Origin of the sequence: Kineosporia rhizophila (genome assembly GCF_021277265.1) — a bacterium.
Lineage (GTDB): Bacteria > Actinomycetota > Actinomycetes > Actinomycetales > Kineosporiaceae > Kineosporia > Kineosporia rhizophila.
On the sequence record NZ_JAJSOH010000008.1, the window covers coordinates 113925 to 170794 of the forward strand.

A 56870-nucleotide genomic window follows, 5' to 3' on the forward strand; every position below is an offset into this window, starting at 1 on the left:
CAGCGCGCCGTCGAGAAGGCGATCCGGGGCATGCTGCCGAAGAACTCCCTCGGCCGTCAGGTGCTCAGCAAGCTCAAGGTCTACGCCGGCCCGGAGCACCCGCACGCCGCGCAGCAGCCCGTCCCCTTCGAGATCACCCAGATCGCCCAGTAGTTCGTGCCGGCGCCGCCCGACGGCGCCCGCGGACCTGCGATCCCCGTAGCCAAGCGCACCAAGGAGAAACGTGACCGAGTCCACCACCGACGTGGTCGTCGACGACGCCGCCGAGGAGTTCGAAGAGGACGCTCCCAGCAGCTACACCTCCGCCACGCCGGCGGTCAAGGGTGGCGGCTCCAGCATCACCGCCCCCGGCTCGGCCACCGGCCGTCGCAAGGAGGCTGTCGCCCGGGTCCGCCTGGTGCCCGGCACCGGCCAGTGGACCATCAACGGCCGCACCCTGGAGGACTACTTCCCCAACAAGGTGCACCAGCAGCTGGTCAACGAGCCCTTCCGGGTCACCGAGACCGAGGGCCGCTTCGACGTCATCGCCCTGCTGCACGGTGGTGGCTCCTCCGGCCAGGCCGGCGCCCTGCGACTGGGTGTGGCCCGGTCGCTGAACGAGATCGACGCCGAGGCCAACCGCCCGGCGATGAAGAAGGCCGGCTTCATGACCCGTGACCCGCGGGCCAAGGAGCGGAAGAAGGCCGGTCTCAAGAAGGCGCGTAAGGCTCCTCAGTACAGCAAGCGCTGATCTGCCCTCTCGGCAGTACAGCTGCGCACCGCACGGCCCCGGGGTCATTCGGCTCCGGGGCTGTCGTGCGTTCCAGGGCGTGTTCTCCCGCGCTGTCGGGTGCGCCTGCGGATTCTGCGTACCGGGAATCAGGACCCGGGTGCGCGTAGGGTTGGGACATTCCCGCTAGGAGGAACGCGTTGGCGCGACTATTCGGCACGGACGGCGTCCGAGGGCTGGCCAACCGGGACGTCACCGCTGAACTCGCCCTCGACCTGTCGGTCGCGGCGGCGCACGTGCTCGGTGAGGTCGCGGACTTCAACGGCCGCCGGCCCAGAGCCGTGGTCGGGCGCGACCCCCGCGCCTCGGGCGAGTTTCTGTCCGCCGCGGTGATGGCGGGCCTGGCCAGCGCGGGCGTCGACGTGGAGGACGCGGGTGTGGTTCCCACCCCCGCGGTGGCCTTCCTGGTCGACGACAGCGAGGCCGACCTGGGCGTGGTGCTCTCGGCCTCGCACAACCCGATGCCCGACAACGGCATCAAGTTCTTCGCCGCCGGCGGCTTCAAGCTGCCCGACGAGGTGGAGGACCAGATCGAGCGGCGCATGCAGGAGCCGTGGGCCCGTCCCACCGGCGCCGAGGTCGGCCGCACCCGTCGGCTGGCCAAGGCCGGCGACCGCTACGTCAAGCACCTGGTCGACACCCTGCCGGTCCGGCTCGACGGGCTGAAGGTGGTGCTCGACTGCGCCCACGGCGCGGCCAGCGAGGTCTCTCCGCGGGCGTTCCGTGCGGCCGGGGCCGAGGTCGTGGTGATCGGGGCCGAGCCCGACGGGCTGAACATCAACGACGGCTACGGCTCCACCCACCTGGGCCCGCTGAAAGCCGCGGTGCTGGAGCACGGCGCCGACGTCGGGATCGCGCACGACGGTGACGCCGACCGCTGCCTGGCGGTCGACCACCAGGGCAACGAGATCGACGGCGACCAGATCATGGCGGTGCTGGCGCTGGCCTTCGCCGACCGGGGCGTGCTGGCCCACAAGACGCTGGTCACCACGGTGATGAGCAACCTGGGGCTGCGGCTGGCGATGGAGCGCGAGGGCATCCGCCTGGTCCAGACCGCGGTGGGCGACCGCTACGTGCTGGAGGAGATGCGCTCCGGCGGCTACTCGCTCGGCGGCGAGCAGTCCGGGCACGTGGTCATGCTCGACCACAGCACCACCGGCGACGGGGTGCTCACCGGGCTGCACCTGCTGGCCCGGATGGCCCAGACCGGCAAGACGCTGGCCGAGCTCGCCTCGGTGATGGAGCGGCTGCCGCAGGTCCTGGTCAACGTGAAGGGCGTGGACAAGTCGCGCTGCCACGCCGACGAGGAGCTGCAGGCCGCGGTGGCCGAGGCCGAGGCCCGCCTCGGTGACACTGGCCGGGTGCTGCTGCGCCCCTCCGGCACCGAGGCGCTGGTGCGGGTCATGGTCGAGGCCAAGGAGGCCGGGCAGGCCCGGTCCGAGGCCGAGGGGCTGGCCTCGGTGGTGCGTACCCGGCTCGCTCTGCCGGTGTAGAAGCCTTGCCGGAGGGGCGGTTCCGCGACAGCGGGCCGCCCCTCCGGTCGTCCTCAGGTTGTTCTCTCAGGGACGTACCGAGGTGCCGTCTCCCTCGAAGGTGCCGATCTCCTGCGAGGTCTGGCTGCTCTCGTCCCACGGCTGCGGCGTGATCTCGCCGAGCGTCTTCCCGTTCCCGTCCTTGGCCACCACCGTCAGTTCGCCCCCGGCGTTCCGGAGACTGTCGTCATTCGGCCTGATCAGCGTGACCACGCGTCCGCGGGCGGTGTAGAGGATGACGTCGGAGCCGATCTTGATGCGCTCGGTGTTCTTCGGGAGCACGAGCATCACGTAGACCTTGTCCGTGTTCTCCGGGGTGGCCGACACCCCCATCATCACGGCGTCCTCCGAACTCGCGACCGCCTGCATGCTGCCGTGCCAGGTGGTCTCGTAGTCCTGGTCACGCGACATCCGCAGGGTGAAACCGGCCACGTAGACGTCCCCACCGGTGCGCAGCACGGTCGCCGCCGAATGCCAGTCCGAGTCCTTGCCGTCCGGCCAGCCCCCGGCCAGCACCGGCACGTCGTCGCCACCGGCCCGCTGCTCACCCAGGCTGCCGCTGAGCGACTCCAGATCGGCCGGATCGGTGCCCTCCTCGGCGACCTCGGTGAGGTCGTAGCCCGGAGCCCGGCTCAGGACGGTGCCGCCGGCCCGTTCGCCCTCGGCGGACAGCAGTTCGATCTCGGAGAACCGGTACTCGGCCTCGGTGACCGGCCCGGCCCACACCGAACTGGACCGCGGGTCCTCGGCCCCGATCTGCGGCACCTCGGTGCGGTCCACCGAGGCCTCGAGCGGACCCGTCCGGTCGGTGAACACGCGGTCGGTGGTGACCTGTGCCGAATCGACACCCATGGGTGCGACGACCATCACGACCGCCTCGGCCGGGTCGTCGGTGGGCGACTCGAAGACCGTCAGCGGTTCGTAGGGCACCACGTCCGGAACGTCCGGCGCCCCGGCCGAGCCGGTCATGTCCAGCTCCTCCGCCGACGCCCCGGCCCGGCCCAGCCACAGGTCCCGGCCCCAGTACGTCTCGCCCTTCTTCTGCCAGCTGTAGAGAACGACCGCGAAGCGGGCCCGGTCCTCGATGTCCCCGGCCGCCACCACCCGGACGTCTTCGTCGGCGATCTTGGGGATGTCGGAGAAACGCCAGCTGTCGTCCTCCTGGAGCCGCTGCCGCAGACTCGCCAGCCAGGTCTCGTCCCCGGCCAATGAGCCGATGGTCTGCTCCGGGTAGCCGGCCTCTTCCGGGGTGGACGGCTCGTCCGTCACCTGCACCTCGGGGGCCTGGCTGGAGGTGAACACCGGCGTCGGACCGCTGGGAACCCCTTGCTGGTCGGCCTGATTCGCGCCACCGCCGGCCAGCAGGTCCACGGCCACCACCACCGCGGCCACTGCCCCGGCCAGGGCGACCCCGCCGTAACGGGTGGCGCGCCGGCGACGGATCGCTGCGTCCACCCGGGGGAACGGCCGGCTGCCGACGGTCTCGTGCCCGGCCAGCTGCCGGAACTCCTCGGCCAGGTCTGCCGACAGGCCGTGCTCGTCCTGCTTCATCACCGCGCTCCTTCCGTCGTCGCCAGGGCCACCCGCAGCTTCGCCACCCCGCGGCTGGACGCGCTCTTCACCGTGCCGGTCGAGCAGCCGATCAGCCGCGCGGTCTCGGCCTCGGAACAGTCCTCGAGATAGCGCAGGGCCACCGCCGCGCGCATCAGCGGAGGCAGCGAGCGCAGGGCGGCGATCAGCTGCTCGTTGCGGGTACGCAGCTCGGGCTCGTACCCCAGGGCCGGTGCGGGCGCCGACTCCAGCGGCACCTCGCGGATCCGGCGCTTACGGCGCCACGACAGGGCCGCGTTGACCACGGCCTTGCGCACGTACGGCTCGGGATTCTCGTCCCGGATGTGGTGCCGGCGTTGATGCACCTTGGCCAGAGCCTCCTGCACACAGTCCTCCGCGATGCCGCGGTCGACCGTGATCAGGTAGGCGCTCTGCACCAGGGCGGGCCACCGCGCAGCGACGAACTGCCTGAAGGCTTCGTCGTCCATGTACGCGTCCTTCTCCCATGACCGGAAACGGTTTGCTGGGGAGTCATACGCAGCCGGGGTCGTTCAGGTTGCTCGAGTCACCTTCCCGGTTCCCCGGGAAGGTGACTCGAGTCTTTCAGAAGGTGTCGGCCGGGGTGACCTCGCCGATCACCTTGCCGGCGGCATCGCGGGCCTGGACCTGGGGCACGTCGTCCGGGTCCTTCTTCGCCGGCACCTCGATCACGGCTACCCGGTCGGTCACCTCGGCGCTGAACGATCCGGCCTGGACCGTGACGGCGTTCTCGGGAGCCATCACCACGTACCGGTGCACCTTCTGGTGACGCACCCGCATCGCAGTCATCACCTCGTCGGCGTCCGGGCCCGCCGCGAGCGTGCCGCCGCTGCTCCAGTGGGTGGCCTGGGCGGCGCGACCACGGACGAACTCGGTCAGGGCCCACAGGTAGGCACCGCTGGGTGCGCGCATCAGCCCGACGCCGACCCGGCCGCCGTTGTCCAGCCGCTGGTAGGCCGCATAAAGCGGTTCGTTCGCCACGTCCGGCCCGACCGAGCCTGCCAGGTACTTCCGGAAGGCCTGCTGCAGTCCGGAGAGATCGCGCCAGGTGGTGCCTTCCGGGGCGACCGGAATGAAGTGCGACTCGGCGGCATACTCGTTCGGTGCGCTGCCGTACCCGGCATCGGCCTCGTGATACGGGGTCAACGACGCGCCATCCACCCAGACGTCGCCCACGGCGAACTCGGCGTCGTCGACAGAGGCGGCCCAGACACCGTCGGCCACCGAGGGAAGTTCGCGGAACCGGTCGCTGAACCCGCCGTCCGCCTGAACGTCGCGCCCGGTGACAACGGAGACGGAGTCGGCCTTGACAGCCAGGACGATGACGATCGGGTCCTCCTGCTCGGCCGGGTCGGCGGTCAGGATGTTGGCCCGGTCACCGGCCCGGCTGAATGCAGCGACCGGACCGGTGGGCACCCCGTCGTCCTCTCGGTCCGACGGGCCGTGCGGCTGCATCGCCTCCGGCTCGTCCCCGGGCCGGCCGTACCAGAGTTGGCGCACCCACTGGCCGTCCTGGGTGGGGAAGAGGATCAGGGTGTAGCGGACCTTGCCTTCGATGTCACCGGCGGCCACCACCCGGACGTCCTCGGCCGAAATGCCTTCCCATTCAGCCTGATTGCGTCGCGCAGCCACTGCGCGCAGTTCGTCCACCCAGCCGGTGTCGTCGGCCAGCGAGCCCGACGTCTCTGTCGGGTACCCGGCCTCCTCCGGGGTCTGAGGCTTTTCATTGCTGTTCGACGGGGCAGCGGCGTCCGGGCGGCCCAGCAGGTCGCCCCCCACCACGAACCCCATCGCAATGACCACGGTCATGACGGTGGCGGCGGCGACACCGCCGATGCGGGTGATCCGGTCGCGCCGGATCGCCCGGTCCACTGCCGGGTACGGACGGGTGCCCTGGGTACGTCGGTCGGCCAGCCCATGGAGCCGGGTCGCCAGACCTGTGGGCAGCCCCTGCTCGTGTGCCTGCGGCTCGGTCATCGGGTTCCCTCCACGAACCTGAACATCTGCGACTGCGGTCCCTCCGGGTCGATCAGCTCGGCCCGGGGCGAAGGTGCGGGTGGTCCCGGCTCGCCGAGTGCGGCGCGCAGGCGGGCGATTCCCCGGCTGCTTGCACTCTTGACTGCGCCTACGGAACAGCCCAGCAATTGGGCGGTCTCGCTCTCGGATCGGTCTTCCAGATAACGCAGCACCACGGCGGCGCGCATCTGGGGCGGGAGCGAGCGCAGCGCGGCCACCAGTTGGTCGTCCGCGTCCAGCATCGACAAAGACACCGGATCGTCCGCCCTCGGGGAACCTGCGTGCTCCAGCGGTACCTCGCGCAGACGGCGCTTACGCCGCCACGACAACGCCGCGTTCAGAACGGCCTTACGTACGTAGGCCTCCGGGTTGTCCACCGCAACGCGTCTCCAGCGGCGGTGCACCCTGGTCAGCGCCTCCTGCACGCAGTCCTCGGCGATGCCGCGGTCCAGCGTGACCAGGTAGGCGCTCTGCACCAGGGCCGGCCAGCGGGCGTTGACGAACTGGCGGAAGCCGGTCTCGTCATTCATCAGGTCGGCCGCATCCTTTCCCTTGCCTCACGATCGGTGTTGATTCACACGCCGGGAGGCCGGGGGCAGGTTGCCTGAGGCGGCTACAGCTTGCGCAGCCGGATCCGCCGGGCGGCGTGGTCGGCGCCCTTGGTCAGGATCAGGGTGGCCCGGCCCCGGGTCGGCAGAACGTTCTCGACCAGGTTCTTCTCGTTGATCTCGCGCCAGATCCGCTCGGCCGTGGCCACCGCCTCGGAGTCGGACAGCACGGCGTAGCGGTGGAAGTACGACTCCGGGTGGGTGAACGCGGTCTCGCGCAGACGCAGGAACCGGTTCACGTACCACTTCCGCACCTGGTCGGTGTGGGCGTCCACGTAGATCGAGAAGTCGAAGAAGTCGCTGACCGCCAGGCCCTGCCGGCCGTCGGCGCGCACCCGGGCCGGCTGCAGCACGTTCAGGCCCTCCACGATCAGCACGTCCGGCCGCCGCACCACGACCTGTTCACCGGGCACGATGTCGTAGGTCAGGTGCGAGTACACCGGGGCCTTCACCTCGGGCTTGCCGGACTTCACGTCGGCCACGAAGCGCAGCAGCCGGCGCACGTCGTACGACTCCGGGAAACCCTTGCGGCTCATCAGCCCGAGGCGGTCCAGTTCGGCGTTGGGGTGCAGGAAACCGTCGGTGGTGACCAGCTCCACACTCGGGGTGCCGGGCCAGCGGGTCAGCAGCTCGCGCAGGATGCGGGCGGTGGTGGACTTGCCCACCGCCACCGACCCGGCGATGCCGATCACGAACGGCGTCCGGGCCGGGGCCTCCTGCAGGAAGGTGGAGGTGGCCTGGTGCAGTTGGGCGGTGCCGGCCACGTAGAGGTTCAGCAGCCGGCTCATCGGCAGGTAGATCTCCTCGACCTCACGCAGGTCGAGCAGGTCGCCCAGACCGCGCAGGCGGTCCACGTCGTCCTCGGTGAGGGTGAGCGGGGTGTTCGCCCGCAGCGCCCGCCAGGCCTCCCGGTCCAGCTCCACGTAGGGGGTGCTGTTGGTGGTGACAGCCCGGTCGGATCGGGCGCCGGCGCCTTCGTGGCGTTCCGGTGCACTCAGGGGGTCCAGGCGCCTCTGCACGGCAGACATTGTGCCCCTCGGGGTAACGGCCAGGGTCCGGCCTGGTTACGGCCTATCTCACATTCACCGGCGGTATCAGGCCGGTGACGGAAAGCGGCCGTCGATGGGGGTGATCGGGCTAACCGCCACCGAACGTGCTCTGAGCCCTCGGCGGGCCGACTAGAGTTCGCAACCATGTGCGGAATCGTGGGCTACGTGACGGATCCGGCCTCGGCGAACCCGGGGGCGCTCGACGTCGTCCTGGAAGGCCTGCGGCGCCTGGAGTACCGGGGTTACGACTCCGCCGGGGTCGCCCTGCAGATCGACGGCCAACTGTGGACGGAGAAGCGCTCGGGCAAGCTGGCCCGGCTCGAGGAGGCCCTGCAGGCCGCGCCCCCGGCGGCCGCGACCACCGGCATCGGGCACACCCGGTGGGCCACCCACGGCGGCCCGACCGACGCCAACGCGCACCCGCACCTGGCCGGTGGCGGCCGGGTGGCCGTGATCCACAACGGCATCATCGAGAACTTCGCCGTGCTGAAGGCCGAGCTGGCCGCCGACGGCGTGGAGTTCCTCAGCCAGACCGACACCGAGGTGGCCGCGCACCTGCTGAACGCGGCCTACACCACCAGCGGCGACCTGACCGAGGCGATGCGCCTGGTGGCCAACCGGCTCGAGGGCGCCTTCACGCTGCTGGCCGTGCACGCGGACGTGCCCAGCACGGTGGTCGGCGCGCGCCGCAACTCGCCGCTGGTGGTCGGGGTCGGCGAGAACGCGAACTACTTGGGCTCGGACGTGGCGGCCTTCATCGGCCACACCCGCGAGGCGATCGAGCTCGGCCAGGACCAGATCGTTACGATCACCCCGGCCTCGGTGTCGATCGTCGGCTTCGACGGCGTCCCGGTCGAGGGCAAGGCCTTCCACGTGGACTGGGACGCGGCCGCGGCGGAGAAGGGCGGCCACCCCTCCTTCATGGCGAAAGAGATCATGGACCAGCCCCAGGCGGTGGCCGACACCCTGCTCGGGCGCACCGACGTGGCCGGCAACCTGGTGCTGGACGAGCTGCGGATCGACGAGTCGGTGCTGCGCACGATCGACAAGATCGTGGTGCTGGCCTGCGGCACCTCGGCCTACGCGGGCATGGTGGCGAAGTACGCGATCGAGCACTGGTGCCGGATCCCGACCGAGGTCGAGCTGTCGCACGAGTTCCGCTACCGCGACCCGGTGGTGAACGCTCGCACGCTGGTCGTGGCGATCTCGCAGTCCGGCGAGACGATGGACACGATCATGGCGATCCGGCACGCCCGCGAGCAGGGCGCCAAGGTGGTCGCGATCTGCAACACCCACGGCTCGACCATCCCGCGCGAGTCCGACGCGGTGCTCTACACCCACGCCGGCCCGGAGATCGCGGTCGCCTCGACCAAGGCCTTCCTGGCCCAGATCACCGCCTGCTACCTGCTCGGCCTCTACCTGGCCCGGGTGCGCGGCAACAAGTTCCCCGACGAGCTGCGCGAGATCCTGGCCCAGCTGCAGGCCATGCCGGAGAAGATCCAGAAGGTGCTGGACGGCCTGGAGCAGGTCCGCACCATGGCCCGGTGGATGGCCGACACCCGCTCGGTGCTGTTCCTCGGCCGGCACGTCGGCTTCCCAGTGGCGATGGAGGGTGCGCTCAAGCTCAAGGAGCTGGCCTACATCCACGCCGAGGGCTTCGCCGCGGGTGAGCTCAAGCACGGCCCGATCGCCCTGATCGAGCCCGGCCAGGCGGTCTTCGTGGTCGTGCCCTCGCCCCGTGGGCGGGACTCGCTGCACTCCAAGGTGGTCTCCAACATCCAGGAGATCAACGCCCGGGGTGCGCGCACCATCGTGATCGCCGAAGAGGGCGACACCGACGTGGTGCCGTACGCCAGCGAGGTGATCTACGTCCCGCAGACGCCCACGCTGCTGGCCCCCCTGGTCACTGTCGTCCCGCTGCAGGTGTTCGCCTGCGAGCTGGCCACGGCCAAGGGCCTGGACGTCGACCAGCCCCGCAACCTGGCCAAGTCGGTCACCGTCGAGTAGGTCCGGTCCGGCACCGCTGCATCGCGCGTGTGGGTGACGTGCGTCGCCCGTTCTGCCGGGTCCGAGCCGGGGGAGAGGTGCGCGGCCGCCGTCTGTTGCTTAGATGGGCGGATGAGGAGTGCGAACCCAAAGGCGGGCCGCCACCAGCATGGTCCTGCGGCCTACCCCGTCGAGGACCTGCGTAAGGCCGAGCAGCAGGTGATGGCCACCCTTCCGGAGGGGGCCCTCATGCAGAGGGCCGCCGCCGGGCTGGCCGTGAGCTGCGCCCGAGTGCTCCGGGAACGCACCGGAGGGGTGTCCGGCCGCAGGGCCGTGCTCCTGGTGGGCCCCGGCGACAACGGTGGTGACGCGCTCTACGCCGGCGTCCGGCTGGTCGGCCGGGGCGTGGCCGTCACCGCGCTGCTGACCTCCGAAAAGGTGCACGGCGCAGGCATCCACGCGCTCGCGGCGGCCGGCGGTCGCTGCGTCGAGGTCGGCCCCGAGACGGCGGTCGAGGCCTGGACCCACCTGGAGGCGGCCGACCTGGTGGTCGACGGCCTGCTGGGTCTGGGCGGCCGCCCGGGCCTGCGCGAACCGGCGGCGGGCCTGGTCGACCGGATCCCCGACCACGCCGCAGTGGTGGCCGTGGACCTGCCCAGCGGGGTGGACCCGGACACCGGCGCCACCGGCTCCTCGCACGTCTGGGCCGACCTGACCGTGACCTTCGGCGCCGCCAAGGCCTGCCTGCTCCTGCCCCCGGCCAGTGCTGCCGTGGGTGACCTGGAGATCGTCGACATCGGCCTGACCCCCCACCTGCCGCACGAGCCCCTGGTGCGCCGACTGGCGGCGGCCGACGTGGCCCGGCTCTGGCCGGTGCCACCGCCGAGCGCAGACAAGTACCGGCGTGGGGTGCTCGGCGTAGTGGCCGGTTCCGCCGGCTACCCCGGCGCGGCCGTGCTCGCCGTCGCCGGTGCGCTGCGTACCGGCGTGGGCATGATCCGCTACGTAGGGCCGAAAGACGCCACGGCGGCCGTGCGCTCCGCCTGGCCGGAAGTGGTCGCCGGCCCCGGCCGGGTGCAGGCTTGGCTGCTCGGCTCCGGCGTCGTGCCCGAGGCCAACGACGACCAGCCCGAGGCCATCCACACCGCGCTGGAGTCGGGCCAGCCCTGCCTGCTCGACGCGGGAGCCCTCGGACTCTTCCCCGAGGAGTTGCGCGCCCACACCGACTCCAGCGGCGGCGTCCCCGACCGCTCCGACCGGCTGCTGCTCACCCCGCACGCGGGCGAGCTGGCCCGGCTGCTCACCGAACTGGGCGAGGAGGTGCACCGCGAAGAGGTAGAGGTGCAGCCCTACCGCCACGCCCACGCCGCAGCCCGGCTGACCGGCGCGACGGTGCTGCTGAAGGGCTCGACCACACTGGTGGTCCGGCCCGACGGTCACGCTCGCAGCCAGGCCGAGGCCCCCTCCTGGCTGGCCACCGCCGGGGCCGGCGACGTGCTCGCCGGGATCGCCGGGGCCCTGCTGGCCAGTGGACTGAGCCCGTTCGACGCAGGCAGCGTGGCTGCGTACGTACACGGGAAGGCTGCCGGGCGGGCTTCAGGTGGTGGACCGATCACGAGCATGGACGTGGCGGAGCAGGTTTCGTCGACGGTGGCGGGTCTGCTGCGGCACTGAGGACCCGCAGTGGTCGTCGCCTTCTCCCTGATCGCCGGCGGTGCACACAACCTTGAGCGGCGGACGGCCCTTGAGCGGCGGACGACCCTTGAGCGGCGGACAACCCTTCAGGGGCAGGCGGCCGTGAGGGGCGGACAACCCGTGAGGGGCAGGCGGCGGTGAGGGGCAGGCGGCCGTGAGCGGCAGGCGGCCTCGAGCGCAGACAACCCGAGAACGTTTGGAAAGTCGCGGCCCGATCGGCGCAGCCCAGACCGCCACCGGGTGCTGGTGCCGGTGCTCTGCAGTCGGCGTGCACTTCCAGGTCACGACCACGACCCACGTTCACACCATGCCCGTCCCTCCAGCCGGCGCGAGCACCTCACACCGGCCGCCCACAGACGCACAGACAGAGACCTGGCCGGGGAAGGGGATACGAAGGAAACGATTCCCGGTAAATCAATAAAGCCTAGGGGTCCAAAGTTTACGGATCGTCGCATCCATCCTTAGATCAAACTCCTTGCCCCCCTGCTTCGGCGTTTCGCGCCCCCCGAGGGAGCAGGGCTGAATCCTTGAGCAACCCCGAACGGCACCACGGCGAGCACTCGCCCCGGGCCGGAGGATCTGAGGACCTGGCGACCTGGGGACCTGGCGACCTGGGGACCTGAGGGCTTGGGGGCCTGAGCGGCAAACCCGCACATCGGCTGCGACAATCGGCGGTTATGAGCGTGCCCACGTCGAGCCCCCGCATCGCCTTGCCTCCGGGGCTTCCCTCGGCCGCGGTGGTCGACCTGGACGCCATCGCCGACAACGTCCGGGCGCTGCGCGCGCACGCGCCAACGGCCCAGGTCATGTCCGTGGTCAAGGCCGACGCCTACGGACACGGCCTGGTGCCGAGTGCCCGTGCTGCGCTCGCCGGGGGAGCGGCCTGGCTCGGCACCGCCCAGATCACGGAGGCGCTGCAGCTGAGGGCGGCCGGCGTCACTGCGCCGGTGCTGTCCTGGCTCATCGTCCCGGGCGACAGCTTCGCTGCGGCGGTCGGGCAGGACGTCGACCTCGGGGTCAGTGCGAGCTGGGCGCTGCGGGAGATTGCTGATGCGGCCCGCGAGGTCGGCCGCCCGGCCCGGTTGCACCTCAAGGTCGACACCGGCATGAACCGCAACGGCGTCACCCTGGCGGAGTGGCCCCAGCTGGTCGAGGACGCGCTGAAACTGCAGGCAGAGGGTCTCGTCTCGGTGGTCGGTGCCTTCTCCCACTTCGTCGAGGCGGACAGCCCCGGCTCGGCCGTGAACCAGGAACAGCTGAAGCGTTTCGGCACTGCGATCGACCTGGCCACCGCGGCCGGGGCCCGGTTCGAGGTGCGGCACATGGCCAACTCGCCGGCCTTGCTCAGCGATCCCGACTCACACTTCGACCTGGTCCGGCCGGGTCTGGCGGGCTACGGCGTGAGCTCGTTGCCCGGCCGCCCGCCGCAGGAGTTCGGCCTGCGGCCGGCCATGACGCTGCTGGGCCGGGTGGCCAACGTCAAGCAGGTGGCGGCCGGGCAAGGAGTCTCCTACGGGCACGCCTACACCACCTCGGCCGACACGGAACTGGCCGTCGTGCCGCTCGGCTACGGCGACGGAATCCCGCGGCACGCCAGCAATTCCGGGCCGGTTCAGCTCGCCGGCCAGACCTTCCGGATCGCCGGCCGGGTGTGCATGGACCAGGTGGTGGTGGACCTGGCCCCGAACGGGATCGGCAAGGTTGCAGCCGGGGACGTGGCGGTGCTCTTCGGTGGCGCCCCGGGTGAGCCGACGGTGCAGGACTGGGCCGAGGCGGCTGACACCATCGGCTACGAGATCGTCACCCGGATCGGCAGCCGCGTGCCCCGGCTCTACGTCGGGTCGGCCGGCACCGAACCGGACCAACGCTAGGACGGCACCGGCATGATCCAGAAGAAACCGCAGCAGCCCGCCCCGCAGCCCGTCATCGTCTCGCCCGACCCCACCGCCGTACGCCCGAACTACTGGCGTCCCGAGCGCACTGCCCTGGCCTTCGGGGTGGGGTTGGCCGCCACCGGAGTCGGCGCGGTGCTCGGACTGGCCGCCGAGCGCGCTCAGGTGGCCCGCATGCTGCGCGGAGCCCAGGCCGAGCAGGTCTCCCTGATCGACGAGGAAACTGACGGACGTGGCGGGCCGCCTCTGGGCTCTCTGCGCGGCCAGGCGCGGGTCGTGTTGAGCGGTGAGGTCCCGCTGCACGTCGAGGTGGACGAGGCCGATCCGGACTGGGTGCACGAGCCGGCGGTGAATCGTCACGTGGACGATGCGGAAGGCGAGCCAGGGCCCAGCGAACCGGGCCTGACCGTCGTCCTCTCGCACGGCTATTCGCTCAGCCTGGACGCCTGGCACTACCAGCGCCTGGCCCTGCGCGGCCGGTACCGGCTGGTGCTGTGGGACCAGCGCGGGCACGGCCGCTCCGGCACCGGCGAACCCGGTTCGTCCACGATCGAGCAGATCGGCAAGGACCTCGGGGCCGTCATCGACGAGGTGGCGCCGCACGGCCCACTCGTCCTGCTCGGCCACTCGATGGGTGGCATGACGGTGATGTCCCTGGCCGAGCAGCGCCCCGAGCTCTTCGCCGAGCGGGTGGTCGGCGTCGGCCTGTTCTGCACCAGCGCCGGCGGCCTGGGCGCGCTCGACCTCGGCCTGTCCGGGCTGGGCCGGGCGATGATGACCGTCGCCCCCACCGCGGCCCGGCTGCTGGCCCGGCAGGGGAACCTGGTGGCTCACACCCGCCGGCTCGGCAGCGAGCTGGAAAGCCTTCTGGTGCGCCGCTACTCGTTCGCCTCCCCGGTGCCCGCCGAGCTCGTCCGGTTCTCCGCCGGGCTGATCGCACAGACCCGGATGGAAGTGATCTCCGACTTCCTGCCCACGCTCAGCAGCCACGACAAACGCGTCGCGCTGGCCGTGTTGAACGGCCGCGACCTGCTGGTCATGGCCGGCGAGAAGGACCTGCTGATCCCGCGGGCGCACAGCGACGACATCGTCGCCGAGCTGCCCGACGCCGACTACGTGGTGGTCCGCGACGCCGGGCACCTGCTGCCACTGGAGCACCCCCAGCTGGTCAACACGCACCTGGCCGAACTGCTCGCCGACGTCGCCGAGAAGACATCGGTACAGCCTCCGACTCGTCGGCGGGGCTGGGGACGTCGTACCGTGACCCCCGTACGTGAGCGGCGCCGTTCTCTGCGCGCGCCGTTCAGCACCGGAAACAGCGAACGAGGAGGCGGTCACAGGTGAGTGGGGCGCACCGTGCCGACCCGGCCGGGTCGGTCGACGAGCCGGCCGCGACCGTGACGTCCAGCGTGCCCTCGGCGGCCGCGATGCGCGAACTCGGCGAGCTGATCGCCGGGGTGCTGCGCCCCGGAGACCTACTGGTCCTCACCGGCGACCTGGGCGCGGGCAAGACCACGCTGACCCAGGGCATCGGCGCCGGGCTGCAGGTGCGGGGCGACATCACCAGCCCGACCTTCGTGATCGCCCGCGTGCACCCGGCCCTGACCGGCGGCCCGGCCCTGGTCCACGTCGACGCCTACCGGCTGGAGACGCTGTCCGAGGTGGACGACCTCGACCTGGATGCCGACCTGTCCGAGTCGGTCACCGTGGTCGAGTGGGGCGAGGGCCTGGTCGAGGGTCTGGCCTCGGACCGGCTCGAGGTCCGGCTGGCGCGCCCGCGCGGTGCATCCGGCCCCGACGACCCGGAGACCTCCGGCGACGAACCCCGCACGGTGCGGCTGCGTGGCTTCGGCCCCCGCTGGGCCGGTGTCGACCTGCCCTCGATCTGAGAGACCATCACGATGACCGAAGAGCTCACCCTGGCCCTGGACACCGCGTCGGCCACGGTCTCGGTCGCCCTGCACGACGGCGAACGAGTGCTGGCCGAGCGCGCCGGTGAGCAGGGCGGCAAACACGCTGAGCAGCTCACCCCGCTGATCGAGGCGGTGCTGGCGGAGAGCGGGCGTACCCGGGCGCAGCTCACCGGCGTCGTGGCCGGGGTAGGCCCGGGGCCCTTCACCGGGCTGCGGGTCGGCCTGGTCACCGCGAACGTGCTCGCCTACGCCCTCGAACTGGAGGTGAAGGGCGTCTGCAGTCTCGATGCAGTTGCCCTGGACGCAGTCCGGGCCGGGGCAACCGGCAGCTTCATCGCCGCGATGGACGCCCGCCGCCGCGAGGTCTACTGGGCCCGCTACGACGTCACCGAGATCGACGGGGTAAGCGTGCCCGTGCGTACGCAACTGCCCGAGGTGAGCGCCGCGGCCGACATCGAACTGCAAGGACTACGGGTGGCGGGCCGAGGCGCACTGCTCTACCCCGACGTCCTCAATCAGCCCTTGGAAGGTTCGCTCGACCCGTCCGCCGGAGCCCTGGCTTCCCTTGCGGCACTGGACAAACGCTTCGTGCTCGAGCCCGAGCCGCTGTATCTGAGGCGCCCCGACGCGCAGGCCAACATCAGCCGGAAACGCGTCCTGAAGTGAGACTGCGCCCGATGCGCTGGTGGGACGTCGAGGCCCTGATGCCGCTGGAGCGTGAGCTTTTCGGCGACACCGCGTGGTCGGCCGAGATGTTCTGGTCGGAGCTCTCGCACCCGGAGACCCGCTGGTACGTGGTGGCCGAGAACCCCGAGACAACGGACGTCCTTGGGTACGCAGGTCTGTTGGCGCCGGGTCTGGAGGCGGATGTGCAGACCGTCGCGGTAGCCCCGCACGCCCAGGGCCAGGGGATCGGGCGCGGGCTGCTCGACGCCCTCATCCACCAGGCCCGCGAGCGCGCCGCGACGTCGCTGCTCCTGGAGGTCCGGGCCGACAACGAAGCAGCGATCAAGCTGTACTCCGCCCGCGGTTTCGAGCGCATCGCGATCCGGCGCCGCTACTACCAGCCCGGCGACATCGACGCCTGGGTCATGCGACTACGTCCACTCACCTAGGGTAAGAACCGTGAGAGAAGAACCGCTCGTCCTCGGCCTGGAGACGTCCTGCGACGAGACCGGGGTGGGCATCGTCCGCGGCGGCACGCTGCTGGCCGACGCGGTGGCCTCCTCGGTCGAGGAACACGCCCGCTTCGGCGGGGTGGTTCCCGAGGTCGCCAGCCGCGCCCACCTCGAGGCGATGGTCCCCACCCTGCGCCGCGCCTGCGCCGACGCCGGAGTCACCCTGAACGACCTCGACGCCATCGCCGTCACCTCCGGCCCCGGCCTGTCCGGCGCGCTGATGGTCGGCGTGGCCGCAGCCAAGGCCCTTGCCCTCGCCCTGGGCAAACCCCTGTACGGCGTGAACCACCTGGCCGCCCACGTCGCCGTAGACATCCTCGAACACGGCCCCCTGCCCCAGCCGGCCGTGGCCATGCTGGTCTCCGGCGGCCACTCTTCGCTGCTGATGGTGCCGGACGTGACCTACGACGTGCAGCCCCTGGGCCGCACCATCGACGACGCAGCCGGCGAAGCCTTCGACAAGGTCGCCCGCTTGCTGGGCCTCGGCTTCCCCGGCGGCCCCCTCATCGACAAGGCCGCCCGCGAAGGCGACCCCGCCGCAATCCGCTTTCCCCGAGGCCTGAGCGCCGCCCACGACATGCGCGATCACCGCTTCGACTTCTCCTTCTCCGGCCTGAAAACTGCCGTGGCCCGCTGGGTCGAGCAGCAGGAGGCCGACGGCGTCAGCATCCCGGTCAACGACGTCTCAGCCTCGTTCCAGGAAGCCGTCGTCGACGTGCTCACCCGCAAGGCAGTCCTCGCCTGCCAGGAGAACGGCGTCGAGCACCTGCTGATCGGCGGGGGAGTGGCCGCCAACTCCCGCCTGCGCACGATGGCCCAGGAGCGCTGCGACAAGGCCGGCATCACCCTCCGCGTACCCCGCCCCAAGCTCTGCACCGACAACGGCGCCATGGTGGCTGCTCTCGGCGCCCGCATGGTCCAAACCGGCCGCACCCCCTCCGACCTCACCCTGCCCGCCGACAGTTCAATGCCGGTCACGCTCGTCCAGGCCTGAAAACCCCATTGAGGACGCCGGTGAGAGCCCCGTGGGCCTCTCGCCTGAGCGGCTGGTCCCGTGCTCTCCTTCTATTCTTCGGAATGTCGTCCTAAGGCTCTTCTGCTTCGATGCCGCAGACGTTGACTTACTGACTACCGAAGAGCACATTGAGCGGAAGGTGAATCAGATGGCTCTTGTGGGGGCGGCAACCTGATGAGCCGCTTGGAGGATCTGCTGAACCGCCAGGCTGAATGCCTGAACCTCATTGCGGCGTCACAACAGCTGGGCGGCGAGGCCGTTTCCCTGGCTGCAGAGTTACATGAAGTCTTCCTGGAGTTGGGGGCCCGGGGCTCAGCCGAACGAGCGGAGTCGCTGACCGTTGATCTTCAGGCTCTGGAGTCGGTGCTGGCCGAGGCGTACTCCTCAGCAACCGCAACCATCGGGCGGGTGCAGGCACTTGCTCACGGCGGGTCTTCGAGTGACGTGAGTTCCAGCGGGTTACTGCTGTTACGCGCCGCGTAGTGTGACCCCCTTGGAGAATATTCGAAGCAAGATGCGCCAGAAGATCGGCAAAAGGCAGGCCGATCGATTCGTGGTCAATCTTGACGAGAGCCAGTTCTCGGAAGACCAGCTGCGAGAGTTCTTGGCCCGCAAGGCGCCGAGTGGTCTTCGGGAAGTGCTGGCCGTCAAGAACGGTGCAGTCAGCAGGGTCTGGCCTTAACGGGAAGGGTTTCACCAATGTCTTACGAATTCATGCTGCTGATTCGTACCCCGGCACAGCGTCCTCTCGAAGACTCCTTGGCCCAGGTCGCAGAACTCCTGGGCGGGTCGGTGGAGGTCGGTGAAAACGACATTCCGTCTGTGCACGTGGACAAGCTGCTCGTCAACGCCGTAGAGCCGGATGAAGTGGATCGCGAAACCGCTCTGAACACGTTCGCCCTGGACAGCAATCTGACCCTGATATTCGAGGACCTCAGTCGTTCCGGCGACGAGACGATGATCCGGGTGCACCGCAGCATGATGAAGGCGGTGCTGGGCATGAGCGGCAACACTTCGCAGGGCGTCCTGCTGGAGGAGCACTACGACCTGGACGCGATCGTTCTCGAATTCAGGGATGGGCTGGTGACCCTGAACCAGGACTGGGACGGATGGGAGCAGTGGCCAGAGGTCCTGGAAGTCTTTCCTGAGCCACGGACGTTCGCCAACCTGTCGGCCCAGGGGTGACCGGCGATCGACCACGACCACGAGCGCAACTCGCGGTTCTGAAGCCGGGGACGACTGCGAGCCCGGACTAGAACCGAGCATGCCACGAACGTCCAAAACAAAAACAGACCCGGCCCCCGCCGAAGCGGGAACCGGGCCTGCAACTACCAGTTCAGATCAGTGGCCGTGCCCGTGGCCGTGACCCGCGGCGGCCTCTTCGACCGGCTCGGGCTTGTCCACGACCAGCGTGTCGGTGGTGAGCACCATCGACGCGATGGACGCGGCGTTGCGCAGCGCCGAGCGGGTGACCTTGACCGGGTCGATGATGCCCTTGGCCAGCAGGTCGCCGTACTCCTGGGCGGCGGCGTCGAAGCCGGTGCCCACGCCACCCTCCTGCACCCGGTGGACCACGACGTAGCCCTCGAGGCCGGCGTTCTCGGCGATCCAGCGCAGCGGCTCGGCGGCGGCGCGCTTGACGATCTGCACGCCGGTGGCCTCGTCGCCGGTCAGGCCGAGGTTGTCGTCCAGCACCGCGACGGCGTGGACCAGGGCCGAGCCACCGCCGGAGACGATGCCCTCTTCGATGGCCGCGCGGGTCGCCGAGACGGCGTCCTCGATGCGGTGCTTCTTCTCCTTGAGCTCCACCTCGGTGTGCGCACCCACGCGGATCACGCAGACGCCGCCACCGAGCTTGGCCAGACGCTCCTGGAGCTTCTCGCGGTCCCAGTCGGAGTCGGTGCGCTCGATCTCGGCGCGGATCTGCTGGATCCGGCCCTCGACCTCGGAGCGCTCGCCGGCGCCCTCGATGATCGTGGTGTCGTCCTTGGTGATGACGACGCGACGGGCGCGGCCGAGCTCCTCGAGGCCGATCTGGTCGAGCTTCAGGCCGATCTCGGGGCTGACCACCTGGCCGCCGGTGAGCACGGCGATGTCCTGCAGGGTGGCCTTGCGACGGTCACCGAAGCCGGGGGCCTTGACCGCGGCCGCGTTGAACGTGCCCTTGATCTTGTTGACCACCAGGGTGGACAGCGCCTCGCCGTCCACGTCCTCGGCCAGGATCAGCAGCGGCTTGCCGGCCTGCAGCACCTTCTCCAGCAGCGGCAGCAGCTCGGAGATCGAGGAGATCTTGTTCTGGTGGATCAGGATGTAGGCGTCCTCCAGGACGGCCTCCATCCGCTCCGTGTCGGTCACGAAGTAGGGCGACAGGTAACCCTTGTCGAACTGCATGCCCTCGGTGAAGTCCAGCTCGGTCCCGGCCGAGGAGGACTCCTCGACCGTGATCACGCCGTCCTTGCCGACCTTGTCGAACGCGTCGGCGATCAGGTTGCCGACCACCGAGTCCTGCGCCGAGATGGTGGCGACGTGGGCGATCTCGCCCTTGCCCTCGATCTCGCGGGCGGTGTCGAGCAGCTTGGTGCTGACCGCCTCGACCGCCGCGTCGATGCCGCGCTTCAGGCTGGAGGGGGCGGCGCCGGCGGCCACGTTGCGCAGGCCTTCCTTCACCATCGCCTGGGCCAGCACGGTCGCGGTGGTGGTGCCGTCACCGGCGACGTCGTTGGTCTTGGTGGCGACCTCCTTGGCGAGCTGGGCGCCCAGGTTCTCGTACGGGTCGTCCAGTTCCACCTCCTTGGCGATCGTCACACCGTCGTTGGTGATGGTGGGGGCGCCCCACTTCTTGTCGATCACCACGTTGCGGCCGCGCGGGCCGAGCGTCACCTTCACGGCGTTGGCGAGCGCGTCGACACCGCGCTCCAGCGAACGCCGGGCGTCGTCGTTGAACTCGAGAGTCTTTGCCATGGGTCAAGTCCCTTGGATCGAGGTGTGCTTTTTGGGTTCTAGGCCGTTCGAGGACGGTTCTGGCGGGAGACGCGAACGCCCCGGCCGCCGTGAGGGCGGACCGGGGCGAGGGCGAATCAGATCACTTCTCGATGATCGCGAGCACGTCGCGGGCGGAGAGGATCAGGTACTCCTCGCCGGAGTACTTGACCTCGGTGCCGCCGTACTTGCTGTAGAGGACCGTGTCGCCGACCTTGACGTCGAGCGGAATGCGCTTCTCGCCCTCGTCGTCGAAGCGCCCGGGACCGACCGCCAGGACCTCGCCCTCCTGGGGCTTCTCCTTGGCGGTGTCCGGGATGACGAGACCAGAAGCCGTCGTCTGCTCCGCGTCCAGCGGCTTGACGACAATGCGGTCCTCGAGCGGCTTGATGGAGACCGACACTGGCGGACCTCCCCTTCTCGGAACGTCGATGAAAATACAAGGACTGGGGTCCCAGCGGGACATCGACCGTCGTCGCGGGTGCCGATCGGAGCCCTGCTGAGGGATCTTGCTGCTGGCAATCTCCAGGGGAGAGTGCCAGGTTGAATCTAGAACGCTCGTTAGCACTCGGTCAACCCGAGTGCCAAAGTCCGGCGCGCCGCCGGTGCGATCGGGGGCGTCCGGCGCGTGGGAGAATCCGCCGGTGGATCTGACCGGTATCGCGACGCTGCTGACTTCGGACGGATGGGCTCTGCTGGAGTCGCTGCCGGCCTACGACGAGACCACCTCGATGACCCTGGGCGAGCAGTTGCGGCGCGACGGGCACCCGCCGGAGATGGTCGCGGCCGCCCTCACCCAGTCGCGCCTCAGATCCGCCGCGCGGGCCAAGTTCGGGCCCTTCGCCGACGGCATGCTGTTCACCCCGACGGGTCTGGAGCAGGCCACCCGGCTGCCGGTCGCGGCCCGGCACGCCCAGCGCTTCGCCAACGCCGGGATCCGGCGGGTCGGCGACCTGGGCTGCGGCGTCGGGGCCGACTCGATGGCCCTGGCCACGCTCGACCGGGAGGTCGTGGCGGTGGAGAAGGACGAGGTCACGGCGGCCATCGCCACGGTGAACCTGCGGCACTGGCCGGAGGCCGTGGTGCGGCACGAGGATGCGATGACCACGCGCATCGACGACCTGGACGGTGCCTTCCTCGATCCGGCGCGGCGGGAGGCCTCGGGGCGGCGCCTGCTCGACCCGCGCACCGGGAATCCGCCACTGTCGTTCGTGCGTGAGCTGGCCGGTCGGCTGCCTGCGGTCGGCATGAAGACCGCCCCCGGGGTGCCGCATCACCTGGTTCCGGAAGACACCGAGGCGCAGTGGGTGTCGGTCGACGGTGACGTGGTGGAGTGCGGGCTGTGGTTCGGCAAGGTGCGCCGGGAGGGGGTGCGGCGCAGTGCGCTGGTGCTCGACTCGGCCGGCGGTGGCGCCGAGATCAACGACAGCTCGATGGCCGACACGGTGCCCGCCGAGGTGGGCAAGGTCGGCCAGTTCCTCTACGAGCCCGACGGTGCGGTGATCCGGGCCGGGCTGGTGGCCGCGGTGGCCAACCAGATCGGCGGCCGGCTGATCGACCCGACCATTGCCTACATCACTGCCGACCGCACCGAGTACACGCCTTTGGCCAAGGTCTACGCGGTCGAGGACGTGTTCGGCTTCCAGCTCAAGTCGCTGCGCACCTACCTGCGCGACCGGGGGGTCGGCCGGCTCACGATCAAGAAGCGGGGCACCGCGGTGGAACCCGAGCAGCTGCGCAAGCAGTTGCGGCTGGCCGGGCCGAACGAGGCGACGATCGTGCTCACCCGGGTGGCCGGGCGTCAGTCGGTCATCGTGGCCCGCCCGCACAAGGCGAACTGAGGACGGGTGGCGCGCCTGGACCGGTCGGCTCACCGGGGACGCGTCCCCGGCTCGGGAACCGGGCAAGCCGCTATGTACAAGGACTAACTGGCTGCGGTCTGCGGCTGCGCCAGTGGGCTGTCGCTCGCGTAGAAGTTCTCCCGCTCGTCCTCGGTGAGCCCGCCCCACACGCCGTACGGCTCACGCACCTGCAGCGCGTGCGAGCGGCAGTGCTCCAGCACCGGGCACCGCGCGCAGACCGACTTGGCCGCCACGTCGCGCTGCCTGCGGGCCGGGCCACGCTCGCCCTCGGGGTGGAAGAAGACCCGGGGATCCGCGGTCCGGCAGGCCCCTTCGAGCTGCCATTCCCACAGGTCGGCAACGGGCCCGGGAAGACGCGAGATCTCAGCCATCATGGACACACCATTCCGATCGAAGGACCTCATCCGGCCGTCCGGCCGGATGCTGAACTGTTGAGGTGCCGGTCCGGCACTTCGCCGAAACCACGAAGGGCCTGGCAGTAGATGCATCGGCCGTCTCAGTGCGCGCTTGAAGGGCGAGTGAACTACCTTTGAATCGGTAATCGAGCCCGAGGTACCGCTTCAAGAGTTGTTCAAGGGTCATCGCTTCATCACTTGTTCGACTCAGGCGGCGCCGGGAGGCGATGTGAGTTAGTGTCTGTTTCTCTAGTGCCAGGGGGCGGGTGAAGTGTCAGAAACGTCTCGGCAGGCCGGGACCGGAGCTGAAGAGCCCGTCGAAGGTCCGATCGACGTGACGGAGGCGAGTTCGACGCCCCCCTCGCCGACTCTTACGGTTGCTGCTGTTGCCCGACGCCTGGGCGTCGCGCCTCCCACGCTGCGCACCTGGGACCGCCGTTACGGCCTCGGTCCCTCCGCCCACACGGCGGGCGCGCACCGCCGCTACTCACCGGCCGACGTGGCCCGGTTGATGGTCATGCGCCGGCTCACTCTGGAGGGCGTCGCCCCCAGTGACGCAGCCAAGATCGCGCTGGCCACCGCCCTCAGCCCCGAGGGCCGCCCGATCCAGCCGGAAGACGACCACACCCCGGTCGAGGGGTACGACGCCTCTGCGCTGGGGGCGTTCGACCAGTCGCGCCCGGTCGCCCCGAACCGGCCGGCCCCGGTGGTCGACCCGGACGAGGAGCGTTACCCGCCCGGCTCCTTCATGGACGAGGTGGATCTCGACCACGAGGTGAAGAGCCGCGGTCTGGGCCTGCCCGACGAGACCGGCCTGGACGACGTGGAGCTGGCCGGGGGTTACGGCCGCGACGAGCGGGTCGGGTCCGAGGAGGAGCCCACCGCCTGGTCGGCCCGGGGTCAGGCCTGGCGCGGGCCCCGTGAGGTCGAGCCGGACGAGCTGGATCTCGAGCCGTTCGAGCCCCAGCCGCAGGCTGAGGAAGACTGGCCGGGCACGCTGCGCTCGGTCGAGACCACGCGGGGCGGTCTGTCCGGCGGCGGCCGGATCGTGGCCCTGCCCGACGGCACGCCGCAGAGCCGGGGTCTGGCCCGGGCCGCGATGGCGCTCGACTCGTTCGAGACGCACCGCATCCTGCGCGAGAGCATCCGACGCCAGGGCGTGGTGCCGACCTGGAACTCGATGATCATGCCGGTGCTGCGCGCGCTGGGTGAGCGGGTGCGGGTCTCCGGCGAGGGCATCGACGTGGAGCACGCTTTTTCCGAGGCGATCCTCGGGGTGTTCCGCAACGCGGCGGTGAATGTCCGGATCACCCGCAACTCCCCGATGGTCCTGCTGGCCTGCGCCGACTCGGACTACCACTCGCTTCCGCTGCACGCCCTGGCCGCGGCCCTGGCCGAGCACGAGGTGCCCACCCGGATGCTGGGTTCCGGGCTGCCTCCGCACGCCCTGGCCTCGTCGGTGCGGCGCACCGGGCCGTCGGTGATCGTGCTGTTCGCCCGGATGCCGGGGGCCGACGCAGGCGACGCGCAGATGCTGCGTCGGCAGCGGCCCGCGCCCACGGTGATCCTGGCCGGGCCGGGCTGGCGGCCCGACACCATCCCGGCCAGCGCCCGTACGGCCGGTTCGCTGATCGAGGCGATCGACGAGGTCCTGCGCGGTCTGCACAACTGACGGCCGCGAAGCCCGTCAAAGGTGGGCTCACAAGCGTCCGTAAGCAGTTCTGTGTGGGGCTCCACCGCTGAAGGTGGGCCGAGGCGCGTTGCCGCTCGCGGGCGTCCATTGGTTCGGCACCTACGCCGCCCCCGACGGCACCCGCCCTGCCCTGCAGCCGCACCCTCCTAGCCGCATCCCGTACCCCGCCCGACGTGCGCCGACGCCGCTCGGATGATCGCCCCGGGGGCTCAAGTCCCCGCCCCCGGTGTCGAAACCTTGGACCAGGGACATCTCCCACGGATGGGGGATGCCAAGGTTTCGTGAGGTGTATCTGTGGCTACGGTTCTGGTGTGCGACGACTCTGCGCTGGTCAGGGAGACCTTGCACAGGGCATTGTCCTCAGTTCCAGGCATTACCCGGGTCGTGGACGCATCCTCTGGTGAGGAGGCGCTGGCGCGCTGGCCCGTCGAGCGTCCCTCGCTGGTGCTGATGGACGTCCGGATGCCTGGGATCGGCGGCGTGGAGGCGGCGCGGAGGTTGCTCTCCCGCCATCCCGAGGCGATCGTGGTTATGGTGACCATGGCCGAGGACGCCGACGGGGTGGCCCGGTCGGTGGCCGGCGGCGCCCGCGGCTACCTGGTCAAGGACGCGTCCCGGGAGGAGGTGGCGGCAACGGTGGTCTACGCCCTGAGCGACGGCCTGGCCCGGCGTACCGTCCCGGCCCCCCGCAGCAACGACGCGAACGTGTCGGCCCCGCCCCTCACCGAGCGTGAGATGCAGGTGCTCACCGGAATGAGCCGAGGTAGGAGCAACGCCGAGATCGGCAAGGAGCTCTACCTGTCGGAAGACACCGTGAAGACGCACGCTCGCAGGCTTTTTCGGAAGATGGGCGCCGCAGACCGGGCTCAGGCCGTTGCGGTCGGCTTCCGGTGGGGCCTGATACGGTGAAGTAATGGCCGTCCGGGGCGGCAAGTCCAATGCCGTAGGTGTAACGCCGAGACCTCCTGTCGCGATGTCTTCACCGGACGACACAGAAGACTTCCAGGAGCTGTCGTCCCGCGCCGTCCAGGGTGACGACGCGGCCACCGAACGATTGCTCCAACTCGTTCACCGGATGGTGCGGCGTTACTGCCGGGCCAGACTCTCGCGCATGCCCGGCGGGGAGCACACGGCGGACGATGTTGCGCAGGAGGTTTGCATCGCTGTGCTCTCGGCCCTTGGACGTTATCGGGACGAAGGACGACCCTTCGAGGCGTTCGTCTACCGGATTGCGGCCAACAAGGTGGCTGATGCCCAGCGTGCCTTCTACCGTGCTGCCGTGCCGGTCGCGGAGGTCCCGGAGACCCCGGAGACCGCTCCCGGGCCGGAGGAGCTGGCCGAGCGGGCCGGTGACGCGCAGCAGGTCCGTGAACTCCTGAGTCGTCTTCCCGACCAGTTGCGCGAGCTGCTCGTGCTGCGTGTGGCGGTGGGGATGTCGGCCGAGGAGACGGGCCGGGCGCTGGGGATGACCGCGGGGGCGGTCAGGGTTGCCCAGCACCGGGCGATGCAGCGCCTGCGGGGCATGATCGATGTTCCTGCGACGGAGACGGCATGAGTACGACGCCCCCCGCCCCCGGTGACGACAAGGACGGTGGCACCGAGGTGCCCACCGCCGACCTCTCCGAGCTCGCCGCGACCGATGCGCTGCTCGACCGGCTGGCTGCCCGCCGGCCCTCCGACGACGATCTGCTCGACCCGACCGCCGCGGCCCTGAACCGGCTGCTGAGCGACGTCGACGCCGAGTCCGGGGCCGATCCGGCCACCGCCCGCCTGGTCGAGGTCCTGGCCGGGCGCCCGCTGTACTTCGACGGGCCCACCGCCCTCGAGGTGGAGAGCCTGATCGATCTCACCTCGCCGGAGCAGAAGAGCGAGAAGGGCAACGACGACGACCTGACCGCCGGTCCGGCCGAGATCCTGCCCACCCCGATCACCGCGGCCCGCAGCAAGCGCTGGCGGGTGGCCGCGGGCAAGGTGTCCGCCCCGGTCGCGGCCGCCTCGATCGCCGTCATGGTCCTGCTCGGGGGTGGCGTCAGCGCTGCCGTCGCGGGCGACCCGCTGGCGCCGCTGAACGGGGTCGGCTCGGTGGTGGCCAAGCTGCCCGGCGTCGACCGCTCCGACCCGAACGACAGCAAGCTGCAGCAGGCGCAGGCCGAGCTCGCCCTGGCCCAGGAGCTCGCGGTCAGCGATCCCGAGCAGGCCGCGCAGCATCTGAACACCGCCCGCAAGATGCTCGCCGAACTGCCCGACGACGAGACGGCCGACCTGGACCAGCAGGTCGAGACGTTGGCCACTCAGCTGCCCGGCGACCCCGACGACCCGAGCGTGCCCGGGGCGACGACAGTGGCCGCCACCAGCACCCCGGACGTCACCCCGACCGGCGAGGGCCCGGTCACCGCCAGCCCCTCGGCTCCGCCCACCACCACGCCCACCGGCGCGCCGACCACCAGCGGCGGGGGCAGCGGGGGCGAGAACGAGCCCAGCGCACCGCCTTCCAGCACCACCGACGAGCCGGCGCCGCCCACCTCCACGTCGCACAGTGTCACCACGCCGGCCAGCGAGCCGACGAGCAGCGGCAGTGGCAGCAGCGGCGGCCAGACCGATCCGCCGGCGACCAACACCGGGTCCTCCTCGGGTGGGTCGTCCGACACCAGCCCGGCCCAGGCCTCGTCCGCCGACTGAGCGGTCACTGCCCACGGGTCAGGAGCACCCTCCGATCGTGACTAGCATGGGTGCACGGGAAGACAACGCGAATCGGCGCCGTTCGTCACCCGTGCAGTGCTCCGAAGAGCCGCGACGCGGAAGGTTTTCCTGGTGAGCGTGAACCCCAACGACGAGATCCCGGCGATGCCGCTCGGACTCACCTACGACGACGTCCTGCTCCTGCCGGGTGAGAGCGACGTCATCCCCAGCGCGGCCGACACCCGTTCCCGGGTGAGCCGCCGGGTCGAGGTCGCCATCCCGCTGATGTCGGCGGCGATGGACACCGTCACCGAGGCCCGGATGGCGATCGCCATGGCCCGCCAGGGTGGTCTGGGGGTGCTGCACCGCAACCTGTCCATCGAGGACCAGGCGCAGCACGTCGACCAGGTCAAGCGCTCCGAGGCCGGCATGGTCACCCACCCCGTCACCACCACCCAGGACGCCACTCTCGGCGAGGTGGACGCGCTGTGCGGCCACTACCGGGTCTCCGGCCTGCCGGTGGTCGACGACGCGGGCAAGCTGGTCGGCATCATCACCAACCGGGACATGCGCTTCGAGTCCGACTCCAGCCGTCGCGTCGGTGACGTGATGACCCGGATGCCGCTGATCACCGGCCCGGTCGGGATCAGCCCGGACGACGCGATGGCCCTGCTGGCCCGCAACAAGATCGAGAAGCTGCCGCTGGTCGACGAGTCCGGCCGGCTGGCCGGGCTGATCACGGTCAAGGACTACACCAAGCGCGAGCAGTTCCCGCTGGCCACCAAGGACGAGGCCGGCCGGCTGCGGGTGGGTGCGGCGATCGGCTTCTTCGACGACGCCTGGAAGCGTGGCATGGCGCTGGTCGAGGCCGGGGTCGACGTGCTGATTGTCGACACCGCGCACGGCCACTCGCACGGCGTGGCCGACATGATCGCCCGGCTGAAGAAAGACAGCGCCGCCGCGCACGTCGACATCATCGGCGGCAACGTGGCCACCCGCGCCGGGGCCCAGGCCCTGATCGACGCCGGGGCCGACGGGGTCAAGGTCGGGGTCGGGCCGGGCTCGATCTGCACCACCCGGGTCGTGGCCGGCGTCGGGGTGCCCCAGGTCACCGCGATCCTCGAGGCGGCGCGGGCGGCCAAGGCCGCGGGCGTGCCGGTGATCGGTGACGGTGGCCTGCAGTACTCCGGCGACATCGCCAAGGCCCTGGTCGCCGGGGCCGACACGGTGATGCTGGGCTCGCTGCTGGCCGGCTGCGAGGAGAGCCCGGGCGACCTGGTCTTCATCAACGGCAAGCAGTTCAAGAGCTACCGCGGCATGGGCTCGCTCGGCGCGGCGCAGTCCCGGGGCAAGGCCAAGTCCTACTCCAAGGACAGGTACTTCCAGGGCGACGTGACCGACGACAAGTTCGTGCCCGAGGGCATCGAGGGCCAGGTGCCCTACCGAGGCCCCCTCGGTGCCGTGGCCTACCAGCTGATCGGTGGCCTGCGGCAGTCGATGTTCTACGTCGGCGCCGCCACCGTGCCCGAGCTGAAGGCCAAGGGCCAGTTCGTCCGGATCACCTCGGCGGGTCTGAAGGAGAGCCACCCGCACGACATCCAGATGACGGTCGAGGCTCCCAACTACAGCCGCCGCTGAGGTGACCAGGGGGCGGCGGTGCGCCACCGCCGTCCCTGAGGGGCAGGGCTGCACGACATCGCCTGCGCCGGGCACCTCCTCGTCACGGCGATGCCGCGCAGCCCTGCCCCTATCGGTAACCTTCCGTTTGTGACTGAGATCGAGATCGGCCGGGGCAAGCGGGGCCGGCGCGCCTACACGTTCGACGACATCGCGATCGTCCCCAGCCGGCGGACCCGCGATCCCGAAGAGGTGTCGACGCACTGGCAGATCGACGCCTACCGCTTCGACCTGCCGATCGTCGCCGCCCCGATGGACTCGGTGATGTCCCCGGCCACCGCCGTGGCCATGGGCAACCTGGGTGGTCTGGGCGTGCTCGACCTCGAGGGTCTGTGGACGCGCTACGAGGACCCGGCGCCGCTGCTGGCCGAGATCGCCGGGCTCGAGCCGGCCGTGGCCACCCGGCGCATGCAGGAGCTGTACGCCGAGGAGATCAAGCCCGAGCTGATCGTCGAGCGCATCCGGCAGATCCGCGACGGCGGGGTCACCGTGGCCGCGGCGCTCACCCCGCAGCGCACCCAGGAGTTCTGGAAGACCGTGGTGGACGCCGGGGTCGACCTGTTCGTCATCCGCGGTACCACGGTCTCGGCCGAGCACGTCTCCGGCCGGGCCGAACCGCTGAACCTCAAGCGCTTCATCTACGAGCTCGACGTGCCGGTGATCGTCGGCGGCTGCGCCACCTACACCGCCGCCCTGCACCTGATGCGCACCGGCGCGGCCGGCGTGCTGGTCGGTTTCGGCGGCGGCGCCACCCACACCACCCGCGACACGCTGGGCATCCACGCCCCGATGGCGAGCGCGGTGGCCGACGTGGCCGCAGCCCGTCGTGACTACATGGACGAGTCGGGCGGCCGTTACGTGCACGTCATCGCCGACGGCGGGATGGGCCGGTCGGGTGAGATGGTCAAGGCGATCGCCTGCGGCGCCGACGCGGTCATGCTGGGGGCTGCGCTGGCCCGCGCGTCCGACGCGCCCGGCCGGGGCTTCCACTGGGGTCCGGAGGCTCACCACCCGTCGGTGCCCCGCGGCACCCGGGCCCAGGTCGGCACGGTCGGCACCCTGGAGGAGATCCTCTACGGTCCGGGCCGGGTGGCCGACGGCACCACCAACCTGATCGGGGCGCTGCGCCGCTCGATGGCCACCACCGGCTACTCCGACCTCAAGGAGTTCCAGCGGGTCGAGGTCGTCGTCTCGCCCTACCAGCCCAGCTGATTCCTGACTGATGATCCCGGAGCTCCTCGACCAGGAACTCCGGGATCACGGTCGTCCTGAGCCATCCACGCCCGCACCCGGTTCCGAAGCCCTCCTGTGAACAGCCGATTCTTCCCCGGTACGGGCCGCCACCTGTCCGTGCGCAGTTCTCGCCTCCCGGCCGAAAAGGTGCGCGCCGTAGCGCTGGTGCTGCACGGCGGCCGGGTCAGCGGACGTGAACCCGTCACCTGGTACCAGCCCGCCGTGCTGAGAGTGAACCTCCTGGCGGAGGCTCTGCACCGGCGGGTGCACAGGCATGGTGTGCAGGTCTGGAACCTTCGCTTCGCGGTACGAGGGTGGAACGGGCCCGAAGCTTCGCCGGTGGAGGATGCACGGTGGGCCTTAGAGCAAATTGAAGGACGTTTGGCTCGCCCAATCGTGTTGGTCGGCCACTCGATGGGGGCGCGTACGGCGCTACGCGTCGCCGATGGTGAGAACGTGCGCGGCGCGGTGGCCCTCGCGCCGTGGGTTCCCGAAGACGAACCGGTGCACCAGCTGGCCGGCCGCTCGGTAGCGCTGGTGCACGGAACCGAGGACAAGGTCACCGACCCAAGACTGACCTCCCGGTACGCCGAGCGCGCCCGCTCCGCCGCGGACTCGGTGGTCCATCACGAGATCCCCGGCGCAGACCACGCAATGCTGCGCTCGATCAAGCAGTGGGACACCCTGACCGCAGCCGCAGCACTGGACATCCTGGGACTCACCGAGCACGGCCCCAGACGGCAGACCCCGTAACCCTCGTCGATCTCGCGGCGAGCCGCCGTTCGTTGTGTTTCCGACCGCTGCTCTCCACCCGGGCCCAGCGTGGACTTGCCGCTTGGCCCGTTTCTGGTTTGCTTTCGGGCTCGGCGTGACTTGCTGCCAGGCCATCTCTAGTTTCTGCCGGTTGGCGACGAGCCTGTCGCCGCGGCCGCCCGCCCGACCCGCCGCCGCTCTACTGCCCCGACCTCCGCGATCTGTGAAGCCCCGTTGCGCGCTGTAACAAATATTCACCCTTCGGTGAGGCCAGGGAATAGAGAGAGTTTGTCGGGACTGTGCTTGGATTTCCAAGTATTGACTCTTCAAAAGGATTCTTGCATAAGGCATCTGAACACGTAGCGACACCGGATTTAAGGTTCCTGCCGACCCTGACCTGTGGATTGAAGTGGTTGCCCACCCGACCTCCACCAGGGCCGGACCAGGGAGCCGGTCAGCCTAGGGTGATCGCATGGGTAGCAAAGACCGTCGCAAGAGCAGCGCATCCGGGGTGCGGGGGCTGACCGGGATCGCCGGGGCGCAACTGCCTCCGGAGAAACTGGCCGAGATCCTGCTGCAGGCGGCGATGACGGCACTCGCTGCCGGCGACAAGGCTGCCTTCGAGCTGGTGTCGGACGCTCTCGTGCAGAGGCCGGACGTGGACGGGTGGCGCGCCCTGGTGGCCCGTGACTTGGCTGTGCGTCTGCCTTCTGCAGTTCAGCAAGCCTGGTCGCGGGGGTGGGAGCCGGCCGACGTGGTGCGCTACGTGGGCCGCAAACTGGGGCCGGGCCGGGCGGTGCTCGCCGGCGAGGCAGTGTCGGAGCAACTGGCCGGCTATGCGGCGATCACGGTTGATCCGCGTTGGCAGGCTCAGGTAGCCGAGTTCGAGGTGGAGCGCTGGTGGCCCTCGGGGCAGACCGTGGCGCAGGCCCGCATCGAGCGAGATGGCTGGGTGACCTTCGCGCCGGAACTGCTTGAACTGGTGGCGCTTTTGCTGGTGCTGCCGGGGTTGGAGAGGATCGGTCCGCCGCCGGGGGAGTACCGGCCTCCGGCCTCGGAATCCCGTTCGGACGAGGGATCGAACGCTGGGGCCGGTGCGCCGAACGCGGCGCCAGGGCCGGGGCAGAGGTCGGCGCGGCCGGTGGACGAACGGGTGCTCAGCCGGATCCGGGCACTCCTGGCCAAGGCTGAGGCAACCACTTCCGAGGCCGAGGCTGAAGCGTTCACCGCGGGGGCGCAGGAACGCATGGCCCGGCACAGCATCGACATGGCCATGGTGCAGGCCGGCTCCGAAGGTGGTGGGCGGGGGCCGCGGGGTGAACGGCCGGCCACCCGGCGCATCTGGATCGACCCGCCCTACGAGCAGTCCAAGACCGTTCTGCTGAACGCGGTCGCCTCGGCCAACCGCACCCGCTCGGTGTGGACCAAGAACATCGGCTTCTGCACGGTGATCGGTTTCGACGCCGACCTCGACGCGGTGGAAGCGCTCTTCACCTCGCTGCTGGTGCAGGCCACCTCGGCGATGACGAGAGCCGGCCGGATCGAGCAGGCCGGTGGCCGGGCCCGCAGCAAGACCTTCCGTCAGTCGTTCCTGGCCGCGTACGCATTCCGGATCGGCGAGCGCCTGGCCGAGATCACCGAGGAGCAGACCCAGGCCGCGCGTTCGGAGATCGGCGACGACCGCTTGCTGCCGGTGCTGGCCAGCCGTCAGCAGGACGTGGAAGACCGCTTCGCCGAACTGTTCCCGACCGTCACCCGGGGGCGCAGCATCCGGGTGGGCGACCACATGGGCTGGGCGAGCGGCCGAGGTGCCGCCGACCAGGCCACGTTCGGCACCGCGACGGCGGTGCGGCAATGAGCTGACAAGGCGGTGAGGAGACAGGGGGTGGCTGATGGCGGGTGGGCTAATGGCAGGTGTCTGATATCCGCCGGCAGATCCCCCTGTAGTAGGACGCCGTAGCCCATCTGTCCGAATAGCGTCTTCGGATGAAGACGGCCAAGACCCAGCCCCTGCCGAGCGGTCCGAACAGCCCCGGCAGTGCGCGCGGCACCCGCCGACGCCAGTGGCCCCTGATGATCGGCACGGCGGTGGTCGTGGTGCTGTTCATCCTTGGGTGCCGATGGATGGTGGGGGACAGCCTGGCGGTGTTCGAGAAGGTGGCTCGGCAGGATTGTCAGGACGATGGGTACTGCGTGAGCTGGGTGAGCTACCCCGAGCTGCTCGTGGCCGGAGGGAGGCAGGAGGTGCACGTCTATCAGGCCGGGCATGCGGGTGACCGCTTCTACGTGGCACCGGACCCGTTCCAGGGCGACCTGTCGGGGGTTTCGGTCACGATGGACGAGGAGGGCGTGAGCATCACCGACGGCAGCGTCACCCTCAGCTGGAGCGCTCAGACATTGGAGCGGCTGGGCGACTGACCGATGAATCCAGGGGGTGAGCGCTGTCTGTATGAGGAGAAGCGCGGGCATCCAGTGGCGCACCGAGAACGAGGAGTCTCATGTCCTTCCAGGCCTACATCGACGCGGTCGAGACCAAGTCCGGCATGATCCCGTCCGCCCTGCTCGAGGTCGCCCGGCAGCGCGGGTTCAATGAGACCAGCAAGGCCGGGGACGTGGCCGCCTGGCTGAAAGACGACTACGGCATCGGGCGGGGGCACGCCATGGCGTTCTTCCACGTGCTGAAGAACGGTCCCGAGATCGGCGATAAGCATGTGGGCAGCGAGGGGGTTCACCGGGACGAGTCCGCGGTGCTGAGGCTGGACGGAAAAGCCAACCGCTGAAGTCGCTCCCGGGGGAGCGGCCGCTGGGCTGACCGCGAGGCAAGATGGCCAGTTGGGTTGGCCCCGTGGGCTGCCGACGTGGGCTGCCGACGTGGTCAGCCAACTGGGGGTGCGGCCGCGCCGTGGGCGAGGTGGTGGGTGAGGGCCGTCAGCGGCGCCTGCGAGCTGGGCCCGTGAGTTGGGCCTGTGAGCTGGGCAGTCAGCCCAGAGCGGCGGCCGCCCGGGCCAGCCCGGCTACCGCTTCGGTGCCCCAGACCACGAGTGCGGTCTGTAGTTCGTCCTTGCCTGAGCCGGTCACCTCCAGGAACAGTCTTGCTCCCTGGCCGGTGCCCGCGCCGAGGCGGCCGGACCCGGCGCGACCTGGTACTCCGTCGGGCACTTCGAAGGTGAACGCGCGCGGTGCGTCCACGGTGGTGAGCCGGCCGAGGGTGGTCTGGTCTGGCTGCTTGGTCCGGAACTCGCTGTCGCCCGGGGGGATGGTGCTGCTGACTGCCTGAGAGGCGTTGCTGTTTGCCGGAAAGGAGCTACCGGGAGGGGGGAAGGTGTGGCCGGCTGCCGGAACTTCATTGCCGAACAACAGGTTCCAGGCCGTGTCGGCGTCGCAGCTGAGCTGGCGTTCGTAGCGGATCGTCCATTCTTGCCCGGCCCAGGTGATCTCGGGTTGGTCGAGGCCGAACCGGAGTACCAGCTCCTCGTGGCGCGCGGTGGCCTTCCGTCCTTGCGGTGCGGGGGCGGCCTCGTTCAGCAGGGCGTTCAGGCACTGCTCCCAGCCTGTGGCGAAGCTGGCGGCGCCGGACCGGTCGTCGAATCGGTGGGTCAGGGTGAAGAGGGTGCCGTCGCCGTCCGGGGCCAGGGTGAACTCGAGCTGGTCGCTGTCCCAGGTGAAGATCAGGCGGCGGGGCGGGTCGGACTCCAGCACCAGGCCTGTCATGGGGTCCGGGCCGTTCGGGTCGAACACCACTTTGCCTGCGGCCAGGTCGAACTCGACCTCGCTGGGGAACCAGTGGGTCAGGCTGGCCGACTCGGTCACGGCGCGCCAGACCCGCTCGACCGGATGAGGGTAGTGGCGCTCCAGGCGCACGGCCGGGCGGCCCTGATCGTTCAGGAAGCTGGGGTCGGTCATCGTTCCTCCTCTTCGCGCAGGGTGTCGAGCTGCTCGCCCAGCCGGTCGAGGCTGTCGTGCCACATCCAGCGGTACGGCTCGAGCCAGTTCGCCACCTCGGCGAACGGTTCCGGACGCAGTTCGTACCAACGGCGCTGGGCCTCGGCGCGCACGCTGACGAACCCGCTCTCGCGGAGCACCCGCAGGTGCTTGGACATGATCGGCTGGCTGACTCCGAGGGTCTCGGCCAGTTCCCCCACCGAACTCGGCCCCCGGCGCAGGTGGTCGAGGATCTCGCGGCGGACCGGAAGGGCCAGGATCTCGAAGACCGTCATCACTTCAGGAAAGTACTTCCGACGGTATATGCCGTCAAGGGAATGTACCAAGGTGCTTGCCAGGGGACGGAGACTTCATATACTTCCACTTATATAAGTCGCCACTTATCAAGGAGTAAGCGCGTGGACATTGCCGCCGCCGCCGGTCTGGTGGTCCGAGAGGTACGTAACGGCACTCGGGAGGGGGTTCCGACCAAGGTCTCGGTGGCCCGCCGTACCTATGCCACCGATCGAGCCGACCTCTGGGACGTGCTGACCAACGCCGAGCGCATCCCGCGCTGGTTCCTTCCGGTCAGCGGGGATCTGAAGGTGGGCGGTCACTACCAGCTGGAGGGGAATGCCGGGGGCACGGTCGAGCGCTGCGAGGCGCCCGAGTTCTTCGCTCTCACCTGGGAATTCGGCGAGATGACGTCGTGGGTCAGGGTGCGCCTGGCCGAGGCGCCGGAGGGGGCGACACTCGAGCTGGAGCATGAGGCGGTCGTGCCCCAGGAGCTCTGGGACCAGTTCGGTCCGGGTGCCACGGGGGTCGGCTGGGACGGGGCGCTCTACGGTCTCGGCGCATATCTCGACACGGGCGCTTCGATGGATCCGGCCGAAGCGGCGCTCTGGGGAACCACGCCGGAGGGCAAGACCTTCATGCGCCTGTGTGCCGATGGCTGGGCCGAGGCGGCGATTGCGTCCGGGGACGCGCCGGAGGCGGCCAGGGCCGCGGCCGATCGCACGTTCGGCTTCTACACCGGTACTTCCGAGGACAGTTCGGAAAGCTGACAGGATCGCCGGTCATGGAGCGCGTGTTCGAAGCCCTGGGCGACCCGTTGCGGCGGCACCTCTTGGAGCTGTTGTCGGCGGGGGAGCAGCCCGTGGGTGCGCTGGTGACGGCGGTCCGGGCGCGGACCGCCGTCACCCAGCCGGCCGTGTCGCACCACCTGAAGGTGCTGCTGGCGGCGGGGCTGGTGAAGGTGCGGGCGGAGGGTCAGCGGCGCTTGTACGCGATCGACGACGAGGGGGTGGCGGCGGCGCGCAACTGGCTGGAGGCGCTGCGCAACCCGGTCGAGGCGCTGGTGCAGCCGCTGGATGCCCTGGCCACCGAGATCGCGCGGGGGCAGCGGGAGCGGCGCAAAGGTCTGGCTGAAAAAGAACAAGGGCAAACAAAGGACGATCGTCAGGCTGGGTGATCGTGAGGCTGGGTCGTGAGGATCTCAGGCCGTAAGAGCACCGGCGCGGCCGCCGGGTCGAGGAATTCCGAGGTGGTTTTCGTGATGGCGCTCAGCCTCAGCCCGCGGTTGCCCTGTGGCGAGGTGTACACGCGGTACCAGGTGTACACCTCGCCGACCAGGCCCTGCCCTGGCGCCGGTCCCGGTCCCGACCCTGCCCGGGCCGATGATTACGAAGTCGGGTCTTCCGGGTCCTGGTCCTGCCACGAGCGCCAGAGTGCCGCGTAGGAACCGTTCTGCTGCAGCAGTTCGTGGTGGGTGCCGAGTTCGCTGATCCGGCCGTTCTCCACCACGGCCACCCGGTCGGCATCGTGGGCGGTGTGCAGGCGGTGCGCCACCGCCACCACGGTCCGGCCGGTCAGTACCGCCGACAGCGAGCGCTCCAGATGCCGGGCCGCTCGCGGGTCCAGCAGCGAGGTCGCCTCGTCCAGTACCAGGGTGTGCGGGTCGGACAGGGTCAGGCGGGCCAGGGCAACCTGCTGGGCCTGGCTGGGGGTGAGGGTGTGGCCGCCCGAACCGACCAACGTGGCCAGGCCTTCCGGTAGCTGCGCGACCCAGCCCGAGGCGTCCACTGCGGCGAGGGCTCCCAGCAGTTCGCGGTCCGACGACTCCGGCCGGGCCAGTCGCAGGTTCTCCGCCAGAGTGCCGACGAAGACGTGCTGCTCCTGGGTGACCAGTGCGACCTGTCGGCGTAGCTGGGGCAGGGGGAGGTCGACCAGGTCCAGGGCCGGGCCGCCGCTGCCGCTGGGGCCGGACGAGACGCGGACCGAGCCGGTTCGGGGCGGATGGATGCCGGCCAGAAGTCGGCCCAGGGTGGACTTTCCGGCGCCGCTGGGGCCGACCACGGCTAGGCGCTCGCCGGGGCGCAGAGCCAGTGAGACCTCGTGCAGTACGTCCAGGTCGTCCCGGTAGGCGTAGCGCACGTGGTCGGCCGAGATCGACTGCGGGCCGGGTGGGAGCTGGTCCGCGTCGGCGCGGGCCACTCGGTCGTCCGGGACCTGGCCTACACCGATGATCCGGGCCAGTGAGGCGCCGCCGACCTGCAACTCGTCCATGAACTCGAGGATCAGGTCGACCGGGCCGACCAGCTGCGACACGTACAACGCCACCGTGGTCACCTCGCCGACCTGCGCGTGCCCGTTGGCGATCAGCCAGCCACCCCAGGCCAGTACGGCGGCCACCGGAAGCACGTAACCCACTTCGACGAGCGGGTACCAGACCGAGCGAAGCCACAGGGTGTAGCGCTCGGCCCGGTAGATGCCGGCGATGTCTTTCTCGATCAACTGCTTACGCCGGCTGCCCAACCGCAGGGCGGCGACGGACCTTGCCCCGTCGAGGGTTTCGCTGACCGTGCCGTCGAGCTTCGCGTAGGCGCTCATCTCGCCCAGGTAGCCGTCCCGGGCCCGGCGTAGGTACCAGCGTGTGGAGGGGATGACGAAGAACAGCACAGTGAACGCGCCCAGCGCCACCAGCGGCGAGGTAATCAAGATCGCGGTTGCGGTGACGAGCAGGCCCACCACCCCGACCAGGATGTTGGGCACGGCGTAACGCACGCTGTGGCTGACTGATTCGACGTCGTTGGTGGTGCGTGAGATCAGGTCTCCGCTGCCCGCCCGCTCGACCACCGACAGCGGCAGCCGGGTGACCTCGCGCAGGAACCCTTCCCGCATCTCGGCGAAGACCTGCTCGCCCAGCACCAGCGAACTGCGGTGGGCGTACCAGGCCAGGCCGGCCTGCAGCACGGTGGCGACGGTGAGCAGCAGCACGGCCTGGTTCACCGCCGAGGCAGTCGCCGTGCGGTCGGTGAAGTCCTCGACCAGGGCGCCGAGCAGGGCGGGGCCGGCCAGCCCGGCGATGGCTGCGGCGGCGTGGGCCGCGGCTGAGAAGGTCAGGGCGCCGCGATGACTGCGCAGCAGCCGGAACGTTTCGGCCCGCACCCGGGCGGGTGAGGCGATCGGCAGGGTCTCACTCATCGACTCGCCTCCAGGGCCTCGTCGCCCAGTGCGTCCGAGTCCCGGGCGACCACGTCCCGATACCCAGGCTCCGAGCGCAGGAGGTGCCGGTGCGTGCCCTCCGCCACCACCCGTCCATTGTTCAGAAGCACCACCCGGTCGCAGCGGTCCAGCATCAGAGGGCTGGAAGTGACTACTAGAGTGCTCTTTCCGGCCCGGGCAACCCGCAGCCGTTCGGCGATCCGGGCCTCGGTGTGCGCGTCCACGGCCGAGGTCGGCTCCACCAGGATCAGCACCTGCACCTCCGGTTGCCCAGCCATCAGCACCGCTCGGGCCAGGGCCAGCCGTTGCCGCTGACCGCCCGAGAAGTCCCGCCCCCGTTCACCGACACCTGCCGCAAGTCCTCCCGGCAGTCCGGCCACCACGTCCTCGGCATCACCCACCCGCACCGCCGCCAGCACCTCCGCGTCCGAGTGCTCGCCGCGGGGATCGACCTGTTCGCGCAGAGTGCCGCTGAACAGCCAGGGTTCAGCCTCGCTGAGCAGGATCCGTCGCCGCACCTCGTCGTCGGGCACCTGGCTCAGCGGGACCGAGCCCCAGACCGGTGAGGCACCCTCCGCGGACAACCGGGCGAACCGGTCGGCGATGGCCAGGCCGGTCTCCGGCTGGGCACTGACCACCGCCGTCAGCAGACCCGGGCGGACCCGAAGACCCGACTCCGGGTCCACGAGATCCCCGTGCGCAGACAGCGATACCGGCTCACGGACGTCCTCAAGCACATTGCCCTGAACCAGCACCCCGACCAGCCGCCCGGCTGCCACCTTCGACCGGACCCACATCGACAGCACCTGGGTGGCCGTCTCCAGCGGCAGCCGCAGGAACGCGGTGACGGCGTACACCGTGATCAGCTCGCCCACACTCAGCCGCCCGTCCAGCACCCCCCGCGCCGCCAGCCAGGTGAGCCCGGCCAGGAAGATCCCCGGCAGGAACACGTGCGCGGCCTCGAGCAGGGCCTGCAACCCGGCGACCACCACGCCCGCGCGCCGCACTTCCTGACTGCGCTGCGCGTACCGCGTCGTGAACTGCTCCTCGCCGCCGATACCCCGCAGCACGCGCAGCCCAGCCACGGTGTCCGCGCCCAGGGAGGTCAGTTCTCCTTCTGCCGTGCGCTGCTTCGACTGCCGGGTCTGCAAGGGGCGAACCAGCACGATCGAGCCGGCCACGAGCAACGGCAGGCCGATCACCACGAACAGCCCGATCACCAGGTCGATCCGCAGCAGGTAGACGGTGACCGCCAGGAACGAGACCACCGAGCCGGCGCCGCGGGCCACGATGTCCATCAGGTCGGCGAAACGTGTGGCGTCGGTGCTGACCGCCTGCACCACCTCGCCGGTAGTGGTGCGCGCCGACACGGTCAGCCCCTGCTCGGCGACGTGCCGCCCGACCAGATGCTGCGAGCGCAACGCGGCGAGCAGCCAGTTGGACACCGCGAACCGGTGCCGCAGCGTGCTGGTCAGCGAGGCGCCCACACTCAGCCCGGCCAGCAGCAGGCAGCCGGTGATCAGGGCGTCGCGGTCGTCCCGCACCAGCCCGGCGTCGATCGTGTTGCCCACCACCAGCGGGATCGCGGCCTGCGAGCTCATCCACAGCACACCCAGTAGCACGGCCCCGGCCAGCGTGCGGCGCTGGGCCCGGGCCATCGAGCGGATGTAGGCGACGGCCGAGGAGGTGTCGGGCTCCGGTGGTGACGCATCAGGAAGCGTGATCACGTCAAGTCACGCTACGGAGACGCGGGGTCCCTCCGCACCCCAGTTTCCGGGATGGTCACCCGCCCGCGTTACCGTTGCCGGATGCTGCGTACCGCCCTCAAGCCACGCTGGCTGGCCCTCCTGGTGGTGATGCTGCTGGCCGCCTCGGTGATGGCCAAGCTCGGCGAATGGCAGCTCGACCGGGCCCGCGAGCACGGTGATTCGGCGGAACAGGCGCAGGCGGCGCAACAGTCCACCCAGTCGGTCCCGATCGCTGAGGTGATCCGGCCGAGCGAGATGTTCCAGAGCGAGATGATCAACGCCAAGGTCTCGGTCAGCGGGCACTGGAGCGGTGCGGACCAGTTGCTGGTCGCCGATCGCGAGCTGGACGGGCGCCCGGGCCTGTGGGTGCTGACTCCGCTGATCGCCGAGGACGGCACCACGATCCCGGTGGTGCGCGGCTGGGTCGCCTCCGCCGCTGAGGCCACCGAGCCCGACAGCGACACCGACATCACGATCACCGGTCTGGTCCAGCCCACCGAGCCTCCGGTGGTCCGGCCGCCGGGCGAGACCTCGGGCCTGGCACAGGGGCAGGTCGAGCGGGTGGCCGTGGCCGAGCTCGCCGCGCTCTGGCCGCAGCCGATGATCACCGGGTTCGTGGTGATGGACTCGCAGACCCCGGCCACCGGCCCCGCCCTGACCCAGGTACCGCCCCCGGCCTCGGACGGGAAGCTCGACTGGGGCAACCTGTCCTACGCGATCCAGTGGTGGGCGTTCGCCCTGATCGCGCTGCTGTTCTGGTTCCGCCTGGTCCGCGACGACCACCGCGGGCTGCTGCGCCGCAACCCCGACGAAGAGGACGAGGCCGACGGGCCCGTCACCGACCTGCCCGAGAAAGAGGAATCACCATGGCCGCCGGCCAACGCGCCCAGGCGCTGAGCAACGCGCTGCTGAGATACCGGATCCTGGCCTGGGTCACCGGTGTCTTCCTGCTGCTGCTCACCCTCCACATCGTGCTGCAGGGTTTCCAGGCGCAGGACACCGGTGAGTCGTGGTTCTCGAACGAGGGCATGAGCGCGGTGATCCCCGGCACCGGGCACGCCATTCCGATGATCCACGGCTGGCTCTACCTGATCTACGTGATCGTGGCGGTGGACCTGTGGATGCGCACCCGCCTGCCCGCCCTGGGCACCGTGGGGGTGGTCCTGGCCGGGACCATTCCGGTGATGTCGTTCGTGGCCGAGCGCTGGGTGACCGGCCGCGTGCGCCCGATGATCGGCGCCGTGGTGGAGAAGAAGGCCCGATCGGCCTCGGCCTGAATCGGCACTACCCTTGACTGCGTGAGTCAACCCCCTAGTGACCATACGGACCACCGCCCCGTGCTGGTCGTCGACTTCGGCGCGCAGTACGCCCAGCTGATCGCCCGCCGCGTGCGCGAGGCCAACGTCTACTCCGAGATCGTGCCCTCGAGCATGCCGGTGGCCGACATCCTGGCCAAGGACCCGGCCGCGATCGTGCTGTCCGGCGGCCCGAGCAGTGTGTACGAAGAGGGTGCCCCGCAGATCGACCCGGCGCTGTTCGAGGCCGGGGTGCCGGTCCTGGGCATCTGCTACGGCTTCCAGGCGATGGCGCTGAGCCTCGGGGGCGAGGTGGCGCACACCGGCCTGCGGGAGTACGGCGGCACCAAGGTGGCGGTCACCGCCGACGAGAGCACGCTGCTGCACGGCACTCCGGCCGACCAGTCGGTGTGGATGAGCCACGGCGACGCGGTGCACAACGCCCCGCCCGGGTTCAGTGTGCTGGCCGAGTCGTCCGGCGCCCCGGTCGCCGCCTTCGAGGACACCGAGCGCAACTTCTACGGCGTGCAGTGGCACCCCGAGGTCAAGCACTCCACCTTCGGCCAGAAGGTGCTCACCAACTTCCTCTACGAGGGCGCCCAGCTGCCGGGCGACTGGACCACCGGCAACGTCATCGAGGAGCAGGTCGCCCGGATCCGGGCCGAGGTCGGCGACGCGAAGGTGATCTGCGCGCTGTCCGGCGGGGTCGACTCGGCGGTCGCCGCCGCGCTCGTCCAGCGGGCCGTGGGCGACCAGCTGACCTGTGTCTTCGTCGACCACGGGCTGCTGCGGGCGGGTGAGGCCGAGCAGGTCGAGCAGGACTTCGTGGCCTCCACCGGGGTGAAGCTCAAGGTGGTCGACGCGGTCGACCGCTTCGCCACCGCACTGGCCGGGGTGAGCGACCCGGAGACCAAGCGCAAGATCATCGGCCGCGAGTTCATCCGGGTCTTCGAGGACGCGGCCCGCGAGCTGGTCGAAGAGGCGCACGAGTCGGCCGGCGGCGACGTCGAGTTCCTGGTCCAGGGCACGCTCTACCCCGACGTGGTGGAGTCCGGCGGCGGCACCGGCACGGCCAACATCAAGAGCCACCACAACGTCGGCGGGCTGCCCGACGACCTGCAGTTCAAGCTGGTCGAGCCGCTGCGCACGCTGTTCAAGGACGAGGTCCGCGCGGTCGGCGCCCAGCTCGGCCTGCCCGAGGAGATCGTGCAGCGCCAGCCCTTCCCGGGCCCGGGTCTGGCCATCCGGATCATCGGTGAGGTCACCAAGGAGCGGCTGGACACGCTGCGTCAGGCCGACGCCATCGTGCGGGCCGAGCTCACCGCGGCCGGGCTCGACCGCGAGATCTGGCAGTGCCCGGTGGTGCTGCTGGCCGACGTGCGCTCGGTGGGTGTGCAGGGCGACGGCCGTACCTACGGTCACCCGATCGTGCTGCGCCCGGTCTCCTCGGAAGACGCGATGACGGCCGACTGGACGCGCGTGCCCTACGAGCTGCTGGCCAAGATCTCCACGCGGATCACCAACGAGGTGGCCGAGGTGAACCGGGTGGTGCTCGACGTGACGAGCAAGCCCCCGGGCACCATCGAGTGGGAGTAGAAGCCCAACAACAAAGGACGGGTGTCTCGCCTACGTAGGCGAGACACCCGTCCTTTGTTTGAAGGGCTTTTACAACTGAGGACGAGTGTGGGCCTCCCAGCCCGCGTCACCCGTCCGTTGGTGGCTGGCCAGCCGTCAGAACTCGCCGCTCGGCGTGGGCAGGAACGAGCGGGTGATGCCACCGAGCGGCATCGAGGTCATCGGGCCGCCGACCCGTTCGGGGGCGGGCGGGGGCTGCTGGCCGGTACGCGAGCGGCGGCTGGTCTCCGGCGGGATGCTGTCGGCGAAGGCCTCGGCGTCGTCCTGGGGCATGTACCCCAGCGCCCGGGCCGACCCCAGGTCCCACCACGCCCGGGTGTTGGCCGAGATGCCGTACGCGATCACGTGGCCGCGTACCTTGCCGCGCAGACTGGCGTCCATCAGCCGGGCCGCGTCCCCGGGGCTCAGCCAGGTGGACAGCTCACGACGGTTGACCGGCGCGTCCTTACAGGCGCCGATGCGCAGCGAGACGACCTCCAGGCCGAACCGGTCGCTGTACAGCTGACCGAGCGCCTCCAGGGCCACCTTGGCCACGCCGTAGAACGTGTCCGGGCGGGGCCGAACGTCTACGCCCAGGTCGCTGCCGCCGGCTGTGCGCTCCCAGAAGCCGACTGCGTGGCAGCTGCTGGCCAGCACCACGCGCCGGATGCCCCGGCGCAGCGCCGCGTCGAGCACCGCCTGGGTGCCCTGGACGTTGGCCTCGAGAATCTGCGCCAGGGGAGCCTCGTGCGGGATGCCGGCCAGGTGGATCACCGCGCCGCAGCCCACCGTGGCGGCGTCGAGCGCATCGGCGTCGAGCACGTCGATCGAGCTGATGTCGGGGTCGCCGTCCGGGTCCCGGTCGAGCGAGTGCAGTTCCCAGCCCATGGCGGCCAGGCGCGGGCGCACCATCCGGCCGATGGTGCCCGCGGCCCCGGTGATCAGCACCGGTGACTGCGAGGAGGCCGCAAGGGTGGTCACGGTTGGGACAGTAGCCGGGCCTGCCGCGGTTGGCATCCCCCGATCGCGTGTCCGGCCGGTGCTGGAGAGTGACCGCCGCCGTGGGGAAGTCCAGGTAGTTCAGCCCGCAACGGTGACCCTCCGTTCCCGGGATCCGGCCCGGACCTGATGTTTCAGCTTCTCCTCGGGGCCCACGAAGGCCCCGTCCCACACCACCGAGGCGGTGATCTCGCCGATCACCTCGGCGCCCGCACCGACCACGTTCTCGCCCTTAGAGGCATGCAGGTTGGCCTGCAGGTAGTCGGCCGGAGTACCGCAGTCGATCGCAACGTCATCCTCCGGAAGCACCCAGAGGTCGAGCAGACCGTCGGCCAACTGTTGCCGCCAGAGCACCTCGTACAGCCCGGTCGGCTTGGGCTTGAGGTGCTTGATCAGGTGCCAGGGCAGCAGGCAGGCCCCCACGTAGCGGACCGGGCGCCCCTCGGAGGTGGTGAAGTCACGCTTCGTCTCGTCCGGCAGGCAGAGCAGACGGCAGCGCTCGCCGTCCCAGCCCTCCACGAAGCCTCTGAGGCCCCCGGGGAGGTACTGGTCGGCGTTGGTCACCAGGGCGTGCCGCCCGTTCAGCCAGGGCAGGAGGTTGGCCACGCCACCGGCCGTGCCCAGGGCCTCGGCGCCCGGCTCGACCGCCACGGTGGCCCGGCCCTCGCAGTGCTCGCGAATCTGCTCAGCGTGGTGGAAGGCGTTGACCGCCAGGTTGGCCGGCCCCTCCCCGGTGAGCGGACGCAGACGGTTGAGGGCATGGTCGACAAGGGGGACATTTCCTACCGGGCACAGCGGTTTGGGGCGCAGCTCGGTGAGCGGACGTAGGCGCCGGCCCTCCCCCGCCGCGAGAACGATCCCGGCCAGCTGCTCAGCCATGCGTCTGGTTCTCTCAGGCGCCGAGCCGGCGGCCCTGGTGCGGGGCGGTGTCGATGCCTGTGTTGGCCGCGCCTACCCCGGAGGTGCCGTTGAAGCGCACGAACTCGGCCACGGCGGTGCGGGTGGGCTCGTCGGTGGTCTGCGGATCCATCAGGTCGCCGACCGGCACCCAGCCGGCCTCCAGCGCCTCGCCGGACGCCTGCACCGCGAACGGCTCGTCGACCTGCACCCAGAACAGGATGTCGACGCGGCGGGAGCCCGGCTCGACCACGGTGGAGAACGGCAGGCCGACCTCGACCCGCAGGCCGGTCTCCTCCTCGACCTCGCGCACGACCGCCGACGAGGCGTTCTCGCCGCGGTTGAGCAGGCCGCCGGGGAACGTCCAGCCGCGCCGGTGCCGCTGTTTCAGCATCAGCAGCGAGCCGTCGTGCTCGATCAGCGCGAGCGCGCCCACGGTGTGGCCCGGGGCGACCCGCCGGATGATCCAGAGGCGGAGGAAGCGGGGCAGACGACGGTAGAGGCTCAATGCCATCGCATACGGGCGGCGCACTATCTGACGGCCGGACATCCCCGCAGGATAGGGCAGATGCCCGTTTCCGGTGATTCGGGTGGTGCCCGGGTGACGTCACCGAGGTCACGATCCGGCGTCGCGTCGGCCGGACAACTGTCCAACAATGCCCGGCGGTAGGCATGTAGCGTCTTCGGGTGCCGTCCGCCGAATCGCAGCCCTCCCAGTCCCGGCCCAGCGCCCCCAAGCTCCGCCCGGTGCAACGGACAGCGGCGTACGGGGTGGTCAGCGACGGTTCCGGCGGTGTGCTGCTCTTGCGGGTGCCGGGCGGGAACGACCCGCAGGGGCGGTGGTCGTTGCCCGGGGGAGTGGTCCGGCACGGCGAGCATCCGCGCGATCGGGTGCGGGCCGGGCTGCTGGAGCAGACGGGTCTGCGCGCGGCGAGCATCACGCCGCGGGACGCCGGGGCCGATGTGGTGGAGCTGCCGGAGCAGGGGGTGAGCGTGCACACGCTGCGGCTGCTGTTCGACGTCACCCTGCCGGGCCGGCCCGCCGGGATCGGGGGTCCGGGGCGGCCGGCGGCGCTGAGCGAGGAGGAAGTGCTCGCCCATCAGCTGGAACTCGACCGGATCGACCGGCTGCCGGGGGAAGACCCGGTGGTCACCCCGGCCCCGGAGTCGCTGGGCGAGTTGCCCGCCGCGGTCGCCGTGGTGGTGCCGCCCGGTCCGGACCGGCCGGTGGCCCAGTTCGTCGGCCGGTTCATGGCCGAGGGCGAACTGGCCGGGCTGCCGCTGTCCGGGTTTCTCCGTTCCATGTTGCTGGGCGAGGGCGAAGGCGAAGACGAGGAACAGCCGCTCAGCGGCGATGTGACCCTGCTCGACCCACCGATCGATCCGGCTCTGTTGCTGCCGCCCCCCGAGCCTGCCGAGCCGGCGGTGGGGGATCCGGAAGTACCGGTCTTCGTGCAGCGCCCTGCGGCTTACGCGGTGCTGGTCGACGAGGACGCCCCCGGCGGTCCGCGGATGCTGCTGAGCAAATTCACCGGCAGCGCGAGCACCTGGACGCTGCCGGGCGGCGGGATCGATCACGGCGAGCACCCCCGGCTGGCTCTCCATCGCGAGATCTACGAAGAGGCGGGGCTGACGTACCAGGCCGGGCCGCTGATCGACATCTCCAGCCGGCACTTCGTCGGGCGCGCTCCGCACGGCCGGCTCGAGGACTTCCACGCGGTGCGGCTGATCTACGCCGGTTCGGTGCCGGTGGACCAGGAACCGCAGGTGATCGAGGTGGACGGTTCCACCGACGAGGCGGCGTGGATCCCGGTCGCCGACCTCACCCGGATGGGGGCGGTGCCCACGGCGCACGAGGCACTGGCGGCCTGGCGTGCGTATCGGGACGGAGCCGGCTGATGGGACGCTGGTATCGGGTGGTGCGTAAGACGAGTCGCAGTGTCCGCCGGGGCACACGGCGGGCGGTCCGGCTGGTCTGGGGACGCCGTCGGAAACGGTCGAGAGGGATGTGGTGAACCGTCGGGTCCGGGTTGCGCCGGAGCTGACCGGCCCGGCCGGGCTGGTGCTGGCCGCGGCCGCGGAGATCGCGGGTGATCTCGACCCCCAGCTCTGGCGTGACCAGGCTGTTCTGCTGGCGGTCGAGAAGGCTTGGCAGGCGGGCGACATGGTCACCGTCGGGGCGTTGGCCGGGGGGTACGACGCGCTGCTGCTCTATGTCCCGGCCGAGAGCGGTGGGGCACTCACCCTGCAGCCCATCGGGAACGCCGAGCGCCGGCACCGGGGGGCGTTCAGTACGCCTGCTGTCTATGCCGATTCGCTTGCCCGGCGGGCGATCCCGGCGCTACCTGCAGACGGCCGGACGCCTACGGTCGTCGATCCTGCCTGTGGTGCAGGGAATCTGCTGCGCGCAGCCTTGGCCCGCCTGCTCTCTCTGGATGTGCCCCCGGAGGAAGCGATTTGGGCGTTGCACGGTGTCGATGCTGACCCGGTCGCCGCTTCGCTGGCCCGTTCGGCCTTGGCGGCTGACCTGAGCCTGGCGGGGCGTCCTACGGAGCCCGCTGAATTGGAGCACCGGATCGTGGCCGGAGACGGCCTGTCCGGCGCCACGCCCAACCAGGCGGCGGCGGGGGCCGGGCTGACTTGGCACGAGGCCTTCCCCGCGGTGCTGGATGTGGAGGGGGCAGAGCCGGAGCCGGTCACCGGGTGGCGGGGCGGTTTCGACGTAATCGTGGCCAACCCGCCCTGGGAACGGCTGAAGGTGCACGCGCGCGACTGGGGTGGCGCGATCCCGGTCGGCCTGCGCGATCACCGGGCCGGTACGGCGAGGGCACTGCGCGATGCCGGTCGCCACCCGCTGACCGGTGCCGGGGAGCTCAACGCCTACCTGCCCTTCGTCGAGACCTGCTGGCGGTTACTCGCTCCCGAGGGCCGGGCTGCGCTGCTCGTTCCCGCCGGCATCGCCTCTGACCGGTCGGCCGCGCGCCTCCTGGAAGCCCTGTGCAACGCCGGTTCGCTCGGGCGTTTGCACCTGATCGAGCCCAGGGGGCCGATCTTCGCGGGGGTCAGCGGAAGAGTCGGCGTGGCGGTGGTCGAGCTGCGCGGTGGGCCTGCAGCGGCCAAGGAGCCCACACAGGCAGAGGTCGCGGTGGGGCTGGCGGGGCCGGACCAGCCTCCGGGCGAGCGTTCCTGGCAACTGCCGGCCCACCTGTTGCGTGTGCTCAATCCCAACACGGCCACCGCGCCACTGTTCGCCTCGGCGACCGACGCAACCATCGTCACCGAAGCCCACCGCCGCACTCCGGTGCTGCTACGGCGGGACCCGCTCACCGCCGTCCCTAGTTCTGATCCTTGGCAGTTGCGCTTGGTCACGCCGTTGCACATGACGCGTGATGCCAGGCATTTCCGCTCTGCGCCAGGGGAAGGGCTGGTGCCTCTGTGGGAAGCGAAGCACTGCGCAATGCTCGACCCCAAAGGTGGCTCGACCACCGCACCCCGCTACTGGGTGCCGATGGAACTGGTCCGGGAACGATACGGAGACCTGTGCGACCGGGGCTGGCTCGCCGGGTATCGCAACGTCTCGACCACCGTCGCGCCGCGCACACTGCTGCCTACCCCGCTCCCCGTCGTCGCCGTAGGCAATTCGCTGCCCCTGATCTCGGCGGAACGTCTGCCCCTGCTGCTGGCCGCCCTGTCCACGCTTCCGGTGGATTATCTGCTCCGGCAGAAGCACGCAGGCGCGAACGTGAACTTCTTCAAGCTGGAGCAGGTTCCGGTGCCGCCCCCGGAGGCCTACGACCAGCCATCGCCCTGGAGCGACGGCACGATCGCGCAATGGGTGCTGAACCGTTTCGCGCGGGCAGTGGTGTGGTCGGGCGAGCTGGACGGCCTTGCTGCTGAATTAAGGACGAGTGGGGTCGAGCTTCCGGGGCCGCTGTCGGCCGAGGAGGTGGCGCTCGCCCGGGCCGAACTGGACGCCGCGCACGCGGTGCTGCTCGGTTTCGACCGGATTGAACTTGTCCATCTGATCGGAACTTTCACCGCGTTACGTCGGCAGGACGAGATGCGGCACGGCGGCTGGGTGACCGCCGAACGGCTGCTGCGGGCCTACGACCGGCTGAAGGCTGAGTGAACACTCCGAACAACTGAACGCCGGGTAACTGAACTGCTGCGTAGTTCACCCGGGCGTCGTCCGGCGGACACGTCGTGTGGGGCCGGGCGTCGGTCTTTCTCGCTTTCCTCGCATCTCGGGGGCGCCGCAACGGCGAAGGTCGCCAGGGGCGCCATGGAGGAAAGATGCACCGTCGCACGGTCATCGCCGGCCTGGCTGTCACCCCGTTCACCGCAGCCGTGGCGCAACCGGCGCTCGCCGGACCGCTCGCGGTCTCGGCCAGTTCGCGCAAGGGGGCCACGCTGGTCATCGGTCACCGCGGGGCCAGCGGCTACCGGCCCGAGCACACCCTGGCCGCCTACGACCTGGCCGCCCGGATGGGGGCCGACTTCATCGAGCCCGACGTGGTGATCACCAAGGACGGGGTGCTGGTCTGCCGACACGAGCCGGAGATCGGTGGCACCACCGACGTGGCCGAACGAGCCGAGTTCGCCGACCGCAAGAAGACCAAGAAGCTCGACGGCGTCGACGTGACCGGCTGGTGGGCCGAGGATTTCACGCTGAAGGAGCTGAAGACCCTTTACGCCGCCGAGCGCCTGCCGGCCGTCCGGCAGGAGAACACGCTGTACAACAAGCGGCTTCGGGTGCCGACCCTGGACGAGGTGTTCCAGTTGCGCGCCGAGCTCTCCCGCCGGCTGGGCCGCCGGATCGGCATCTACCCCGAGACCAAGCACCCCACCTACTTCAAGGAACTCGGACTGCCGCTGGAGAAGCGCCTGCTGAACCTGGTGCGCAAGCACGGCCTGAATCACCCGGACGCGCCGATCTTCGTGCAGTCGTTCGAGACCACCAACCTGCAGCAGTTGCGCCGGCTGGGCCTGAAGGCGCCGGCCGTGCAGCTGCTGAGTGCGGCCGGGGCACCCTACGACCTGGTTGCCGCCGGTGATCCGCGCACCTACGCCGACCTGATCACCCCGAAGGGACTCGGTGTGATCGCCAAGTACGCGCAGGGGATCGGGCCGGACAAGAACCTGGTCATCGGCCGGACCGCGGCCGGTGCCCTGGGGAAGCCGACCGAGCTGGTCGACAATGCTCACGGGTCAGGACTTCTCGTGCATCCGTACACCTTCCGGGCCGAGAACAGCTTCCTGCCCAGCGACTATCGGGTGGGCGCGGGCGAGGCCGACTACGGGCGGGCGATCGATGAGCAGATCGCTTATCTGGCGACGGGAATCGACGGTTTGTTCACCGATCAGCCCGACATCGGGGTGTTCGCCCGGTCGGAGCGGGCTGCCGCCTAGCTGAACCTGTCACCGCTCGATCCCGGCGGCCCGGCGGCCCGGCGGCTTTGCGGCGCAGGGCCGGGGGCATGAGCGGTCCGGTGTAACTGGACTACTGGCCCGTCGCCGGGCTGGTCAGCGACCGTAGCCTCCATGCGGCGATGTGTACATCAAGTACACCTGGTACCGGGTGTACACGACGACGAACGGGGCTGGCCCTTTGTCGTGAAGGTTTCTGGTGACGGCCCGGGCTGAAGGCGCTCGAGAGAACCTGGACCAAACCGGATGCGCCCTCGCCCCGTTCACGGGGGCGAGGGCGCATCTGCTCGGCCGGGGTCAGTCGCTCTTCTGGGAGCGCCGGATCGCCGCCGCCATGAGGGCGATGCCGGCCCCGAGCATCACGGCCAGGGCCATTGCTCCGGGGTTGATCTGGGTCTCGCTGAACTGGCTGGTCAGTGCGGAAAGGCCGACCACCAGAAGGATCAGGCCCACGAGCACGGTGCTGAACCGCACGCCCGGGTGCCCCAGCGGCGGATGGGTCACGGGAGCTCCGGGGTGGCTGCCGGCTGGGGTGAAGTGCGGTGCGGGCTGGTTGGTGGGAGGCATTTCCGGGCCACGCTTGCCGGTGATGTAGCCGACGAAACCGGGCTTCCGCGAGGTCGACTCGTTCTCCGGGCGGTAGGGGGCGATCGGCTCGGCGGCGATGAAGGCGGCGGCCTCGTGCTCGACAGAGGACGAGTCTGCGGCCTTGGGTGCCTCCGGCAGGTCGAGCGGGTTGGGGTTGGGGTTGTCGGCCGAGCCCGTCGGGTCAGCCGGGTCGGTCAGGTAAGTGGGGTCGGCCGGATCGGTGGGGTTGATCGGGCTGGCCGAGTTCATCGGGCTGTCGGAGTTCGCAGGGTTGGCTGGATTGGCCGGATCAGTGGGTGTAGCCGGATTAGCCGGGTCTGCGGGATTGGCGGGGCCGGTCGGTTCGGCGGAGTTGATCGGGCTGGCGGGGTTGGCCGAGTTCGTCGGGCTGCCAGAGCTCGCAGGGCTGGCTGAATTGGCCGGATCAGTGGGTGTAGCCGGATTAGCCGAGTCGGTGGGATTGGCTGGGCCAGTCGGGTCGGCGGGGTCGGCGGGGTCGGCCGGGTCGGCCGGGTCGGCCGGGTCGGCAGGATCGGCCGGGTCAGCCGGGTCAGCAGGGTCAGCCGGGTTGATTGGGTTGGCCAGGCCAGCTGAGTCGACCGTGTCAGCCAGGTTGGCGTAGGGAGCCGGATCGGCCGGGGTGGCCGAGGTGGAGGGGTTTTCGGGTGCTGCCGGGGCACCGGGCGCAGCGGGCGCATTGAGCGCTGCGGGTGCATTGGCTGCTGCGGGCGCAGCGGGTGAGTTGGGCGTAGCGGGTGAGTTGGGCGTAGCGGGTGAGTTGGGTGCTGCGGGGGAGTTGGGCGTTGTGGCGGAGGGGGGCGCGGCGGGGGTCTCGAAGGAGCGGGTCTGGTCCAGCGGCACGGCCTCGAACTCGCGGGTCGGCTGATGCTGCGGCGTCGGAAGCTGCGCAGTGTCCCCGGAGCCGGAGCCGGAGCTGTCCCCAGAGTTGTACCCAGCGCTGCCCACGGAGCTGTCCCCGAAGCTGTTTCCCGAACTGCGCCCGGAGCTGTCGCTCGGGCTGTTCTCCGGGCTGTCCTCCGGGCTGTCCCCGATCGCGTCCCTGCTGTCCGGGCCTGCGTTGCCCGTGGTCTGGAACTCGTTGCCGGACATCAGTTGTCTCCGTCCAGGTCGCTCACGTCGGGGAGCTGCGAGGTCAGGTCGCTCGCCCCCTCCTGCACGATCTCCAGCTGCCCGGCCCCCTGCTGCACGTCGATCTTCAGCACCGGGTCGCCGGAACCGTAGGTCAGTACGCGGCTTTGCCGGTCCTGGTTGTTGCCCACGTCGTAGGAACTTCCGTCCGGCTCGACCACCTCGCCGGCGCCCATCTGCACGTCCACCTCTACCGGCACCGAGGCCGGGATGGTCAGGATCAGGTGTCCCACACCGAGGTTGGCGTCGACCTCGAGCGGGTCGGTCGCGGTGGCCCCGCTCAGCATGCTCGCCGAGGTCAGGTTCAGCCGGGCCTCACCGAAGCCCAGGGTGTACTGGGTCTCGGCGGCGTCCCGGGTCTGCGGCGCCCAGTTGGTCTCGCCGGCCACGGAGAGGTGCTGGTTGGTCTTGACCCCGGCGTGCTGGGCGGCCGCGCCGACCGCCAGGAACAGCGAGAGCAGGATGCCCAGGCCGGCCAGGCCGGGGCTGCGGCGCCCCATCAGTCCGTTCGCCACCACACCGCAGGCCAGCACGACGATCGCGGCGGCCAGAGCGGTCAGCCCGGCCCACCCGGGCAGGTCACCCGCGGCCTCGGCGGTCAGTACCGCGGCGGACGCGACCAGGGCGCCACCCAGGCTGAGCTGTCGCACCCGGCGCGAGGGCGCCGTGCGGGCCCGGGCCCGCTGGTGCGCCTCGACGCGGGCCCACGCCGCTTCCTCGTGGGCGGTCGGCTGCCGGTTGCTGAAGTCCTTGGCCCAGGTGTGCACCGCTTCGCCGGTCTCCCGGCCCCAGCGGGCGGCGTCCTCGGCCATCCGGCGGCTGCCCTCGTGCGTCCAGTGCGGCGCGCCGTGACTCGCCGGGCCCCCGCCGTGGTGCATTCCGTGCAGGCCCGGGTTGGACTGGCCTTCGGGCGGCTGCGGCAGCTTCTTGGCCATCCACCAGAGCCCGCCGATGATCAGCGCGGCCAGGACCAGCGTGCCGGGGAAGCCCCAGACCCCGCCGTTACCGAACCAGCTGCCGCCGCCCCCGCCGATCAGGGCCAGGGAGAGCAGGACCGAGGCGAAGAAACCGGCGCTGAAGTGGCCACGTACGGCCTCCTGCAGGTGGATCCGGCCGTCCTGCTGCTGCGGCATGAGCATCCAGCAGATGCCGTACAGCGCCACGCCCATGCCACCCACGATCGACAGGGCCACGAAGCCACCGCGGATCAGCGTCTGGTCGATGTTCAGGCGATGCGACAGGCCACTGGCCACGCCGGCGACCCAGCGGCCCTCGGCGGGCCGAGCAGCGCCGTACTCCCGAATGCGGCCGAAGAAGTCGTCTCCCGGACGGCGGTTCGGCGCGCCCGGCTCGGGCGGCGGACTCCAGCTTCCCGGCCCGCCGGACTGACCCGGGCCGGGGGCGCCGGTGCTGAACGGAGGCGGGCCGGCGGGCTGCCTCTGGTTGGGCGACGGGTCGGGCGATCCCCAGACCGCACCGCCCGGCTCCTGCGTTCCGGACATGAGATGGCCCCCTTGGTCATTGCTCGTGGTGCTCGATGGTTCGCGGCCCGCCGTGGTGGATGACCGGATGTCTACCGAAGATGCTGCTCGTTCCGGGCCGTCAAAGGGATCGGGGGTGCCCCCGAGACCACCCTGAACCAGAGACCGGGGTGGTTGGGGGAGCAGGCGAGGCTCGTCCCTGAGGGAAACCGTCGCCGTACGTGTGACGATTGCCCGGTGAGTACACCGCCTGGTCTGATCGGCCCGGACACGGGCCCGGGAGCACCTGGAAGGCCCGTTGTCCCGGGGCCGCCGGCCGTCCGCGTCGCCGCGGTCGGGCCGGTCGTCGGTCAACGCCCGCCGCTGATCCGCCCGCAGGACGATCGGATGCTGGCCGGCGTGGCCGCAGGGGTCGCCATCCACCTGGGGCTGCCGGTTCGCGCCGTACGGTTCGCCTTCGTCGTAGCCACGCTCATGGGTGGCCCGGGGGCGGTTCTCTATGCCTGGCTCTGGGCCCTGGTGCCGGATGAGTCCTCGGCCGCTGCGGCGGTCGAGCAGGCGATGCGGCAGTCCAACCGCACGCCCTACGCGGGCGGCCCGATCCTGGGCGCGCAGATCGGCGGCAGACCTTTCCCTGTTCCTCCGCTCACCGAACCGGCTCCTACCCAGCCGGAAACGCTGACGGGCCCACAAACGTCCGTAAAGCAAGAAAGCCCGCAGGGGCAAACCGAAGACGAGGGGGGCTCGGAAGAGCCCCAGCCACCGACGTCCTCAATTGAGACTGAAGACCCGGCCGGTGCCGCCACCGATGCTGCGCAGGCCGCCCGGGCCGCGGCCGTTGCTGCCGCGGTGGAGCAGGTGGAGCAGGAAGAACGTTCCACCCGGCGAACCCGGCTACGGGCGGACCTTTTTGCCGGGCTCTGCCTACTTGCTGCGACGGGCGTGCTGATCGCCTCCTGGAGCGGCTGGGAGGTACAGGCCGGGCTGGTCCTGCCCATGCTGATCGTGGCCTCCGGCGCGGTGATCGCCTACGCCCAGTTCGACGAGGCCGACCGTTCGCGCTGGTTCTCGCCCACCGGCTTCACCACCCGCGCCGCCACTCTGCGGCTGTTGCTGGGCGTGGTGCTGGTGGTGCTCGGCATCGTGCTGATGGTCCTGCAGAACACCGATCCGCTGATTCTTGGCCAGACTCTGCTGGCCACCTTCGCGGTGCTGGTCGGGGTGGCGGTGGTGTTCGCCCCCTGGGGCGTGCGGTTCTGGCGGGCATTGGATTCCGAACGTTCCGGCCGGGTGCGGGAGGCTGAGCGGGCCGACATCGCCGCCCATCTGCACGACTCGGTACTGCAGACGCTCGCCCTGATCCAGCACCGCAGCGCGGACGCCACCGAGGTGGCCCGGCTGGCCCGCGCACAGGAGAGAGACCTGCGCGGCTGGCTGTACGGCGGCGCGGACAACGACCCGACGATGATCGCGGCCCGGGTGCAGGCACTCGCGGCCGAGGCGGAAGACGTGCACAGTGCCGTGGTCGAGGTGGTCACGGTGGGCGACCGGCCGGTCGACGAGCGGGCCATCGCGTTGCTGTCGGCGCTGCGCGAGGCGGTGGCGAACGCGGCCCGGCACGCCGGTGGCGAATCGGTGCGGGTGTATGTGGAGTGCATGCCGGACGGGATCGAGGCCTTTGTCCGCGACCGGGGGCCCGGGTTCGACCTGGCCGCGGTCCCGGAGGACAGACTGGGCGTACGCGAGTCGATCATCGGCAGGATGGAACGGCACGGCGGATCGGCGCGGATCCGCAGCGAAGAGGGTGAGGGCACCGAGGTCCGGCTGCTCCTGCCGGACAACGGTTCTCCCGAGGAGGAAAAGTGAGTCAGGAAGCAGCCCCCGCCGTGAAACTGCCCGTGCGGGTGGTGATCGTCGACGACCACCGGGTGTTCCGCAGCGGGGTGCGGGCCGAGCTCGCCCCGGCGGTCACCGACGGCCGGCTCGACATCGTCGGCGAGGCCGGCGACGTGGAGGAAGCGATCGCCGTGGTCGCCCGGCACCGGCCGGACGTGGTGCTGCTCGACGTGCACCTGCCGGGCGGCACGATGCGCCCGGGCGGGCGCGAGGTGCTCTCCCGCTCGGCCTCGCTGATCGGCAACGGCAGCCTGGTCAGCTCCGGCCAGCCGGCCGAGAACAACGAGCCGGTCACCCGGTTCCTGGCGCTCAGCGTGTCCGACGCCGCCGAGGACGTGATCGCGGTGATCCGGGCCGGGGCGCGGGGTTACGTGACCAAGTCGATCACCGGCTCCGAGCTGATCGCCGCAGTGCTCACGGTGGCCTCGGGCGATGCGGTGTTCTCGCCCCGGCTGGCCGGTTTCGTGCTCGACGCGTTCGGCACCGGGGCCGGTGAGGTGGCGGCGGTCGACGACGAGCTGGACCGGCTGTCGGCGCGCGAGCGGGAAGTGATGCGGCTGATCGCCCGGGGCTACGCCTACAAGGAGGTGGCCAAGGAGCTGTTCATCTCGGTGAAGACGGTGGAGACCCACGTCTCGGCGGTGCTGCGCAAGCTCCAGCTCTCCAGCCGTCACGAGCTGACCCGGTGGGCGGCGGACCGACGACTGCTCTGACCTCCGCCAGGTTCGCGCTCTGGTCAAGGCTGTCGGTGCGGGCACGTAGGCTGATTTCCGATGAGCACGCTATTCGACCTCCCCGACGAGACGCCGGCGCCCAAGGGGGCCGCCGCGGCCGAACCGGCTGCCCCGGCCACCCCGGCTGCCCGTGGGGCCGCGGCCGTCCGGGCGGCGGCCCGGGCAGCCAAGTCCGCCGCCGGTCCGGCACCGGCGGCTCAGGCGGCTCAGGCGGCGAGTCAGCCCGCCGCCCAGTCGGCGGTCCAGGCGGAGGTCCCGCTCGAGGTTGCGCCGAAGGTCGCGCCGGAGGTCGAGAAGGCGGTTCCCGAGGCAGCAGTGGAACTGTCGCCGAAGGAGAAGGCCCGGCAGCTCGCCGCCGAGCGTTCGGCCAAGCGCTACCCCCTGCCCAAGATCGCCAAGGGCGAGGAGGAGCAGGGCGGGGCGCCGCAGCGTGACCTGCGGGCGATCGCCCCCGACCTCGATCCGGACAAGCTGGTCGAGGGGCTGAACGAGCAGCAGGCCGCCGCGGTGCTGCACCGCGACTCACCGCTGCTGATCCTGGCCGGGGCCGGCTCGGGCAAGACCCGGGTGCTCACCCACCGCATCGGCTACCTGCTGGCCGCCCGCGGGGTGCGGCCCGGGCAGATCCTGGCCATCACCTTCACCAACAAGGCCGCGGCCGAGATGCGCGAGCGGGTGGCCACCATGGTCGGCCCGCGCGCCTCCTCGATCTGGGTCTCCACCTTCCACAGCTCCTGCGTGCGCATCCTGCGCCGCGAGGCCACGCACGTGGGCCTGCGCTCCAACTTCTCGATCTACGACTCGGCCGACTCGCAGCGGCTGATCGGCCTGGTCGCCCGCGAGCTCGACCTCGACCCGAAGAAGTACCCGCCGCGCGGGCTCGCCGCCCAGATCTCGAACCTGAAGAACGAGCTGGTCGACGAGGAGACCAACTCCCACCGGATCGGCGAGGGCAACCCGGCCGAGCGCAACCTGGCCGAGGTCTACACCGGCTACCAGCGGCGGCTGCGCCAGGCCAACGCGCTCGACTTCGACGACCTGATCATGACCACGGTCAACATCCTGCAGGCCTTCCCCGAGGTGGCCGAGCAGTACCGGCGGCG

General features: G+C 70.6%; 53 protein-coding genes (2 of these 53 cut by a window edge). 36 read left to right on the plus strand and 17 right to left on the minus strand.

The features are described 5' to 3' along the window. The 3 genes from rplM to glmM form a co-directional block, all read left to right on the plus strand. Positions 1 to 153 carry the 3' portion of a 50S ribosomal protein L13 gene (rplM, locus tag LWF15_RS14355; protein WP_232811276.1) on the plus strand. 291 nt of this gene lie to the left of the window's left edge, so only the last 153 of its 444 coding nucleotides appear in the window; the start codon falls outside the window, past its left edge; it ends in the stop codon at positions 151 to 153. Between the two features lie 91 nt (positions 154 to 244). Next, complete coding sequence (rpsI, locus tag LWF15_RS14360; protein ID WP_408623288.1) at positions 245 to 730, plus strand: 30S ribosomal protein S9; 486 nt, start codon at positions 245 to 247, stop codon at positions 728 to 730. Between the two features lie 179 nt (positions 731 to 909). Beyond that, positions 910 to 2262 carry a phosphoglucosamine mutase gene (gene glmM, locus LWF15_RS14365; RefSeq protein ID WP_232811278.1) on the plus strand — a complete coding sequence of 451 codons (1353 nt, stop codon included), beginning with the start codon at positions 910 to 912 and terminating at the stop codon, positions 2260 to 2262. Between the two features lie 66 nt (positions 2263 to 2328). Here glmM and LWF15_RS14370 read toward each other — a convergent pair whose 3' ends face one another. The 5 genes from LWF15_RS14370 to coaA all read right to left on the minus strand — a co-directional run bounded on the left by LWF15_RS14370 (position 2329) and on the right by coaA (position 7438). Beyond that, positions 2329 to 3852, minus strand: a complete 1524-nt coding sequence (locus LWF15_RS14370) for a hypothetical protein (RefSeq protein ID WP_232811281.1) — start codon at positions 3850 to 3852, stop codon at positions 2329 to 2331. After that, on the minus strand, positions 3852 to 4340 hold the full coding sequence (locus LWF15_RS14375; RefSeq protein ID WP_232811283.1) for a SigE family RNA polymerase sigma factor: 489 nt from the start codon (positions 4338 to 4340) through the stop codon (positions 3852 to 3854). Before LWF15_RS14375 ends, LWF15_RS14370 begins: the two co-directional genes overlap by 1 nt. Before the next feature lie 115 nt (positions 4341 to 4455). Then, positions 4456 to 5868, minus strand: a complete 1413-nt coding sequence (locus LWF15_RS14380; protein ID WP_232811285.1) for a hypothetical protein — start codon at positions 5866 to 5868, stop codon at positions 4456 to 4458. After that, positions 5865 to 6437, minus strand: coding sequence for a SigE family RNA polymerase sigma factor (locus tag LWF15_RS14385; RefSeq protein ID WP_232811287.1), 573 nt, complete (start codon positions 6435 to 6437; stop codon positions 5865 to 5867). The genes LWF15_RS14380 and LWF15_RS14385 overlap by 4 nt, the downstream gene beginning before the upstream one ends. Before the next feature lie 83 nt (positions 6438 to 6520). Then, a complete protein-coding gene (gene coaA, locus LWF15_RS14390; protein WP_352396443.1) occupies positions 6521 to 7438 on the minus strand; it encodes a type I pantothenate kinase in 918 nt (305 codons plus the stop codon). Between the two features lie 270 nt (positions 7439 to 7708). On the opposite strand from coaA, the gene glmS reads away from it, so the two are divergent. From glmS to LWF15_RS14445, 11 genes are all read left to right on the plus strand, one after another. Continuing rightward, on the plus strand, positions 7709 to 9571 hold the full coding sequence (gene glmS, locus LWF15_RS14395) for a glutamine--fructose-6-phosphate transaminase (isomerizing) (RefSeq protein ID WP_232811292.1): 1863 nt from the start codon (positions 7709 to 7711) through the stop codon (positions 9569 to 9571). 111 nt (positions 9572 to 9682) lie between these two features. After that, entirely contained in the window at positions 9683 to 11224 is a 1542-nt protein-coding gene (locus LWF15_RS14400; RefSeq protein ID WP_232811294.1) for an NAD(P)H-hydrate epimerase, read from the plus strand. A 698-nt stretch (positions 11225 to 11922) separates the two neighbouring features. After that, complete coding sequence (alr, locus tag LWF15_RS14405) at positions 11923 to 13116, plus strand: alanine racemase (RefSeq protein WP_269810154.1); 1194 nt, start codon at positions 11923 to 11925, stop codon at positions 13114 to 13116. Between the two features lie 12 nt (positions 13117 to 13128). Beyond that, positions 13129 to 14481, plus strand: a complete 1353-nt coding sequence (locus LWF15_RS14410) for an alpha/beta fold hydrolase (protein WP_232811298.1) — start codon at positions 13129 to 13131, stop codon at positions 14479 to 14481. Further along, positions 14478 to 15026: a tRNA (adenosine(37)-N6)-threonylcarbamoyltransferase complex ATPase subunit type 1 TsaE gene (gene tsaE, locus LWF15_RS14415; protein WP_232811308.1), complete on the plus strand. Its 549-nt coding sequence runs from the start codon at positions 14478 to 14480 to the stop codon at positions 15024 to 15026. The genes LWF15_RS14410 and tsaE overlap by 4 nt, the downstream gene beginning before the upstream one ends. Positions 15027 to 15038: 12 nt before the next feature. Further along, complete coding sequence (gene tsaB / locus LWF15_RS14420; RefSeq protein WP_232811309.1) at positions 15039 to 15716, plus strand: tRNA (adenosine(37)-N6)-threonylcarbamoyltransferase complex dimerization subunit type 1 TsaB; 678 nt, start codon at positions 15039 to 15041, stop codon at positions 15714 to 15716. Between the two features lie 11 nt (positions 15717 to 15727). Beyond that, complete coding sequence (rimI, locus tag LWF15_RS14425; protein WP_232811310.1) at positions 15728 to 16165, plus strand: ribosomal protein S18-alanine N-acetyltransferase; 438 nt, start codon at positions 15728 to 15730, stop codon at positions 16163 to 16165. A 10-nt stretch (positions 16166 to 16175) separates the two neighbouring features. Continuing rightward, a complete protein-coding gene (gene tsaD, locus LWF15_RS14430) occupies positions 16176 to 17222 on the plus strand; it encodes a tRNA (adenosine(37)-N6)-threonylcarbamoyltransferase complex transferase subunit TsaD (RefSeq protein ID WP_232811311.1) in 1047 nt (348 codons plus the stop codon). Between the two features lie 204 nt (positions 17223 to 17426). Beyond that, on the plus strand, positions 17427 to 17726 hold the full coding sequence (locus LWF15_RS14435; RefSeq protein ID WP_232811312.1) for a hypothetical protein: 300 nt from the start codon (positions 17427 to 17429) through the stop codon (positions 17724 to 17726). 31 nt (positions 17727 to 17757) lie between these two features. Next, on the plus strand, positions 17758 to 17925 hold the full coding sequence (locus LWF15_RS14440) for a hypothetical protein (RefSeq protein ID WP_232811313.1): 168 nt from the start codon (positions 17758 to 17760) through the stop codon (positions 17923 to 17925). 32 nt (positions 17926 to 17957) lie between these two features. Beyond that, entirely contained in the window at positions 17958 to 18428 is a 471-nt protein-coding gene (locus LWF15_RS14445) for a hypothetical protein (RefSeq protein ID WP_232811314.1), read from the plus strand. Positions 18429 to 18584: 156 nt separating this feature from the next. On the opposite strand, the gene groL is transcribed toward LWF15_RS14445, so the two are convergent. Both groL and groES read right to left on the minus strand, forming a co-directional pair. Further along, positions 18585 to 20204: a chaperonin GroEL gene (gene groL, locus LWF15_RS14450; protein WP_232811315.1), complete on the minus strand. Its 1620-nt coding sequence runs from the start codon at positions 20202 to 20204 to the stop codon at positions 18585 to 18587. A 121-nt stretch (positions 20205 to 20325) separates the two neighbouring features. Continuing rightward, on the minus strand, positions 20326 to 20625 hold the full coding sequence (gene groES / locus LWF15_RS14455) for a co-chaperone GroES (protein ID WP_231444726.1): 300 nt from the start codon (positions 20623 to 20625) through the stop codon (positions 20326 to 20328). 241 nt (positions 20626 to 20866) lie between these two features. Between groES and LWF15_RS14460 the strand changes: the two genes are divergently transcribed. Next, the gene (locus tag LWF15_RS14460) at positions 20867 to 22063 is read left to right on the plus strand and encodes a class I SAM-dependent methyltransferase (protein ID WP_232811316.1); all 1197 of its coding nucleotides are present in this window, start codon (positions 20867 to 20869) and stop codon (positions 22061 to 22063) included. Positions 22064 to 22146: 83 nt separating this feature from the next. On the opposite strand, the gene LWF15_RS14465 is transcribed toward LWF15_RS14460, so the two are convergent. Then, positions 22147 to 22455 carry a WhiB family transcriptional regulator gene (locus tag LWF15_RS14465; protein WP_232811317.1) on the minus strand — a complete coding sequence of 103 codons (309 nt, stop codon included), beginning with the start codon at positions 22453 to 22455 and terminating at the stop codon, positions 22147 to 22149. A gap of 358 nt (positions 22456 to 22813) precedes the next feature. Between LWF15_RS14465 and LWF15_RS14470 the strand changes: the two genes are divergently transcribed. From LWF15_RS14470 to LWF15_RS14515, 10 genes are all read left to right on the plus strand, one after another. Beyond that, positions 22814 to 24151 (plus strand): MerR family transcriptional regulator, encoded by a 1338-nt coding sequence (locus LWF15_RS14470; protein WP_232811318.1) that lies wholly within the window; start codon positions 22814 to 22816, stop codon positions 24149 to 24151. 315 nt (positions 24152 to 24466) lie between these two features. Beyond that, a complete protein-coding gene (locus LWF15_RS14475) occupies positions 24467 to 25081 on the plus strand; it encodes a response regulator transcription factor (protein WP_052530831.1) in 615 nt (204 codons plus the stop codon). A 64-nt stretch (positions 25082 to 25145) separates the two neighbouring features. Further along, positions 25146 to 25727, plus strand: a complete 582-nt coding sequence (gene shbA, locus LWF15_RS14480) for an RNA polymerase sigma factor ShbA (protein ID WP_232811319.1) — start codon at positions 25146 to 25148, stop codon at positions 25725 to 25727. Continuing rightward, the gene (locus LWF15_RS14485) at positions 25724 to 26851 is read left to right on the plus strand and encodes a hypothetical protein (RefSeq protein ID WP_232811320.1); all 1128 of its coding nucleotides are present in this window, start codon (positions 25724 to 25726) and stop codon (positions 26849 to 26851) included. Before shbA ends, LWF15_RS14485 begins: the two co-directional genes overlap by 4 nt. Positions 26852 to 27016: 165 nt before the next feature. Continuing rightward, positions 27017 to 28489 (plus strand): IMP dehydrogenase, encoded by a 1473-nt coding sequence (gene guaB / locus LWF15_RS14490; protein WP_232811448.1) that lies wholly within the window; start codon positions 27017 to 27019, stop codon positions 28487 to 28489. Between the two features lie 90 nt (positions 28490 to 28579). Then, positions 28580 to 29740: a GuaB3 family IMP dehydrogenase-related protein gene (locus LWF15_RS14495; protein ID WP_269810155.1), complete on the plus strand. Its 1161-nt coding sequence runs from the start codon at positions 28580 to 28582 to the stop codon at positions 29738 to 29740. Positions 29741 to 29926: 186 nt separating this feature from the next. Beyond that, complete coding sequence (locus LWF15_RS14500; RefSeq protein WP_285616881.1) at positions 29927 to 30514, plus strand: alpha/beta hydrolase; 588 nt, start codon at positions 29927 to 29929, stop codon at positions 30512 to 30514. Positions 30515 to 30986: 472 nt separating this feature from the next. Next, the gene (locus tag LWF15_RS14505; RefSeq protein ID WP_232811322.1) at positions 30987 to 32372 is read left to right on the plus strand and encodes a DUF2786 domain-containing protein; all 1386 of its coding nucleotides are present in this window, start codon (positions 30987 to 30989) and stop codon (positions 32370 to 32372) included. A 128-nt stretch (positions 32373 to 32500) separates the two neighbouring features. Continuing rightward, complete coding sequence (locus LWF15_RS14510) at positions 32501 to 32932, plus strand: hypothetical protein (RefSeq protein ID WP_232811323.1); 432 nt, start codon at positions 32501 to 32503, stop codon at positions 32930 to 32932. An 80-nt stretch (positions 32933 to 33012) separates the two neighbouring features. Beyond that, the gene (locus LWF15_RS14515) at positions 33013 to 33294 is read left to right on the plus strand and encodes a DUF4287 domain-containing protein (protein WP_232811324.1); all 282 of its coding nucleotides are present in this window, start codon (positions 33013 to 33015) and stop codon (positions 33292 to 33294) included. Positions 33295 to 33493: 199 nt separating this feature from the next. Here LWF15_RS14515 and LWF15_RS14520 read toward each other — a convergent pair whose 3' ends face one another. Both LWF15_RS14520 and LWF15_RS14525 read right to left on the minus strand, forming a co-directional pair. Continuing rightward, on the minus strand, positions 33494 to 34417 hold the full coding sequence (locus tag LWF15_RS14520; RefSeq protein ID WP_232811325.1) for an SRPBCC family protein: 924 nt from the start codon (positions 34415 to 34417) through the stop codon (positions 33494 to 33496). Further along, positions 34414 to 34731: an ArsR/SmtB family transcription factor gene (locus LWF15_RS14525; RefSeq protein WP_232811326.1), complete on the minus strand. Its 318-nt coding sequence runs from the start codon at positions 34729 to 34731 to the stop codon at positions 34414 to 34416. The genes LWF15_RS14520 and LWF15_RS14525 overlap by 4 nt, the downstream gene beginning before the upstream one ends. 123 nt (positions 34732 to 34854) lie before the next feature. Here LWF15_RS14525 and LWF15_RS14530 point away from each other — a divergent pair, with 123 nt between their 5' ends. Both LWF15_RS14530 and LWF15_RS36370 read left to right on the plus strand, forming a co-directional pair. Further along, positions 34855 to 35499, plus strand: a complete 645-nt coding sequence (locus LWF15_RS14530) for an SRPBCC family protein (protein ID WP_232811327.1) — start codon at positions 34855 to 34857, stop codon at positions 35497 to 35499. 14 nt (positions 35500 to 35513) lie between these two features. Continuing rightward, complete coding sequence (locus LWF15_RS36370) at positions 35514 to 35906, plus strand: ArsR/SmtB family transcription factor (protein ID WP_269810157.1); 393 nt, start codon at positions 35514 to 35516, stop codon at positions 35904 to 35906. A gap of 209 nt (positions 35907 to 36115) precedes the next feature. Here the strand turns inward: LWF15_RS36370 and LWF15_RS14540 are convergent, their stop codons facing one another. Together LWF15_RS14540 and LWF15_RS14545 are read right to left on the minus strand one after the other, a co-directional pair. Further along, on the minus strand, positions 36116 to 37918 hold the full coding sequence (locus LWF15_RS14540) for an ABC transporter ATP-binding protein (protein WP_232811328.1): 1803 nt from the start codon (positions 37916 to 37918) through the stop codon (positions 36116 to 36118). Continuing rightward, positions 37915 to 39666, minus strand: coding sequence for an ABC transporter ATP-binding protein (locus LWF15_RS14545; RefSeq protein ID WP_232811329.1), 1752 nt, complete (start codon positions 39664 to 39666; stop codon positions 37915 to 37917). The genes LWF15_RS14540 and LWF15_RS14545 overlap by 4 nt, the downstream gene beginning before the upstream one ends. Positions 39667 to 39747: 81 nt before the next feature. Here LWF15_RS14545 and LWF15_RS14550 point away from each other — a divergent pair, with 81 nt between their 5' ends. The 3 genes from LWF15_RS14550 to guaA are packed head-to-tail and all read left to right on the plus strand — an operon-like array spanning position 39748 to position 42578. Continuing rightward, entirely contained in the window at positions 39748 to 40584 is an 837-nt protein-coding gene (locus LWF15_RS14550; RefSeq protein WP_232811330.1) for an SURF1 family protein, read from the plus strand. Then, positions 40554 to 40964, plus strand: a complete 411-nt coding sequence (locus LWF15_RS14555) for a DUF3817 domain-containing protein (RefSeq protein ID WP_232811331.1) — start codon at positions 40554 to 40556, stop codon at positions 40962 to 40964. Before LWF15_RS14550 ends, LWF15_RS14555 begins: the two co-directional genes overlap by 31 nt. A gap of 21 nt (positions 40965 to 40985) precedes the next feature. Next, positions 40986 to 42578, plus strand: coding sequence for a glutamine-hydrolyzing GMP synthase (gene guaA / locus LWF15_RS14560; RefSeq protein ID WP_232811332.1), 1593 nt, complete (start codon positions 40986 to 40988; stop codon positions 42576 to 42578). A 135-nt stretch (positions 42579 to 42713) separates the two neighbouring features. Here the strand turns inward: guaA and LWF15_RS14565 are convergent, their stop codons facing one another. The 3 genes from LWF15_RS14565 to LWF15_RS14575 form a co-directional block, all read right to left on the minus strand. Further along, positions 42714 to 43577, minus strand: coding sequence for an NAD-dependent epimerase/dehydratase family protein (locus LWF15_RS14565; protein WP_232811333.1), 864 nt, complete (start codon positions 43575 to 43577; stop codon positions 42714 to 42716). A 99-nt stretch (positions 43578 to 43676) separates the two neighbouring features. Further along, entirely contained in the window at positions 43677 to 44474 is a 798-nt protein-coding gene (locus tag LWF15_RS14570; RefSeq protein WP_232811334.1) for a nucleotidyltransferase family protein, read from the minus strand. Positions 44475 to 44487: 13 nt separating this feature from the next. After that, complete coding sequence (locus tag LWF15_RS14575) at positions 44488 to 45042, minus strand: NUDIX hydrolase (RefSeq protein WP_232811335.1); 555 nt, start codon at positions 45040 to 45042, stop codon at positions 44488 to 44490. 137 nt (positions 45043 to 45179) lie between these two features. Between LWF15_RS14575 and LWF15_RS37515 the strand changes: the two genes are divergently transcribed. The 3 genes from LWF15_RS37515 (at position 45180) to LWF15_RS14590 (ending at position 49901) form a co-directional block, all read left to right on the plus strand. Further along, positions 45180 to 46391 carry an NUDIX domain-containing protein gene (locus tag LWF15_RS37515; RefSeq protein ID WP_232811336.1) on the plus strand — a complete coding sequence of 404 codons (1212 nt, stop codon included), beginning with the start codon at positions 45180 to 45182 and terminating at the stop codon, positions 46389 to 46391. Positions 46392 to 46503: 112 nt separating this feature from the next. Next, complete coding sequence (locus LWF15_RS14585) at positions 46504 to 48621, plus strand: Eco57I restriction-modification methylase domain-containing protein (protein WP_232811337.1); 2118 nt, start codon at positions 46504 to 46506, stop codon at positions 48619 to 48621. 164 nt (positions 48622 to 48785) lie between these two features. Beyond that, a complete protein-coding gene (locus LWF15_RS14590) occupies positions 48786 to 49901 on the plus strand; it encodes a glycerophosphodiester phosphodiesterase (RefSeq protein ID WP_232811338.1) in 1116 nt (371 codons plus the stop codon). A gap of 315 nt (positions 49902 to 50216) precedes the next feature. Here LWF15_RS14590 and LWF15_RS14595 read toward each other — a convergent pair whose 3' ends face one another. After that, complete coding sequence (locus tag LWF15_RS14595) at positions 50217 to 51617, minus strand: hypothetical protein (protein ID WP_232811453.1); 1401 nt, start codon at positions 51615 to 51617, stop codon at positions 50217 to 50219. Continuing rightward, positions 51617 to 53158, minus strand: a complete 1542-nt coding sequence (locus LWF15_RS14600; protein WP_232811339.1) for a PspC domain-containing protein — start codon at positions 53156 to 53158, stop codon at positions 51617 to 51619. Before LWF15_RS14600 ends, LWF15_RS14595 begins: the two co-directional genes overlap by 1 nt. 216 nt (positions 53159 to 53374) lie before the next feature. Here LWF15_RS14600 and LWF15_RS14605 point away from each other — a divergent pair, with 216 nt between their 5' ends. The 3 genes in view from LWF15_RS14605 to pcrA are tightly spaced (at most 60 nt apart) and all read left to right on the plus strand, a layout consistent with a single transcriptional unit that may run on beyond the window. After that, the gene (locus LWF15_RS14605; protein WP_232811340.1) at positions 53375 to 55003 is read left to right on the plus strand and encodes an ATP-binding protein; all 1629 of its coding nucleotides are present in this window, start codon (positions 53375 to 53377) and stop codon (positions 55001 to 55003) included. Continuing rightward, on the plus strand, positions 55000 to 55746 hold the full coding sequence (locus LWF15_RS14610) for a LuxR C-terminal-related transcriptional regulator (RefSeq protein WP_285616282.1): 747 nt from the start codon (positions 55000 to 55002) through the stop codon (positions 55744 to 55746). Before LWF15_RS14605 ends, LWF15_RS14610 begins: the two co-directional genes overlap by 4 nt. A gap of 60 nt (positions 55747 to 55806) precedes the next feature. After that, on the plus strand, positions 55807 to 56870 hold the start of the coding sequence (gene pcrA, locus LWF15_RS14615) for a DNA helicase PcrA (protein ID WP_232811341.1). The gene runs 1636 nt beyond the window's last position; 1064 of the gene's 2700 nt are visible here — the first part of the coding sequence; the start codon lies at positions 55807 to 55809; its stop codon lies off the right edge, out of view.

Coding starts and splice junctions, on each gene's coding strand:
- LWF15_RS14370 (WP_232811281.1), bottom strand. CDS start 3,852: ATGAAGCAGGACGAGCACGGCCTGTCGGCAGACCTGGCCGAGGAGTTC.
- LWF15_RS14375 (WP_232811283.1), bottom strand. CDS start 4,340: ATGGACGACGAAGCCTTCAGGCAGTTCGTCGCTGCGCGGTGGCCCGCC.
- LWF15_RS14380 (WP_232811285.1), bottom strand. CDS start 5,868: ATGACCGAGCCGCAGGCACACGAGCAGGGGCTGCCCACAGGTCTGGCG.
- LWF15_RS14385 (WP_232811287.1), bottom strand. CDS start 6,437: ATGAATGACGAGACCGGCTTCCGCCAGTTCGTCAACGCCCGCTGGCCG.
- glmS (WP_232811292.1), top strand. CDS start 7,709: ATGTGCGGAATCGTGGGCTACGTGACGGATCCGGCCTCGGCGAACCCG.
- LWF15_RS14400 (WP_232811294.1), top strand. CDS start 9,683: ATGAGGAGTGCGAACCCAAAGGCGGGCCGCCACCAGCATGGTCCTGCG.
- alr (WP_269810154.1), top strand. CDS start 11,923: ATGAGCGTGCCCACGTCGAGCCCCCGCATCGCCTTGCCTCCGGGGCTT.
- LWF15_RS14410 (WP_232811298.1), top strand. CDS start 13,129: ATGATCCAGAAGAAACCGCAGCAGCCCGCCCCGCAGCCCGTCATCGTC.
- tsaB (WP_232811309.1), top strand. CDS start 15,039: ATGACCGAAGAGCTCACCCTGGCCCTGGACACCGCGTCGGCCACGGTC.
- rimI (WP_232811310.1), top strand. CDS start 15,728: ATGCGCTGGTGGGACGTCGAGGCCCTGATGCCGCTGGAGCGTGAGCTT.
- LWF15_RS14440 (WP_232811313.1), top strand. CDS start 17,758: ATGCGCCAGAAGATCGGCAAAAGGCAGGCCGATCGATTCGTGGTCAAT.
- LWF15_RS14445 (WP_232811314.1), top strand. CDS start 17,958: ATGCTGCTGATTCGTACCCCGGCACAGCGTCCTCTCGAAGACTCCTTG.
- groL (WP_232811315.1), bottom strand. CDS start 20,204: ATGGCAAAGACTCTCGAGTTCAACGACGACGCCCGGCGTTCGCTGGAG.
- LWF15_RS14465 (WP_232811317.1), bottom strand. CDS start 22,455: ATGGCTGAGATCTCGCGTCTTCCCGGGCCCGTTGCCGACCTGTGGGAA.
- shbA (WP_232811319.1), top strand. CDS start 25,146: ATGTCTTCACCGGACGACACAGAAGACTTCCAGGAGCTGTCGTCCCGC.
- LWF15_RS14485 (WP_232811320.1), top strand. CDS start 25,724: ATGAGTACGACGCCCCCCGCCCCCGGTGACGACAAGGACGGTGGCACC.
- guaB (WP_232811448.1), top strand. CDS start 27,017: ATGCCGCTCGGACTCACCTACGACGACGTCCTGCTCCTGCCGGGTGAG.
- LWF15_RS14495 (WP_269810155.1), top strand. CDS start 28,580: ATGCCGCGCAGCCCTGCCCCTATCGGTAACCTTCCGTTTGTGACTGAG.
- LWF15_RS14505 (WP_232811322.1), top strand. CDS start 30,987: ATGGGTAGCAAAGACCGTCGCAAGAGCAGCGCATCCGGGGTGCGGGGG.
- LWF15_RS14510 (WP_232811323.1), top strand. CDS start 32,501: ATGAAGACGGCCAAGACCCAGCCCCTGCCGAGCGGTCCGAACAGCCCC.
- LWF15_RS14515 (WP_232811324.1), top strand. CDS start 33,013: ATGTCCTTCCAGGCCTACATCGACGCGGTCGAGACCAAGTCCGGCATG.
- LWF15_RS14520 (WP_232811325.1), bottom strand. CDS start 34,417: ATGACCGACCCCAGCTTCCTGAACGATCAGGGCCGCCCGGCCGTGCGC.
- LWF15_RS14525 (WP_232811326.1), bottom strand. CDS start 34,731: ATGACGGTCTTCGAGATCCTGGCCCTTCCGGTCCGCCGCGAGATCCTC.
- LWF15_RS36370 (WP_269810157.1), top strand. CDS start 35,514: ATGGAGCGCGTGTTCGAAGCCCTGGGCGACCCGTTGCGGCGGCACCTC.
- LWF15_RS14540 (WP_232811328.1), bottom strand. CDS start 37,918: ATGAGTGAGACCCTGCCGATCGCCTCACCCGCCCGGGTGCGGGCCGAA.
- LWF15_RS14550 (WP_232811330.1), top strand. CDS start 39,748: ATGCTGCGTACCGCCCTCAAGCCACGCTGGCTGGCCCTCCTGGTGGTG.
- LWF15_RS14555 (WP_232811331.1), top strand. CDS start 40,554: ATGGCCGCCGGCCAACGCGCCCAGGCGCTGAGCAACGCGCTGCTGAGA.
- LWF15_RS14570 (WP_232811334.1), bottom strand. CDS start 44,474: ATGGCTGAGCAGCTGGCCGGGATCGTTCTCGCGGCGGGGGAGGGCCGG.
- LWF15_RS14575 (WP_232811335.1), bottom strand. CDS start 45,042: ATGTCCGGCCGTCAGATAGTGCGCCGCCCGTATGCGATGGCATTGAGC.
- LWF15_RS14590 (WP_232811338.1), top strand. CDS start 48,786: ATGCACCGTCGCACGGTCATCGCCGGCCTGGCTGTCACCCCGTTCACC.
- LWF15_RS14595 (WP_232811453.1), bottom strand. CDS start 51,617: ATGTCCGGCAACGAGTTCCAGACCACGGGCAACGCAGGCCCGGACAGC.
- LWF15_RS14600 (WP_232811339.1), bottom strand. CDS start 53,158: ATGTCCGGAACGCAGGAGCCGGGCGGTGCGGTCTGGGGATCGCCCGAC.